Here is a 57,671-nt window from a genome sequence, read left to right as displayed (position 1 = left end):
CCCTACTGCATTGTCATTCCGCCGCCCAATGTGACCGGCGCGCTGCACATCGGCCATGCCCTGAATCAGACCCTCATTGACGTGCTGTGCCGCCACGCCCGCCAGAAGGGCAAGAATGTGCTCTGGATTCCGGGCACGGACCATGCGGGCATTGCCACGCAGAACGTGGTGGAACGCGCCCTGGCCAAAGAGGGCAAGACCCGGCAGGACCTGGGGCGCGAGGCCTTCATCGAGCGCGTGTGGCAATGGCGCGAGGACTACGGGCACCGCATCCTCAACCAGATTCGCGCCCTCGGCGCCTCCGTGGACTGGACGCGCCTGCGCTTCACCATGGACGAGGGCCTGTCGCAGGCCGTGCGCAAGGTTTTTGTGCAGCTCTATAACGAGGGCCTCATCTACAAGGGCGACTACATCATCAACTGGTGCTCGCGCTGTCATACGGCCCTGGCCGATGACGAGGTGGAACACGAGCCGCACAAGGGCAAGCTGTGGAAGGTGCGCTATCGCCTGGAAGACGGCAGCGGCGAGATCGTCATCGCCACCACCCGCCCGGAAACCATCCCCGGCGATACCGCCATCTGCGTGCACCCCGACGACGAACGCTATCAGCACCTGGTGGGCAAGACGGCCGTTGTGCCTGTGCTGGGCCGCCGCATCCCCATCATTGCCGACAGCTACGTGGACCGCGAATTCGGCACCGGCGCCCTCAAGGTCACGCCCTGCCACGATCACAACGACTGGGCACTGGGCAAGAAGCACCATCTGGAATTTGTGCAGGTCATTGACGAAAATGGCATCATGAAGGCCGAGGCCGGCCCCTATGCCGGCCTGACCAAGGATGCCTGCCGCGAAAAGATCGTGGCCGACATGGAGGCCGCCGGCGACCTGCTGGGCGTGGAAGAGCTGGACCATGCCGTGGGCCACTGCTACCGCTGCCACACGGTGGTGGAGCCGCACGTGTCCACGCAGTGGTTCGTGGCCACCACCAAGATGGCCCCGGCCGCCCGCGCCGCCGTGCCGTCGCTGACCCGCATTCTGCCCGAATCCTGGGCCAAGACCTATTATCACTGGCTGGACAATATCCGCGACTGGTGCATCAGCCGGCAGATCTGGTGGGGACATCGCATCCCGGCCTGGACCTGCGCCCACTGCGGCGAGCTGATTGTGGCCGAGCAGGACCCCACGGCCTGCCCCCGCTGCGGCGGCACAGAGCTGGCGCAGGAAGAGGACGTGCTGGATACCTGGTTCTCCTCCGCGCTCTGGCCCTTCTCCACCATGGGCTGGCCGGAAAAGACCAAGGACCTGGCCCGCTGGTATCCCACCAGCGTGCTGGTCACCGGCTTTGACATCATCTTTTTCTGGGTGGCCCGCATGATGATGATGGGCCAGCACTTCATGGGGCAGGTGCCCTTCCATGATGTCTATCTGCACGCCCTGGTGCGCGATGCCACGGGCCGCAAGATGTCCAAGTCCACGGGCAATGTCATTGACCCGCTGGAAATGATCGACAAGTACGGCTGCGATGCCCTGCGCTTTACCCTGACGGCCTTTGCGGCCATGGGGCGCGACATCCGCCTGTCCGAAGAGCGCATCGAGGGCTACCGCCACTTCATCAACAAGGTATGGAATGCGGCCCGCTTTGCCCTCATGAATCTGCCGGAAACGGCGCCTGCCCCGGTGGACCTTGCCGCGGTGGAGGGGCTGCATCACCAGTGGATTCTGCACCGTCTGGAACTGGTCAAGCAGGATATGGACGTGGCGCTGGAGGAATACCGCTTCAATGATGCGGCGCAGCTGGGCTACAAGTTCCTGTGGAACGAATTCTGCGACTGGTATCTGGAACTCATCAAGCCCGACATGCAGGATGCGGCGCAGAAGCCCGTGGCCCAGTACGTGCTCTGGACCGTGCTGCGCGAACTGCTGCTCCTGCTGCATCCCATCATTCCCTTTGTGACGGCCGAAATCTGGAACGCCCTGCCTGTTCCCGCCGGGGAAGCAGCCACGGATATTGCGCGGGAACCCTATCCCGCGTCCCGGCCCGCCTGCGTGCGCCCCGCCGATGCAGCCCGCATGGAGCTTATCCAGGGCGTCATCGTGGCCGTGCGCACCATCAAGGCCGAGCTGAACATCAGCCCGGCCCACAAGGTGAGCCTGCTGCTGCATCCCGCCGATGCCGCCCAGGCTGCCCTGCTGGAGCAGAGCCGCGCCATGATGAGCACGCTGGCCCGCCTGGAAAGCCTGACCATCGGCACGGACCTTGCCGCGCCCAAGGCGTCGGCCTCGTCCGTGGTGGAAGGCTGCCAGGTTATCGTGCCCCTCAAGGGCGCCGTGGACCTCAATGGCGAGCTGGCCCGTCTGGACAAGGAGCTGACCAAGTTGGAAAAGGACGTGGCCGGCGTGCAGGCCAAGCTGCATAACGAAAGCTTTGTGAGCCGCGCCCCGGCCGAGGTGGTGGCCCGCGAGCGCCAGCGCGCCGAAACCCTGCTGGACAATCGGGCCAAGCTGGTGGCGCTGCGCGAGCGCTTCCGCCAGGCCCTGGAGGAGGATGCCGATGCCTAGGCCCGTACAGCGTCTTCTGGCCGTCTGCTGCCTGTTCTGCCTGTGCCTTGCCGGGATGACGGCCACGGCGGAAGCGGCGCCCGTGGATACGGCGCGCATCATGCGCGAGGTTCTCGCCGTTCTGGACGGAGAAACGGCCGGCCGAGTGCTGCACGATATCGGCCAGCTGCGCAAGGCGGGCTTTGTCTATCAGGCCAGTCTGGCCGTGTCGGAAGAGTCCTGCCCCGTGCATGACGACAAGGATCAGCAGGCCGTGCTGTGCGGCCTTATCACGGCGGACCGTTCCTTTGCCTTCTTTTTCGGGCGGCCGGAAGACGTGCTGCGCGAGAACCGGCAGCTCCAGGCCCTGTGGGGCAAGGCGTTGCCCCGTCTGACCCGGAGCGAGGCCCAGGTGCTGCACAGCGCCCCGGACAGCCGGCGTGCCCGCGAGATTGTGGAAAAGTTCTTCCGCCAGCAGTACGCCGCCTTTGTGGAGGCTGCCGGCAGCAACGAGGCCATGCTGCGCCTGTTTGCCGCCTATGTGTACGGCGTCTATATCGAGCGCCTGTACATGGCGTCCGTCATGGTGCTGGCCGCGGCGGAAGGGGGCGACCTGGACCCGGTCTATGCCCTGCACGACAGTCTGTCCGCCTGCCATGGCAAGGCCCTGCTGCTGCTGGGCAAGGCCGGCGTGCTGGGGCCGGTGGATGAAAGCGTGCGCCGCAGCGTGCTGGTCAAGCAGTTGCAGAAACTGCTGACGGCGGAGCAGGGCCATCCCACCCTGGACAGTCTGCGCGAGGTTGTGGAGCTGACCCAGAACGAACGCCTGCGCTATCTGGTGCCCTGTCCCATTGTGCGCTAGACGCCAGGCATGCGTCCGTTACGGCGGGCATCCCCATGCGGGGGTGCCCGCTTTGTGTTTTGCGTCCGTGCCATCAGGCACGGCGCATGCAGAAACTGTCCGGGGAGGCACTGGCAGCGCTTCCGCCTTTCTGCTATGGGAAAAGCGATGGTACGGCAGGGCATGCCGCGCGGGCGGCGTGTCCGGGGTGTGAACAGGCAAGGCAGGTGAGGTATGCCAGGGCGATTTTCTTTGCAGGGCAGGGCGGTCAGACTATTGCTTGGGTTTCTGTGTGTTCTGGGCGGCAGCATGCTGTCCTGTGCGGCACAGGCACAGGATTTGCTCGGCACCGGGCATGTGACGCTGACCAGCGGCAACTATGATGTGGTCTACGGGGAATATCATTTTGAAATGGGCCGGGGCGTCATCCAGGGGGCCACAGTGGACATGGAGGGCGGCACGGTGCAGACCCTGTTCGGCGCGCAGATGGCAACCCCGCTCCAGAGCGGCCACGTGCTGGGCAATGTGGTGCGCATCAGCGGCGGCAGCGTGAGCGGCGATGTCTTTGGCGGCAGTGCCGCCAGCATGGAAGGGGAGGCCTACGCCACCGGCAATGTGGTGCTTGTGTCGGGCACGGCGCAGGTGGCGAACATTACGGGCGGCAGTGCCAATGACAGTGGCGACTATGCGCTGGCCTCCGGCAATCTGGTGCAGGTGGACGGTGGCACCGTTACAGGGCTGGTTTCTGGAGGGCATGCTTCTGCCCTGCAGAATGCCGATGCCGAACAGAATGTGGTGGCCATCAACGGGGGCAGCCTGAGCGGAACGGTTATCGCCGGCTGGAGCTACGCCACCAATGTGAGCGCCGTTTCCCGCAGGAACCTGGTGGTGGTGCAGGGCGGCACCATTACCGGCCCCCTGGTGGGGGGCTGGGCCAGTATCAGCAGCGGCGGGAAGGGGCAGGCCGAGGCGCTGGGCAATTCCGTGGTGCTGGGCGGCGGCTCCGTGACGGGGACGGTTATGGGCGGCGTGTACAGCGGTACGTCTGGCAGCGCCATGCACAATGGCGTGACCCTGCTGGCCGGGGCCGATGTGGCGCAGGCCACCCTGTACGGTGGCGCAGGAACAACGGCGAATGCGGACACTTCAGGGCTTGCCTTTACGCCTGTGCCCAATGCCGGCAGCGGCAATATGCTCAATGTGCTGGGCTGGCAGGGCAGCGTGCAAAATGTCGCCGGTTTCGAGCGCCTGAACATGATTCTGCCGCTGGGCGCCCGTTCCGGCGACACCATCATGACCATCACGGGGACCAATAGTACCCTGGCTGACACGACCTTCACCTTTTACGGAGGGCTGGGGGGCAGTGACCTCCAGGCCGGTGATCGTTTTGTGCTGTTGCAGGGTCCCGGGGTAACGGACGTGACCCTGGCGGACAATGGGCAGGTGCGCCAGGCGCACCATGGTTTCGGGGTGATCTTTGACGGAACGATAAGCAAGACATCTGGAGGCGATGCCTTGGAGCTCACGGTGGCGGACACCGGCCTCCGGCTCAATCCCCAGACACGTGCCCTGACCCTGCAGCGGGTGGCCGAGCTGGGCCTGTTACAGGCCGGGCAGGACCTGGTGGCCGGTATGGCCCTGCGTCAGGCCGAGGCTGCCGCGCGCCGGGCAGAGGGGCGGTGGGCCGCCTTTGCCGCCGTGCAGGGGGGCGCCGCCCGCTATGACGCGGGGGAAGACACGGGCTGGCAGGGCACGCAGCTTGTGGCCGGTCTGGCCCGCAGCTGGACGGGCGAGGCCGGTTTGCTGACGGCGGGTCTGTTTGCGGAATTTCTTCAGGCCGGGACCTTCACGGCCCACGGGGCGCTGCACTCGGACTTCGAGGGCGATGGCAGCGCCTGGGCTTCCGGGGGAGGCGTCATGGCACGCTGGCGCAGCCGGGCGGAAGGGGCCGCCGGCCTGAACGCCAGCGCCAGCCTGCGGGCCGGGCAGCTGCGTTCCACCTGGGAGAGCAGCCGGGATATCGGCATGCTGGGCGTGGCGGACTACGATGCCTGCGCGGCCTACTGGGGCGGCCATGCGGAGCTGGGCTTTGAGGCAGCGCCCATGGAAGATGTGCTGCTGGGGGTCTATGCCCGCTATGCCTATGCCCATCTGGACGACGCGGACGTGACCCTGCTCAATGACCGCTTTGCCCTTGATGCCCTGGACTCGCACCGCCTGCGCCTGGGCGTGCGGCTGGACTATGCCCTCACGGACTGGGTGAGTCCCTATGCCGATGCCGCCTGGGAGCACGAATTTGCCGGAACGGCCCGCGCCACCCTGCGAGACTATGACTGGAGCCTGTCTTCCTCATCTCTGCGGGGGGATTCGGCCGTGCTGGGGCTGGGGCTGGCCTTTGCGCCGGCATCCTGTCCGCTGCGGGTGGACGTGGGGCTGGAGGCGGCCACCGGCGTGCGGGACAGTCTTGTGGGGCATGCCCGCCTGATCTACGAATTCTGAGCAGGCCGGCGCCGGGGATTCGCTTGACAGAAGCCGGCATACCGGGTATGGTCCGCTGCTCTAGGCAGAATCGGCATGGTGCCGTCTGCTGCCCCGCATGGGGAACGTGTGAACTTTTTGGAGGAATTCATGCCTACTATCAACCAGCTCATCCGCATCGAGCGGACGCCGGAAGTGAAGCGCAAGAAGACCCCGGCCCTGCAGGCCTGCCCGCAGCGCCGCGGCGTGTGCACCCGTGTGTACACCACCACCCCGAAGAAGCCCAACTCCGCTCTTCGTAAGGTTGCTCGTGTGCGCCTGACCAACGGTATCGAAGTGACGGCCTACATCCCCGGTGAAGGCCACAACCTGCAGGAACACTCCGTGGTGCTCATCCGCGGCGGCCGTGTAAAGGACCTGCCCGGCGTGCGTTACCACATCGTGCGCGGTACCCTCGATACCTCCGGTGTGTCCGATCGTCGCAAGAGCCGTTCCAAGTACGGCGCCAAGCGTCCCAAGTAGTTTCTGTGCCGTTCGGCGTCTGCCATGCACCGCTCCCGGGCCGCGCGTCGCGCCGGAGCGTTGCGGGGCTGGTAACGCCGCCACCTATCTGTTCTCAAGGAGAATATCATGCCCCGTAAAGGTCCTGTCCCCAAGAGGGAAGTTCTGCCTGATCCGCTGTACAACAGCCGCCTGGTGACCAAGTTTGTCAACCGTCTCATGTATGACGGCAAGAAGGGCGCTGCCGAAAAGATTTTCTACAGCTCGCTGGACAACCTGGCCGAAAAGACCGGTGAAGATCCCATGCGCGCCTTTGAAAAGGCGCTGGAAAACGTCAAGCCCCACCTGGAAGTCAAGGCCCGCCGCGTGGGCGGCGCCACCTATCAGGTGCCCATGGAAGTGCGCCCCGAGCGTCAGGTTTCCCTGTCCATTCGCTGGCTCATCAACTATGCCCGCTCGCGCGGTGAGAAGGGCATGACCTCCAAGCTTTCCGCCGAACTGCTGGATGCCTACAACGGCCGCGGCGGCGCGGTGAAGAAGCGCGAAGACACGCACCGCATGGCCGAAGCCAACAAGGCTTTTGCCCATTACCGCTGGTAATCGCGCATCTGTTTTCACGTAGAGCACACCGCGCCCGCAAGGGCGCGGTGTTGATTCAAGCATCCAACAGCTTTTTTAGAGAGGAAATCCCGTGTCCCGCACCGTAGCCGTAGACAAACAGCGCAATATCGGCATCATGGCCCATATTGACGCAGGCAAAACCACCACCACCGAACGCATCCTTTTCTATACCGGCGTGTCGCACAAGCTCGGCGAAACCCACGACGGCGAATCCACCATGGACTGGATGGAGCAGGAACAGGAGCGCGGCATCACCATTACGTCCGCCGCCACCACCTGCTTCTGGAAGGACTGCCGCATCAACATCATCGACACCCCCGGCCACGTGGACTTCACCATTGAGGTGGAACGCTCCCTGCGCGTGCTGGACGGCGCCATCTGCGTGTTTGACGCCGTGGCCGGCGTGGAACCCCAGTCCGAAACCGTGTGGCGCCAGGCCGACCGCTACCATGTGCCCCGTATCTGCTTTGTGAACAAGATGGACCGCATCGGCGCCAATTTCTTCCGCTGCGTGTCCATGATTCACGAGCGCCTGGGCGCCAAGGCCGTGCCGCTTCAGCTGCCCATCGGCGCCGAAGACAAATTTGAAGGCGTGGTGGACCTCATCGAAGGCAAGGCCATCCGCTTCGACAAGGGATCCAAGGGGACGGAATTTTCCGTGGAAGATGTGCCCGCCGACATGCAGGCCCTGTTCGAGGAAAAGCGTCACGAGCTGCTGGAATCCGTGGCCGAGGAAGACGAAGCCCTGCTGGACAAGTACCTGGGTGGCGAGGACCTGACCGTGGACGAAATCCGCGGCTGCGTGCGCAAGGCCACCATTGCCCGCAATATCGTGCCCGTGTTCTGCGGCTCTGCCTTCCGCAATATCGGCGTGCAGCCCGTGCTGGACGCCGTGGTGGATTACCTGCCTTCGCCGGTGGACATTCCGCCCATGACCGGCCATGTGCCCGGCAAGGAAGACGAGCTGATCGAATGCCACTGCGATGACAAGGAGCCGCTGGCCGGCCTGGTCTTCAAGCTGTTCTCCGACCCCTTCATCGGGCATCTGTCCTTCTTCCGCATCTATTCCGGCTGCCTGGAATCCGGCACCAGCGTCTACAATGCCAATACCGGCAAGAAGGAACGCATCGGCCGTATTCTCAAGATGCACGCCAACAAGCGCGAAGACATCAAGTGGGCCGGCGCCGGCGACATCGTGGCCCTGGTGGGCCTCAAGAATGCCTCCACCGGCGATACGCTCTGCGATGAAAAGCGCGAGCTGATTCTTGAATCCCTCAACATTCCCGAGCCGGTCATCGAGGTGGCCATCGAACCCAAGACCAAGGCCGACCGCGATGCCCTGTCCGCCGCGCTCAACAAGCTGGCCAAGGAAGACCCGTCCTTCCGCGTCAAGGGCGACGAGGAAACCAACCAGACCCTCATCGCCGGCATGGGCGAACTGCATCTGGAAATCATCGTTGACCGCCTTACCCGCGAATTCAACGTCAACGCCAATGTGGGCAAGCCGCAGGTGGCCTACCGCGAAACCATTTCCAAGAATGCCAAGGTGGACATGAAGCACGCCAAGCAGTCCGGTGGTCGCGGCCAGTACGGTCACTGCGTTATCGAGGTGGAGCCGAATCCGGGCAAGGGCTACGAATTCATCAACTCCATCACCGGCGGCGTCATTCCCAAGGAATACATCCCGGCCATCGACAAGGGTATTCAGGATGCCATGAAGTCCGGCGTTCTGGCCGGTTTCCCCTGCGTGGACATCAAGGTCAACCTGGTCTTTGGTAGCTACCACGAAGTGGACTCCTCGGAACAGGCCTTCTATGTGGCCGGCTCCATGGCCATCAAGGAAGCCATGCGTCAGGCCGGTCCGGTCCTGCTGGAACCCATCATGGACGTGGAAGTGGTCACGCCCGAAGAATACCTGGGCGATGTCATGGGCGACCTCAACGGCCGCCGCGGCCGTGTGCAGAGCATGGAAGCCCGCGCCGGCGGCGCCCAGAGTGTGCGCGCCCAGGTGCCGCTGGCCTCCATGTTCGGCTATGCCACGGACCTGCGTTCCCGTACTCAGGGCCGCGCGACCTTCACCATGCAGTTCGATCATTACGAACGCGTGCCGCAGGCCATTGCCGACGAAATCCAGAAGAGCAAGAGCTAGCCGTGTCCAGCACACGGGCATAATCATGGGGCGGGACTCTGCATGGCGGATTCCCGCCCCGTGTGCATGAAGGGGGCACTATGAATACGGATCTTCCCCGGGGCTTCCGGGCAGGAACGGCCGCTGCCGGCTTCAAGGCGCCGGGCCGCACGGATGTGGGGCTTATTGTTTCCGACAGGACGGCCGCCATGGCTGCACTGTTTACTACCAATGCCTTCAAGGCGGCGCCCGTGCAGGTGAGCCAGGAAATTCTGGCTCAATACGGCACGGCCCGTGCGGTGCTGGCCAATTCCGGACAGGCCAATGCCTGCACCGGCAGCGAGGGGCTTGCCAATTGCCGTGAAACGCAGCGCCTGGTGGCCGAGGCCGTGGGCCTGGAGCCGCACGAAATCGTGCCCCTGTCCACAGGGGTCATCGGTGCGCAGCTCAAGATGGACCTCTGGCGGGCAGCCATTCCGGAACTGGCCAGAAGTCTGGGCAGTGATGATGCCGAGGCCTTTACCCGGGCCTTCATGACCACGGACGCCTTTCCCAAGTTTGTCACGCGCCAGGTGCATCTGTCCGGCGGGCTGGTGCGTCTGGCGGGCATGGCCAAGGGGGCGGGCATGATCTGTCCCAATATGGCCACCATGCTTTCCGTGGTGCTCACCGATGCGGCGGTAAGCCGCGAGGCCTGGCAGGGCATGTTTGCCCGTTCTGTGGAAAAGACCTTCAATCGTGTCAGCGTGGACGGGGACACCTCCACCAACGATACGGTGCTGGGCCTGGCCAACGGGGCATCGGGCGTGTCCGCGGCGTCGGAACAGGACGCCCGCCTGCTGGAAGATGCCCTGGCCGAGGTGCTGGGGCGGCTGGCCTATATGCTGGTCAAGGATGGCGAAGGCGCCACCAAGGTCATGCACATCAGCGTGTGCGGCGCGGCCAGTGATGCCGATGCCGAGCAGGTGGCCCGCACGGTGGCCCATTCGCAGCTTGTGAAGACCGCCATCTACGGGCAGGATGCCAACTGGGGCCGCATTGTGGCGGCTGTGGGCCGCAGCGGCGTGCCCATTGACCCCCAGGCCGTGCGCCTGACGCTCTGCGGCATCGAACGCTTCCGCGACGGACAGCCCGTCAATGATGATATGGAAGAGCAGCTTGCCGAGCTGCTCAAGGGCAAGGATATCGAGGTGGGTATCGAACTGGGCGACGGCCCGGGCGTCTATGCCGTGCATGCCTCGGACCTGAGCCACGATTATGTGAGCCTCAACGCGGACTACCGCTCGTAGACAACGGGCGGCGGCTCACGAGCTGATGCGCCTGCCGCGGGAAGGCCCCGGGGCAGGAATCGCACAGACTTTGCCTGCCAGCTTCTGCCGCAGGGGTCGCACTCGTGCGGCAGGCTGCCTGTTGCGGCGCTCTCGTCTTCCCCAACTCCCGTCCATGCGGCGGGAGTTTTTCTTTTCTGGGGGGCTGCGCGCCGGAGCAGGTATGCGGGACAGGGCGGCCGCTCACCACAAAGCGCGCTGCCCGCAGCGTGGCAACGCCATGCCGTCTTTTGCCTGGGGCACGTTTCCTGCCATGCCGATGCGCAGCGCGTTCGGTAGTCCTGCTGACCACGCCAGAAAATACCTGCGGCATTGCCCGTTTCGTACAGGGCTGTACCGCCGGGAACGGGCATTTGCTGTGAAAAAGAACTGCCCCAAAACGGCCTTTCCCGCAGGAAACGGGCCGTTCTGGGGCAATGGGCAATGCCGCAGGGAGGGGGGCCTCCCCGCGGTATTGTTTATTGTTTGGCTGGTTAGGGCTTGAGGCCCATCTTCTTCACGGCCTGCATGCCGCCCATGGAATTCATGAGATCGGTCACGCCGTTGCGGGCCAGCACCAGCAGGGTTTCGTAGGCGCGCAGACCGGTATTGCAGACCAGGGCCACCGGGCGGTCCTTGGGCACTTCATTGACGCGGGCGCGCACTTCTTCCAGGGGAATGGAGTGCCAGTCCGGGAACTGTTCCTGAATGGCCTTGCCGGCCTTGGCCGGGCGGGCATCGATGAAGAAGATATTGTTGTTGGCGCGGTCGTGCCAGAGCTTCATGAATTCGTCAGCCATAAGGGGCTTGAAGCGTCCGGCCAGCACATTGTCCGCCACATTGGCCACCGTATTGACCACATCCATGGCGCTGGCAAAGGGCGGGGCGTAGCACACTTCCAGATTGGAGATGTCTTCCACCGTGGGCTTGGCATACTGGAGCACACCGGCCACGGCGTCAATGCGGGCCTTGAGGGCATCGCCATCCACGCAGGCGCCCTGCAGGCCGAGCACGCGGCGGGTGGCCTTGTCCACCACCAGTTCCAGGCTCATGAGTTCCTTGTCGGGGTAGAAGTGGGCGCGGTCGGTCTGTTCCACGCTGACGGCCACGGCATCGAAGCCTTCTTTGCGGGCCTTGCCCACGGTCAGGCCCACCCCGCAGAAGGACAGGTCAAAGAGCTTCACGGCCCAGGTGCCCACAAAGCCGGGGAATTTGACCCTGCCGCCGGCCAGGTTGGTGCCGATGACGCGGCCCTGCCGGTTGGCCATGCTGCCCAGGGGCAGATAGCCCTGCTTGCCGGTGATGATATTGGGCAGGGCCACGCAGTCCCCGCCGGCATAGATGCAGGGATCGGAGGTCTGCATGTATTCGTTGACCACAATGGCGCCAAAGGGCGCCACATCCAGACCGGCATCCTTGGCCAGCTGGCCATTGGGCACAAAGCCGGCGGCAAAGATGACAAGCTGGGCCGGCAGCTCGCGCTTGTCGGTGATGACCCGGGTGACCTTGCCGTTTTCGCCTTCCAGGCGCACCACCTTTTCCCCGGTGTAGACGTCCGTGCCGTGGGCCTGGCAGTCCTGCACGGCCATATTGGCCATGTTGGGGGAGACCACGGTCAGAATCTGATCCAGCATTTCCACCACGGAAACCTTGATGCCCCACATATCGGCCAGCGCCACGGCCGCTTCCAGGCCGATGAAGCCGCCGCCCACCACCACGGCTTCCTTGACGGCGCCGCTTTCGCAGGCATGACGCATGGTCTCGGCCGCTTCCAGACGGGTAAGCGAAAAGACGTTGCCCAGGTCGTGCCCTTCCACGGGGGGAATGCGCGGCGTGGCGCCGGTGGCCAGCACCAGCTTGTCATAGGGCAGCTTTTCTTCAACGCCGGTCACCAGATTCCTGACCAGCAGGGTTTTGGCCTGACGGTCAATGGCCACGGCGCGAGTCTGGTTGCGCACATGCACTTCCTTCAGCGTTTCAAAGAACTGCGGATCGCGTACGGCATTGTAGGGGGTGGCGCGCAGCTCGTCCACATTGTTGATTTCGCCGGAGACATAGTAGGGGATGCCGCAGCCGCCATAGGAGATCTTGACGTTTTCGTCGATGATGGTCACGTCGGCATCAGGCATGAGCCGCTTGCAGCGGCAGGCCGCCTTGGGACCCAGGGCAACGCCGCCCACAACGAGAATTTTTTCAGCCATACGATTTCTCCCGAAGTGAAAGAGGGTTTGGGGGGATCAGTTCTGGGTGCTGCGCAGCTGGCGCGTATCGCCCACCCTGACCGTAATTCGTTCTCTGTCCATGTATTCCAGCAGCGCAATGAGGAACTTGCGGGACAGGCCCGTGATTTCCTTGAGGCCGGCCAGGTCGAGATTGTCGTGCGTCTCGAACCATTGGCGGGTTCTGCCGAGAATGTCGTTCAGGGCCTCGGCGCTGTAGTACAGGCCGTCGGCTACCCGCACCAGCGCCTTTTCTTCCACCAGCAGGCGCAGAACCGGGCCGGCTTCCTTGGGCGTGGTGCCCAGTTCTTCCAGCACGTCCTTGAGGTTGGGCGGGGTGATGCCGCCCCTGCGGTGCGCATCCAGCAGCTTTTCCCGCAGCTGGGCCTGTCCGCCGGCCAGGGAAACCTTGTGCGACGACAGGCGCAGCCCGTCCCCCTCGCTGCTCAGCAGGCCCTTTTTGATGGCCGTTTCCAGCACGCGCTGCACCAGGCGCGGCGGCAGCCCCTTGCTCCAGCCCGTGCACAGCGCTCCCTGGCTGAAGGCGGACTTGAGCGGCTCGCGGGCATGCAGATCAGCCGCACGGGCGCAGGCGGCCTGCATGAGCTGGTCAAAGGCGCCGGCATCAATCCACTGGAGGCTTTCGTTGTTCCAGCAGATGGCCTTGCCGCGCGAGGAAAGGGCCAGCAGCACCTTGTGCAGGCGGGAGGCCCCCAGACCGCTCATGACCTGCAGGGCCGCTTCGCTGCTGCCGGCGGTGCCGGCCAGTTCCAGCAGGGTCTGGACCAGTTCCAGGCCGGCATCCTTGGCCAGATGGGCCGGGCTGCCCAGCTCGTGCAGGCGGTTGCAGGCGTCCAGCTTGCGGGCGCGCTGCGGATCTCTGGCGCGCAGTTCCGGCGGCAGGGGGGCCACCAGCAGCCCCCCGGCAATGGTGCGCAGCGGGGAATAGGCGCGCAGCACACAGTGATCGCCGAATATGCCCACCAGGGGATGCGCAAAGCGCACCTCTGCCAGGCAGGCATCGCCGGGCGCCAGGCGATCGCGGTCAAAAAAGATGACCCGGGCCGCGCATTCCTGTGTGCCGTGATGAAAATGCACTTCCGTGCGCTGCCGCAGCGGACGCGGGGCCGACGGCAGGCAGGAAAGGCGCAGCAGCCAGCGCTGCGAGGGAAAGAGGGTGCCGGGGCGGCTGAGCACCTGACCGCGGTGCAGCACATCCGTATCCGGTCCCTGCAGGTTGACGGCGCAGCGCTGCCCGTGCAGCAGAACTTCGGCAGGTGCGCCGTGGCGTTGCAGGCCGCGGGCGCGGGCGGGGAGTCCTTCGGGCATGACTTCCAGCTCTTCCCCGCTTTCCAGACTGCCGGAAATGATGGTGCCCGTCACCACGGTGCCGTGCCCGCGCATGGTGAAAACGCGGTCAATGGGCAGACGGAAGACATCCGGCGTCTGGCGCGGCGGCAGCTTGGCCGCGCAGCGGAACACGTAGCGGCGCAGTTCCTCCACGCCCTGTCCGGTGCGGGAGGATACCGGAAAGATGGGCGCATCTTCCAGAAAGGTCCCCTTGAGAAAGGCGCGCACGTCCTCCTGCACCAGTTCCAGCCAGTCGGCATCCACCATGTCCACCTTGGTCAGGGCCACAAAGCCCCGCGTGATGCCCAGCAGGGTGCAGATATCCAGGTGTTCCCTGGTCTGCGGCATGACGCCTTCATCCGCGGCAATGACCAGCATAACAAAGTCCACACCGGCGGCACCGGCCACCATGTTGCGCACAAAGCGTTCGTGCCCGGGCACATCCACAATGCCCAGCCGCTCGCCGTCCGGCAGATCGGCCCAGGCAAAGCCCAGGTCTATGGTGATGCCGCGCCGTTTTTCCTCTTCCAGGCGGTCGCAGTCAATGCCGGTGAGGGCGCGTACCAGCGAGGTCTTGCCGTGGTCGATATGTCCGGCAGTTCCCAGAACAAGAGGCATGGAGGAACTCCTTCCCTGTGTACAGAGTGGCAAAAGTAATGGGGAATATACCCCGTTCCAAGGGCCATGGCAATAACGGGCCGTTGCTTGCCTGGCTGTGTATGGCGCGCCGTGGCAGCGCCGGAAACCGGGAAGAGGCGGCCGTTTTCCCCACGTGCGCACGCCTGGTCCCCGGGAAAGACCGGCACAGGCGGCGTCAGGCCAGGGCCTTCAGCCAGGCTTCGGTGGCGTCAATGAGCTTGCGGGGGGTGGAGGCCCCGGCGGTGAGACCCACGCGCCGGCGTCCGGCAAAATCTTCCGCACGCAGCTCCCCGGCCTGCTCGATGTGGAAGGTCTCCTTGCCGCACTGGGCGGAAAGGGAGGCCAGGCGGCGGGTATTGCCGCTTTGCCGGCCGCCCACCACCACCATGGCATCCACGGTGTGGGCAATGGCCAGGGCTTCCTGCTGGCGTTCGCGCGTGGCATCGCAGATGGTGGACAGCACCACCAGCTGGGGCAGACGCTCGCGCAGGGCCGCTTCAAGGTGCTCAAATTCTCCCCTGTCCTGGGTGGTCTGGGAGGCCAGCACATAGACACCGGCCGGATCGGGGGCCAGCGCGGCCAGTTCCTCGCGATTGCCGAAGACATGAGCCGGCCCGCAGGCATAGGAAAGCAGGCCGCGCACTTCGGGATGGTCCGCCTCGCCGAAAAGCAGCAGCGTGGCGCCCTGGGCCGTGGCATTGCGGATGGAAAGCTGGGCCTTCTTGACCCGGGGACAGGTGGCGTCCAGGACCTCGGCCCCACAGGCGCGCAGGGCCTCTTCCACGTCACGGGTGATGCCGTGGGCGCGGATGACAACCAGGTCCCCGGCGTGCAGGCCGTCGGGGCTGTCCACGCAGTGTACACCCAGGGCTTCGTAGTCCGCCAGCACCTGCGGATTGTGGATGATAGGCCCCAGCGTGCAAATGCGGCGGCCCCGGGCATCGGCAATGGCCTTGTCCAGCTTTTGCAGGGCCAGACTGACGCCCATGCAGAAACCGGCGGTCTTGGCGCGGATAATTTCCATGATATGTCCTTTTTCTTGCCCGTCCGGTGGCGGACGGCGGATGTATGATGGCTGGTTATAGACGGCCCCCGTGGGGACCGCAAGGGGCGGCTAGTGGCCGGGGGCGGCCGCTGCGGCTGCGGGCAGATGCTCGTCCAGCAGCCGGTCCAGATCGTCCCAGCTGGTGCACTGGCAGAGGGCGCGGCGCAGCGCCTTGGCGCCGGGCAGCTGTTTGACGTAGCGCGGTACCACGCTGCGCATCTTCCACAGGGCGGCCTGGCCGGAACAGAGCTGACGGCACAGGGTGATGTGCCGGTCTATGATGGCGCGCAGGCGCTCCGGCGTGTTTTCCGGCAGGGGACGGCCTGCCGCCAGCGCCCTGTGGGCCGCAAAGATGGCCGGATCGGCCAGAGCGCCCCGGGCGTACATGACGCCGCTTACCCCTGTCTGCTGCTGAACGCGCAGCCCGTCGGCCGCACTGAACAGATCGCCGCTGGCCAGCAGGGGGATGGACAGGCGCGGCGCCAGCCGGGCCAGCGCGGCATGGTCCGCCTCGCCGCCAAAGCCCTGCCGGGCCGTGCGCGGGTGCAGGGTCAGCCAGCCGGCCCCCGCATCCTCAAGACGCAGGGCCAGGTCAGTCCATACCGGGTGCTGGTCATCCAGCCCCAGGCGAAACTTGAAGCCCACATGCCCCGGTTCGGCGGCATGGATCATGGCGCGGGCCACCGTCAGGGCATGGTCCACATCTCCCAGCATGGCCGCCCCGGCTCTCTGCTTGAGCACCTTGGGCACCGAACAGCCCATGTTCAGGTCAAACCAGGCATATCCGGCCGCACGCAGCCGGGTGACCGCCTGTTCCAGAAAGCCGGCCTCTGCCCCGAAAAGCTGCACCACCAGCGGCTGGTCCTGGGGCAGGCTGCGCAGCAGCTCGCCCGTGCCTGCACTGTGATAGGCCAGGCCCTTGGCGCTGACCATTTCCGTAACGCAGACGGCGGCTCCGTACTCCCGGCAGAGCAGGCGAAAGGGCAGATCACTGTAGCCGGCCAGCGGGGCAAGCCATGGCAGGTCATGGCCGAAGGGCAGCCGGCGGGGCTGGCCTCCGGGCGGCAGCGGGCAGGGAGGAATGATGTCGGGTTGTGCGGCCATGTCAGTGTTTGTTCTTGTGATGGGTGTGAGGATGCCGCACATGGCGGCTGGCCAGCCGCTTGGAGGGGGGCAGCGTGGGCAGATAGGGGCACTGGTCGCGCTGCATGCGTTCAAAGGTGGCAAAGCCCAGGCGGAGACCGTCGGCAAAGGTGGGCGTGATGAAGCCCTTGCCCAGATAGCTCAGCAGGCCAGTGCGGCGCAGAATATTGTGCACATTGGTGCTGCCAACCACCAGAATGACCGGAATTTTCTGCTTGTGGCAGCGCTCCACAAATTGCTCCAGCGAATGGATGCCCGCGGCATCCAGCCAGAAGACCCGCGCCAGGTGCAGCACGATCACGCGCACGGGCTTGCTGGTTTCTTCATAGATGCGGCGCTCCAGCTCATGGATGGCGCCAAAGAACAGGGTGCCCTCGATGATGAAGACGCCCAGCTCGTCCGGCAGGGGGGCGGGAGCGTGCTGCATCATGGGATCATCAGCCTTGAGACGGAAAACCCGCGGATGTGCCAGCTTGAAGATGAAGAGAGTAAGCGACAGCAGCACCCCCAGCAGGATGGCCTGCTCCAGGGAAAGCAGCAGGGTGGCGGCAAAGGTGACGATGAGCACGATGCCGTCAATGCGCGTGGCGCTGAGGCACAGCCGGATGCCGGGCACATCCACCATGCGCACACAGACCGTCAGCAGCACGCCGCCCAGGGCTGGCATGGGCAGCCAGGTCATGAGTGGCGCAATAAGGTAGAGCATGGGCAGGGCCAGCATGCCGGAAAAGACCGTGGCCATGCGCGTGCTGGCGCCGGAGGTCACCACCAGGGCGCTGCGGGAAAAGGAACCGCAGCCCACGATGCTGGACGTGAAGCCGGCGGCAATATTGCCCAGGCCCTGTCCGATGAGTTCCTGGCTGCCGTCGAAACGGTCGCCCTTCATGCTGGCCAGCTGCTTGCCCGTGGACAGGGAGGTGACCATACCCATGAGCGCCAGCGCCAGGGCGGGCATGAAAAGATCGCGGTAGATGCTCAGGTCCATGGGCAGCACGGACAGGGGCGGCACCACGCTGGGGATGGCCCCCACCACGGGCACGCCCTTGTCTGCCGCGTCCATGAAATAGGCCACAATGCCCGACCCGGCCAGCGCCAGCAGGGTGGCCGGCAGCCGGCGGGAAAGACGCCGGAAGACCTCCACCAGCAGAATGCTGATGGCAGCAATGAGAATGCACCAGCCATTGGCCTCGCCCAGATGGCGGACAGCCGAAAAGACCTGGGGGAAAAAGCCTTCGGCATGGCTGCCGGGCAGCCCCAGCACGGTTTCCAGCTGGCTGGAGGCGATGAGCAGGGCGGTACCTGTGGCAAAGGCCTGCATGACGGACTGGGAAATGAAATTGGCCAGGTCTCCCAGGCGGGCAAGCCCCATGCAGACCTGGATGATGCCGCACAGCAGGGTGATGGCAAAGACGCAGGTCATCTGATAGGAGGGCGGCATGTCGGCAATGAGAACGCCCCCCACGGTGGTGCTGCCGATGGCCGAAAGCAGGACAATGGACGTGGCATTGGTGGGGCCGGCGGCCAGAAAGCGGCAGGACCCCCACAGGGCCGCCACCATGACCGGCAGCATGCAGGCATAGATGCCGTACTGCGGATGCACCCCGGCCATGAGGGCATAGGCCATGGCCTGCGGCACGGCCACCGGGGTCACGGTGAGGGCAGCCACCATGTCGCCGCGAAAGGCTTCCAGGGAATAGCCCTTGATGTCGGCCCAGAAGGGGAAAAGACGTGCTGTCAGACCTAGCTTCATGGCGTGCCCCGTGTGGATGCGTGGATAAGCCGGAAACGTCCGGATGCGACCTGCCGTGTCTTGCCCAGGGGATGTCTGCACGCGGCAGGAATATCCTCCGGGGAGACGGGGAGATGCCCCTATGCCACCTGCCATGTCTGGCTCGGAGAAGGTCTACCCTATCCTGCCCGGCAGTATGGGTCAATGGCGCGCGGCCAGCCGGCCGGAGAGGCGGCAGTCCTGAAAAAGCCCTTGAGAAGCGCCTGGAAAACACGTAGCATGCCTGCACGAAAAAAACAGTCGTCGGGCGCTGTCCCGACGCGAGGAGTAAACCCCTATGCGTATCCGCCTTCTTGCGGTTTCTCTGTTGCTGCTGAGCCTGCTGTGCGCGGCCTGCCAGCAGGGAGAGAACAAGACCGCTTCCGGTCCCCGTATCGCCGTTGTGGATGTTGTGCGCGTCATGCGTGACAGTGAACCCGGCAAGGCCGGCATCAAGTTTCTGGAAGGCATTCAGGCCGACATTCAGAAACAGCTGGACGATATTCAGGCCAAACTGGAAAAGGATCGCGAAAATCAGGCCTTGCAGCAGCAGTTGCAGACCGTGTACATGGCCGCCCAGCAGCGCATGGGCGCCGAACAGCAGAACGTGCTGAGCCAGTTGCAGAATGTGGTGCAGCGCACCATGGACGAATTCCGCAAGGCCCAGGGCTATGACGTGATCATGTCCGCCGAGACCATGGCGTCCTTTGATGCCAAGCTGGATGTGACCAATGGCGTCATCGAGGCCATGAACAGCCAGAAGATCACCTTTGTGCCCGTGGGCGACAAGGCCGCTACCCCTGCTGCCGTGCCCGCGCCCGCCGCAGAGGAAAGCGCGGCGCCTGCCGCTGCGGAACCCAAGGCCGATGCGGCTCCCGCCGCTGCGCCGGCGTCCGGCGCTGACGGCACGGGCGACGCCAAGTAAGGCGCGCTGCCTGGCGTATTCCGGGGACCCTGCCATGATGGCGGGGTCCCTTTTTTTGTGCCGTTGCGTACCATCTGGCAAAGGCTGCCGGCAGAATAGCGGTGAAGCGCGGTGTGCCGCACGGCCGGGCTGTCTGCCGCGGGCCTGCCGGTGTTTCGGGCTGGTTGCCGGAACCGGCTTGGAAGGGGCCTTGGGGAGCGGCCCTGTCAAGGGAACGGGATGGGGCAGGGCGGCGTCGTCTGGTCTGTGCCCGGGCCGGGGCAGGGAAGGCGCGCCCCTCTTTTCGGCTGTCTTTTTCGAACAGGCGTGGGACGGGAGGCGCCGTATCCTGGACGCAGGCGCATTCTGACGCAGGCGCAAAAAAGCGCCCCGTTCCAGGGAACGGGGCGCTGCTGTTTTTTCGGGGAGAGAAGCCTAGTAGGCGTGTTCGTCCTTGAGGTCCTCGCCCGTCACCGGATGCCGGAAGAGATGGTAGGTCCAGATCTGGTAGATGAGCACAATGGGTACCATGACCAGGGCCACACCCAGCATGATGGTGAGCGTCAGCTCGGTGGACGAGGCATTATAGGCCGTGAGGGTGGCCGCCGGATCCAGGGAGGAGATGATCATGCCGGGGAACATGCCGCTCACGCCAAAGAAGGTGACCCCCACAATGAAGAGGGCGCTGCTGCCCCAGGCCAGCCAGAGCTTGCCGGCAGAGAGCAGCACACGTGCGCCGATGAGGCCCACCAGGGCCACAAGGGGCAGGATGAAGAGCAGCGGATGGGCCAGATAGTTGTCAAAGAGGCGGGTGTACTTCCAGGTGAGTCCCAGGAAGACCAGGAGCAGCACCAGCATAATGGGCCAGAGCAGGGTGGCAGCGGCCACGGCCCGCAGCTGGAGGGCACCTTCGCTCTTGATGGCCAGCCAGAGCGCACCATGCAGCAGGAACATGACAAGGAAGAAGATGCCGCCGGCCAGGCCGTACAGGTTCAGCAGGGACAGCAGGCTGCCGTGGTAGACGCCTTCCGCATCCACGGGAATGCCCATGAACAGATTGGCAAAGGCCACGCCCAGCAGCACGCAGGGCACAAGGTTGGACACAAAGTGCACCACATCCCACAGGGCGCGCCAGGCGCGGCTTTCCACCTTGCCGCGAAACTCGAAGGAAACGGCGCGGAAGATGAGGGCAAAGAGCAGCAGCAGCAGCGGCGCGTACAGGGCGCTGAACATGGTGGCGTAGACCGTGGGGAAGGCGGCAAAGGTCACGCCGCCGGCGGAAATGAGCCAGACCTCGTTGCCGTCCCAGAAGGGACCGGCAGCATTGTACATGATGCGGCGGTTTTCCTCGTTGTTGCCCAGAAAGGGCAGCAGCGCGCCAAGGCCAAGGTCAAAGCCGTCCAGCACGAAATAGACGGCCCAGAGCAGCGCCCAGAGGATGAACCAGGTGATTTGCAGCGTTTCCAGCATGGCTTAGACCTCCTCGGGACCCTTGCAGGCATACTTGCGCAGCAGCCAGATGTCGATCAGCCCCAGCAGGGTGTAGACCGCGATGAAGCCGACCAGGGAAAAGAGCACATTGTCGGCCGGCACAGGCGAGACCGCGGCATCGGTGCGCATGAGATTATAGACGATCCAGGGCTGGCGTCCCATTTCTGCCACCAGCCAGCCAAAGGCAATGCTGAAATAGGGCAGGGGAATGGTCCAGACCAGGGCCTTCATGAGGCCGGAACAGGGCTGCTCGCGCTTGCGCTGCCAGGTGGCCGCGGCGGCCAGCAGCAGGAAGAGCGCCCCCAGGCCCACCATGATCCGGAAGCCCCAGAACACCGGCGTGACCGGCGGGCGGTCTTCCTTGGGGAAGTCCTTGAGGCCCTTTACTTCGGCGGCGCTGTCGCCATAGGCGATCCAGCTCATGAGGCCGGGAATGCCGATGGCTTCCACGCTGTTGGTTTCGTTTTCCTCATCGGGGAGCACCAGCATGTAGAAGGGAGCATTGCTGGTGGTTTCCCAGTGCGATTCCATGGCCGCCAGCTTGGCCGGCTGGAGCTGGGCCACGGTCTTGCCCTGCAGGTCGCCGCTGGCGCCCAGCAGAATGGCCATGATCAGGGTGAAGGGCGCCGCCATGCGGAAGGAGCGGCGGAAAAAGTCCTTATGGCTTCCGCGCAGCATGTGCCAGGCGGAAACCCCCAGAACAAAGAAGCCGGAAAGCAGCCAGGCCGAAATGATGGTGTGGGCAAACATGCCCCAGGCATAGGGATTGGTGACGACGGCCATGAAATCGACCAGTTCCGCGCGGCCGTTCTGAATGACATAGCCCAGCGGATTCTGCATGAAGCCGTTGGCCAGGATGATCCACAGGGCGGAAACATTGCCGGCAATGACCACCAGCCAGATGCTCAGCAGATGCAGCTTCTTGCCCACACGGTTCCAGCCGAAATGCCAGACAGCCAGGAAGGTGGATTCCAGGAAAAAGGCCACCGTGGCCTCGATGGCCAGCAGCGCGCCGAAGATGTCGCCCACATATTCCGAATAGCGGGACCAGTTGGTACCGAACTGGAATTCGAGGGTGATGCCCGTCACCACACCAAGGGTAAAGTTGATGATGAAGAGTTTGCCCCAGAACTTGGCATGCCTGCGCCAGACTTCGTCACCGGTTTTGACATACCGCGTTTCCATGAGGGCAATAAGCAGCGAAAGCCCCAGTGTCAGCGGTACAAAGATGAAGTGAAAAAATACGGCCACTGCAAATTGCAGCCGTGAAAGCAGTATAACGTCATCCATACAGCCGTCCTCCCGATGGTTCCCCCGGGATGTTCCGGGGATGGCAACACCGTGTTGCCGTTCCCTAGTATCCCGCACGGGGGGATAAATCAAGAGTAAATCCTGATAGTGCGCCTGCCCGCCCGCCGTCCGCCAGAGGGCAGCCGGTGCTGGGCCGTCTTGACGAACGGCACAGGGGTCTTATTTTGCAGATATTCCCGTTAGGAGGCGGCATTATGGCCGAAAACAGTGTTCAGGAACAGCAGTTCAAGGCTGAGGTGCGCAAGGTTCTGCGCATTCTCACCAATTCTCTCTATACCAATCGCGAAATCTTTCTGCGTGAACTCATTTCCAATGCGTCCGATGCGCTGGACAAGCTGCGCTTCCGCGAAAGCCGCGGCGAGGCGCCCCGTGTTTCCCTGCCGCTGGAGATTCATATAACCCTTGATGAAAACGCCCGTACCCTCACCATCACGGACAGCGGGCTGGGCATGACGGCAGGCGAGCTGGCCGAAAACCTGGGCACCATTGCCCGTTCCGGTTCCGAAGCCTTCCTGGCCGAGCTGGATGCGCAGGCCGCCCAAGGCGGCAGCCACGATGCGTCCAATATCATCGGGCGCTTCGGCGTGGGCTTCTATTCGGTGTTCATGGTGGCCGACAAGGTGGAGGTGACCTCCGTCCCTGCCTATGGCGATGATGTGCAGGCCCATGTCTGGACCAGTGACGGCCTGGGCACCTATACCGTGGCTCCCTGCGATGCCGGCGATTTGCAGCGCGGCACGCGCATTGTGGTGCACCTCAAGGAAGATGCCAAGGAATTTGCGGAAAAGTTCCGGGTGGAGTCGGTCATCCGGTCCCACTCGGCCTTTGTGCCCTTCCCCATCTTTGTGGGCGAGGACCGCGTCAATACCCAGCCCGCCCTCTGGCGCGAACCCAAGACCTCGGTGACGCGCGAGCAGTACAATGCCTTCTACACGCATCTGACCTATGACAGCAAGGCGCCGCTGGATGTGCTGCACATTGCGGTGGACGCGCCCGTGCAGTTCAATGCCCTGCTCTACATCCCCGACAGTGCGCAGGATGTCTTCGGCATGGAGCGCGATTACTGGGGGCTGGACCTGTACAGCCGCCGCGTGCTCATCCAGCACCGCAACAAGGAGCTGCTGCCCGAATATCTGGCCTTCCTCAAGGGTGTGGTGGATACGGAAGACCTGCCCCTCAATATCTCGCGCGAAACCCTTCAGGAAAATGTGGTGCTGCGCAAGATTCGCCAGACCATCGTCAAGCAGATGCTGGGACATCTGGAAAAGATGGCTGCCGAAGATGCGGAAAAGTACGCCGCATTCTGGAAACTGCACAGCCGGGTCTTCAAGCTGGGCTATCAGGACTTCCCCAACAGGGAACGCATCTCCGCCCTGCTGCGCTTCAATACCTCCTTCCATGAGGATGCCGCCGGTCTGTCCAGCCTGGATGAGTATATGAGCCGTGCTCCGGAAGGGCAGAAGACCATCTGGTACGTGACGGCACCCAATCGTGAGGCCGCCCGCCTCAGCCCCCATCTGGAACGCTTCCGCCGGAAGGGCATCGAGGTGCTCTTCCTCTACGAGCCGGTGGATGAATTTGTGATGGAAGGGCTGCACAGCTACAAGGACTGGGAATTCAAGGCCGCGGAAAATGCCGCCGATGATGCCCTGGACGCCTTTGCCGACAAGGCCGATGCCGACCGGCCCGCCGTGGCGCCGCTTTCCGGGGACGACAGCGCCAGCTTTGACAGCCTGCTGGCCCGCATGAAGGAAATTCTCGGCGATCGCGTGACGGACGTGCGCGTTTCCCACCGCCTGTCCGAAAGCCCGGCCGTACTGGTTTCGCCCGACGGCAGCATGACATCCAGCATGGAAAAGTTCCTGCGCGTCATGCAGAAGGACGATTCCCTGCCCGTCAAGGCGCTGGAAGTGAACCGCGATCATCCGCTGCTGCGCAGCCTGCTCAAGATGTTCAAGGCCGATGCCCAGGACAAGACCCTCACCAGCATGGTGGAATGTCTGTTTGATGCCTGCCTGCTCCAGGACGGCTATCTCAAGGATCCGCAGGCGCTGGCGGCCCGCAGCAATGCGCTGCTGGAACAGGCCGCGGCCTGGTATGGCGAGGTAAAACAGCTGTAAGGGGCGTGCCCGGCAGCCCGTCTGCCCGGCTTTGCCCGTTTCCGGCCTGTCCGGCGCCGTCGCATTCCCCGGAATGCGGCGGCGCCTTTTTGCCGCCTGGGGGCGGCTTTTTCTGGACAAGCGGCAGGCTTGCGGGCAAAGTGCCTCGTCTGGAGGATATGGTAATGCTTACGGCATTTTTTGCGGTTTTTCCGGTCTTTCTGATCATTGGTTTTGGCGTGCTGCTGCGGGCCAGGGACATCCTGCCCGACCAGACGGGCGGCATCCTGGGGCTGTATGTGCTCAAGCTGGCGCTGCCCCTGCTGCTGCTCCATGTGATGGCCCAGGCCGACCGCGGCACGCTGAATCATGCCGGCTTCTGGATCGGCGCCGTGGGAGCGCCCGTGATCTGCTATGTGCTGGGATATGTGAGCGACCGCCTGTTCTGCCGGCGCGGTATCTGCCCCGCGGTGACTTCGGCCCTGGGGTGCAGTGCCAGCAATACGGCCTTTGTGGGCCTGCCCATTGTGGAAAGCCTGCTGCCCGGCAATACGGAAGCGCTGGTGGTGGCGGGCCTCATGACGCTGACGCCCAATGTGGTCGTCATCATGGCCCAGGTGCGCTTTGACCTGCGGGTCAATGCCGTCAGCGCCAGCGACAGGTCGGGACATACCTGGGCACTGCTGCGCACCCTCATTCTGGGCAATCCCATCCTGCTGTCCACGGTCGGCGGCCTGGTGCTTGCGCTGAGCGGTCTGGGCCTGTGGCAGCCTCTGGACAGGGCCTGCTCCCTGGTGGGCTTTACGGCGGCCCCGTGCATGCTGGTGGCCCTGGGGCTGGACCTGGGAGAAAAGCTGCGCCTGGCCCTGAGCCGGGGCAGAGGGCATGCTCTGCTGTGGCAGTCCTGGCTTGTGAGCTGCAAGCTGCTGGTCTGCCCCCTCATCTGCTGGCTGATCATGAGCGCCCTGTCGGTGGATCCGCTCTGGCTGGGCGTGGCAGTGCTCACCAGCGGTACCGGCACGGCCCTCATGGCCTCGGTGCTGGCCCAGATTTATACCGCGGTTCCCGAAGAGTCGGCCCTGACAGTGGTGCTTTCCAACGGCATCAGCATGCTGACGCTCACGGCCATCATCTGGATATTGCAGGGACAGGGCTGCCTGTAGGTCCGTTTTTCCGGCAACAGAACACTACCAAAAAAGCCCGCCATACGGCGGGCCTTTTTTATGGCATGAAACTGGCAGAACAATGGCACTGCGGCCTGCGCCCACACGGCCATTCGCCCCGCGGGGGATACCCCCTCAAGCCTCCGGTCCATGGCTGTGCGCCGCTTTTGCGTCAGGGCGCACCTTGCCGGAGGCGTGTGCGGGATGCGGACGACGGGCGCGTCTGCCCTGTCCCGAGGCGTTTCTGCACCAGCATGGGACCGGCACAGGCACTGGCACAGGCACTGGCACGGGCCTAGGGCAGCGCGGCCGGGTTTTCATTGACCCAGTCCACCAGGGGAGCCATGCGCCGCAGCACAAAGGTACCGTCGCCGGCCGGTTCTGCCAGGTCGGCAAAGTCCCCTCCCACCACATAGATGCGCCAGTCCCCGCGGGGCAGGCGGTGGGCGGCCACTTCGGCATCCACATGGCGCCGGGCTGCCCGGGCCTCGCAGAACAGCGGAAAGTCGTGCATGAGCGGGTCCAGCACCACCTCGGCATCGCTGGCAATATCAATGATGTAATTGCCCGGCGCATAGGTATAGGCCGTGGTGCAGTTCTGGGGAAGCGGGGCGTCCTTTTGAGGAACACCCTCCTTGGCGGCACAGGCCGCAAGCAGCACACAGAGCAGGGGCAGCAGGAAAAGCGGACGGATCATGATGGCAGAGCCTCCTCCACACACGCGGCATCAGTTGTTGTACTGTCCGGTACGGCTCAGTTCCTGCAAGCGCTGGATACGATCCTCCAGGGGCGGATGCGTGCTGAACAGGCGCTCCATGCCGCTCCCGAAGAAGGGATTGACGATGAACATCTCTGCCGTGCTGGGATTGCCGTGCCGCATGGGAATCTGCCCGCTGGCACGCCCCAGCTGGTAGAGCGCGCCGGCCAGGGCCAGGGGCTGCCCGCAGAGGCGGGCACCGGTTTCATCGGCCAGATACTCGCGCGAGCGGGAAATGGCCATCTGGATGAGGCTGGCCGCCACAGGCGCCAGCAGGGCCAGGGCAAAGGTGGCCACGGGATTGCTGCCGCCCTCTTCATCGCGGTTGCCGCCGAAGATGGCGGTGAATTGCAGGATATTGGCCAGCGAAACGATGACAGACCCCATGACGCCGGCAATGGTCTGGATGAGGATGTCGCGGTTGAGGATATGGCCCACCTCATGGGCAAGGACGCCGCGCAGTTCCTCGGGCGAAAGCAGGCGCATGATACCCTCGGTCACGGCCACAACGGCATGTTCCGGATTACGGCCCGTGGCAAAGGCATTGGGCGCCTCTTCGGGAATGATGCAGACGCGGGGCTTGGGAATGCCGGCATTGCGCGCCAGCTCTTCCACCATGGTATGCAGATAGGGGGCCTCTTCGGGGCGCAGTTCACGGGCATTGTACATGCGCAGCACAATGGAATCCGAAAACCAGTAGCTGCCCACGTTCATGAGCAGGGCGAGGATAAGGGCAATGATGATGCCCGTTCTGCCGCCGGCCAGGCCACCCAGCACAATGATGACGCCGGAAAGCAGGCCCAGCAGCAGGACGGTCTTGATCTGGCTGGTCATGAAGTCTCCTTTGCAAAAAGCCTCTCCACAGGGGAGGTAGGGTCTACTATAAGTACGGAAAAGCGGTCCGGCAAGCCGGGGAACGCGCCTTCACCGTGTGGTCCGCTGCCGGAAGCAGGGGGCGTCACGACCTGCCGGGAAGAACCGGCACTGCCCCGGCTCAGGCGCGCCGCTGGTGGGCCTCCAGCCAGAGGTGCAGGACCAGCAGGGTCCACAGGGGTTTGCGCATGTCCGCCCTGCCGCTGAAATGGGCTTCCATGAGGCGGCGCACGGCCTGCGGATTGAAGAGGCCGCGACGCCGCAGGGCTTCCTCGCCCAGCAGGTCTTCCAGCAGGGGCCGCATGCGTCCCCGCAGCCAGTCGGCCACGGGAATCTGGAAGCCGCGCTTGTTGCGGTGCAGGATTTCCGGGGGCAGCACGTCGGCAAAGGCCTTCTTGAGCAGATACTTGCGCCGGAAGCCGTGCAGCTTGTGCCGTATGGGCAGGCGGGCCACGAATTCGGCGGCATCCCGGTCCAGAAAGGGCGCGCGCACTTCCAGGGAATGCAGCATGGAGCAGCGGTCCACCTTGACCAGGATGTCATCCAGCATGAACTGCCGCACATAGACATGAAAGGCCCGTGCCAGCGGCGACGGCCCCTGCGGCCAGTGCTCGAACTGCTGGCGGGTGGGGGCAAAAAGGCAGTTTTCGTCCAGCAGCTCCGCCTGGGGACTGGCCAGCAGCTCCCGCTGCATGTCCGGGGTCAGGGCCGTCAGCATGGTCTGCACGCGCAGCCAGTCCGGGGCATGCGCGCCGCGCAGGAAGGTCTGCACGGCAAGGCGCGGATTGATGTAGCCGGAGGAAGACGGCAGCAGACGGCAGAGCGGCTCGATGACCCGCCGGCGCAGCGGGGCGGGCAGGGCATTGTACCAGGTGGCGATCTTGTAGCCGATATAATGCTCGTAGCCGGCCCAGAGTTCGTCGGCGCCGTCTCCGCCCAGGGCCACGGTGACCTTTTCGCGAGTAACGCCCGACAGCAGCCAGGTCGGCGCCACCGAGGCATCGGCCATGGGCACGTCCATCCGGCTGATGATCTGCGGCAGATGTTCCGCGCATTCCTCGGCGGAGAGGATGCGCTCGTGATGCTCCGTCTGCCAGCGGCGGGCCACGATGCGCGCGTAGCGGCTTTCGTCGTAGCTGGCCTCGGTAAAGCCGATGGAGAAGGTCTGCACGGGGCGGGAGGACTGCTGCGCCATGAGGCCGGCCACGATGGACGAGTCTATGCCGCCGGACAGAAAGACCCCCAGCGGCACGTCGCTGATCATGCGGCGCTTTACGGCGCGGGTCAGCAGGGCATGATAGGTTTCGCAGAGTTCCTCTTCGCTGCGCGGGTCATCTTCCCGGGGAAAGGGCATGTCCCAGTAGCGTTCTGTGCGCAGGTGCCCGTCCTGCACATCCAGAAAGAAGGACGGCGGCAGGGAGTGCACCTCGTCATAGAGGGTCTGCGGCGTGGGAACGTATTCATAGGCCAGGTAGCGCACCAGGGCCAGCGGCGACAGGGTGAGCCGCAGCTCCGGCAGCACGGCCAGGGCCGTCAGCTCCGAGGCAAAGTACAGGCAGCCGTCCTGCACCGTGTAGAAGAAGGGCTTCTTGCCGAAGCGGTCGCGGGCGCAGAACAGGCGCTTTTCCTGCACGTCCCAGAGGGCAAATGCGAACATGCCGTCAAAGCGGTCCAGGCAGGCCTCGCCCCAGGCCTGCCAGCCCGCGAGGATGATTTCCGTGTCCGAGGACGTGCGGAAGACATGGCCCTGTGCTTCCAGCTCGCGGCGCAGTTCCGGGAAGTTGTAGATTTCGCCATTGAAGGTCACATGATAGCGCCCGCTGGCGTCGTGCATGGGCTGCGCACCACCGGCAAGGTCGATGATGGACAGACGGCGGTGCCCCAGGCAGACGCCTTCATGGGACCAGATGCCCTGTCCGTCGGGACCGCGGTGGCGCATGGTTGCGCACATGGCCTCCACCTGTGCCGCACTGCGTGGGGACAGGGGAGCACCATGCAGATGGCAGATGCCCGCTATGCCGCACATGTCTTCTTCCTGTCGGTGTAGCGGGAGATGAAGAGCTGGGCCAGCAGATGGGCATTGCGCTGCGGGTCGAACATCTCCTTGGCCAGGCGGCGGCCGTTTTCGGCCATGCGCCGGCTTTCCTCGGGATGCTCGATGCACCACTGGATGGCGTCGGCCAGGGCTTCGGGGTCCTGCTGGGGAACGGCCAGGCCGGTTTCGCCGTGATGGATGACCTCGGGCAGGGCGTTGATGTCGGTGCTCACCACGGGCATGCCGTAGGACAGGGCCTCGATGACCGTATTGGGGATGCCGTCGCGGCGGCCGGAGGCGTGGATGACGCAGGGCGCCACAAAGATGTCATGGCTCATGAGCAGACGGGGCAGCTCGTTGTGGGAGACCAGGCCCGGCATCTGTACCCGGCCTTCCAGGCCCAGCTGCGAGCGCAGGGTTTCCAGGGCCCGGCTTTCCTTGCCCAGACCAAAGCGGCGGCCGCCGTCGCCGGCCAGCATGAGGGTAAAGTCTATCTGGCGGTCCCGCAGCAGGGCGCAGGCCTTGAGCAGCACGTCAAAGCCCTTGGTCACGTCAAAGCGCCCCAGGGCCAGCAGGCGCACCGGGGGCTGCATGCGCACGGGGCACTGACCTTCGGCCGGCAGGGTGAGACTGTTGTAGACCAGTTCGGTCTTGCCGCGGGCAACGCCTTCGGCAAAGGTTTCGATGCGTTCCTTGTCCGCGGCATTGTTGGCTCGCACGAAGAGGGCCTCGCGCAGCTTGTCGGCCAGATCGGGGTCCGCGGGCTGGAGATTGTCGCCGCGGGCCGAGGTGGCATAGGGCATGCCGGTAAGGGCCGAGGCCACCCGGGCGGCTGTGGCGGTGCCGCGCGGCCACGGGGCATAGATCATGTCCATGCCGTCTTCGCGCAGCAGCCGGGCCAGATGAATGCCCGCCAGAAAGGCCCAGAGGTTTTCTCCCAGCACTTCCAGGCTGCTCCAGCGGTGGAAGAGCACCTGCCGCAGCAGCCGGCCCAGGCGCCGGGGATGGCTGACGGCCTGGAGCAGCAGGTCCCGCAGTATGGCGGGCAGTGCCCGGAGGCCCAGGGTGTGAACCCGGTCGGCTGCGGCGTGCATTTCCGTGGAGCAGCAGGCAAGGTTGCGCCCGTACAGGCTGTAGACCTCAAGCGGCAGCTGTGTCCGCAGATTTTCTATTTCCCGGAAAATGAAGGGCTGGGTGAAAAGGGGGTACCAGAGCAGCAGGACGGCCACATGCGGCAGACCGGCCGGCAGGGGAGCGGTATGCTGTTCCGGCGCGAGGGCGGAAGAAGTCTGAGACATGGTATCTCCTGTGAATGGGTTAGGACGTGACGGGGGCGGAGCAGGTCCAGTCAGCCGAGGCATCCCCGGCAGGGGCAGGCGCGGTGTTTCCGTACTGCAGGACCAGTTCCTGCATGGTGACGTGGCGCACTTCTCCCAGACCGGACAGCCAGTCCACGTAGGCCGTGAGCCTGTGCAGCAGGGCGCGCACGGCAGGTTCATGGGGCAGATGGGGGGTGGCGCCGGGCATCATTTCGGAGGAATGCCAGGTGAGGGAAAGCACCCGGCCTCCCCGCCGCACAAAGGTCCTGGTCATGTGCTGCATGAGCCACAAGGGGTGCTGCACGGGCAGCAGGGCCAGGGCGCCCCACTGGTGAAAGCGCGCGCGCAGCCCCTGCTGCATACGGGCGGGCAGCAGGCTCATGCCCCGGTCCAGGCCCGGCACCAGCGGCGTCACGCTGAGCGGCACTTCCAGCAGCGCGCCGTGGGCTGTGCGCACGGTATAGGGCTGGCGGGGGGCATGAAAATGATCCGGCAGCGTGCGCAGCCCCTGGCGGTTGCAGGCCGGACCGTGCAGGGGGCGCACCGAAGCATCGCAGGTCAGGCCGGCCGCTGCCAGCAGGGGCCAGTGCTGCCTGTGCAGGTCCCAGCGCCCCATGCGGAAGGAACGCAGCGGCGCGCCCTGAAAGGTCTGCCCGGCCCGCAGCAGGCTTTCCAGCTTGGCCGCGAAACGGTCGCTGCTCAGGCTGGCGGCGGGCACGGCATGCAGGCTGACGCTGCCGTTGTCCAGGGGCGGCGTGTTCCAGTGATGCAGGTGCGCGGCAATTTCCGCCCCGTACCTGTCGCGAAGGTGCGCCAGCACGGCCAGGGACGGGCTATGGGTCAGGACGCTGTGGGCGCAGAAAAGCGTGGGGCGCACACCGCGTTCCAGCAGGGGGCGCAGGCGTGTCAGCTGCGCCGTATTGCTGACGGAGGGGGCTGTGCAGGCATAGGTGCCGCCAAAAAGCCCCTCTTCCTCCACATCAAGGCTGGTGGCCAGCCAGAGGATAGGGCGGCTCATGACCGGGAAGCATCTCCGCTGGTGGGCACTTTGCCGCCAAGGCTGAACCATTCTTCCGGCCGGGCGGCGTGCCAGTCGTTGTAGGCGCGCAGATAGAGGTCACGCAGCGCCTGGATATTGGCCTGACTGTCAAACATGTGCAGAACGCGCTGCCGGCCGTTTTCGGCCATGCGTCTGGCCGCATCCCGGTCGGCAAGCATGCGGCGCACGGCCGCGGCCAGGGCGGCCGGGTCCCGCTGCGGCACAAGCATCCCCGTTTCGCCGTCGATGATGACCTCGCGGATGCCGCAGACATCGGTAGCCACCACGGGCATGGCACAGGACAGGGCCTCCATGATCACATTGGGGATGCCGTCACGATCGCCATTGTCATGCACCACGCTGGGAACCACCAGCATATCGTGGCTGCGCATGAAGTCGAGGATATGATCATGGGGCACAAAGCCGGGCATGTCCACCACCTGTTCCAGACACAGACGCCGGCGCAGCGCCCGAAGGCGGAAGCGCCATTCGCCATCCCCCACCAGGGTCAGGCGGACGGGGAAGCCTTCCCGGCGCAGGCGGGCCATCATGGTAAGCAGTTCCACAAAGCCCTTGGTGCGGCAGAAGCGGCCCACGGCCAGCAGGCGATAGGGCGCGGCAAAGGGCATTTCGCAGGCCACGGGGCTGTTCAGGGTCAGGCCGTTGTAGATGCAGTGCACCTTGTCCTGCGCTTCCGGCGGGCAGAACTGGCGCAGATAATCCACATTGGCCATGTTGTTGGTGCGGATGAAGAGTGCATCCCGGGATTTTTCCCGGAGCAGGCCGTCCTGCGGGTAGATGTCGCCGGCGCGCCCCGTGAAGGCAAAGGGAATGCCCGTGAGGCGCGATGCCGTCCAGGCGGCGGTGGCCGGTCCGTTGCCCCATGCGGAGTGCAGCAGCTGCACCTTGTCGCGCATGGCCAGCTCGGCCAGCAGGAAGCCGGCCAGGAAGCACCAGATGTTTTCGCCCAGGGATTCCGCATTGCGCATGCGGCGGAGCAGGCCCTCGCGCATGAGCTTCCCTACCCCGCGGGGATTGCGGCTCAGGGCACGGAAAAAGGCGCTCAGAATGCGGAAGGTGGCAGACACGCCAAAGCGGACCACGGGCAGGTCCAGCTGTTTCATCTCATCGCTGCATCCCTTCAGCTTCTGACCATACATGGTGTAGACCCGGATGGGCAGGCCACAGGCCAGCAGGCGCTGAATTTCGCGGAAGATGAAGGTTTCGGACGAAAGCGGGAACCAGAGCAGCACATAGGCCGTCAGCGGCAGCTGCGGTGTTGTCGTGTCGGCAGCAGGGGCAGGGTCCGGCGCCACGGGGGCGGCGGGGGACTGATCGTCAGGGGCGAGGGGCGCCGTGGGCATGGCTTCTCCTGTGGGGGGGAGCGACGCAACGGGACGGCTGACTGCCGGAGCAGTGTCCTCCCTGCGCCGCGCGGTCCGCTGCCGGCACCCGGTCGGGGACGGAAGCGGGGCTGTGTGCAGCAGCGGCACGGGCGCTCCTGCCGGCGGCTGCGGGATGAATGGAAAAAGCCGGGTCTTGCGGCCCGGCCCGGACTGGACCTGTGCTGCCGGCGCACACGGGCCTGTGGACGCGGCAGCGGATAAAAAGGGCCGGGCACACAGCCCGGCCTCGGAATCATTCCATGTGTTCGTCGGCGTGCTCGCGCTTGTAGTTGCCGATGATCTCGCGTGCCCGGGGCAGCTCCTCGGCCACGGCATCCAGCGTGGTGCGGATATGGTCCTCGGTATGCGAGGCCGACAGGAAGAAACGCAGACGGGCCTCGCCTTCCTTCACGGCGGGGAAGGTGATGGGCATGACATAGAAGCCGCGCTTGAAGAGCAGGTTGGCCAGGAAACCGGCCATCATGGAGTCGCCCACCATGATGGGCACAATGGCATAGCCCTGCGCCGCGCCCGTATCCAGTCCCTTTTCCCGGGCATATTCAAGGAAGAACTGGCTGATGTGCTGCAACTTGTGCACCCGTTCAGGTTCGCGCAGCATGAGTTCCAGGGCCTTGTGGCAGGCCGCGGCCACGATGGGCGGCATGCCCACGCTGAAGACAAAGCCCGGCGAACCGTAGCGCAGAAAATCCACCAGTTCGTGGGTGCCGGCGATGAAGCCGCCGCAGCCGCACATGCTCTTGCTGAGGGTGCTCATCCACATATCCACTTCGCGGGCATCGATGCCGAAATATTCGTGTATGCCCCGTCCCGTCTCTCCCAGGACGCCGAAGGAGTGGGCCTCGTCCACCATCAGCATGCAGTCGTACTGTTTTTTCAGGCGGATGAGCCGGGGCAGGTCCGGGATGTTGCCGTCCATGCTGAACAGGCCCTCGGTCACGATGACGGCGCGCTTGTGGGCGGCCCGGTGCGCCTTGAGCAGGGTTTCCAGGGCGTCGCAGTCATTGTGCGCATAGGAATAGCGCTCCGCGCCGGAAAGGCGCGCCCCCTGCATGAGGGAATTGTGCGCCAGACCGTCATAGAAAATGGCGTCCCGCGGACCGAACATGAAGCCCAGCGTGGACACATTGGTGGCATGCCCGCTGACATAGGCTATGCAGTCCTCCACCCCGTACAGCTGGGCAATGGCCCGTTCCAGCTGACGATGCGGCGGACGCTCCCCGCCCACCAGCCGGCTGGCTCCGGCCGACGAACCGAAGAGGCGCGCGGCCGCAGTGACGGCTTCGGTAATTTCCGGGTGGGTATTGAGGTCAAGATAGTCGTAGGTGGAAAAGTTGATATATTCCTTGCCGTTGATCTGCGTGGTGGCCTTGGCCGCACGCTCGTGGCAAAGGAAGAGCGGGTTTTCCATCCCCATCTTGGCCCCCATTTCCACAAGGCGGGCAAACGAAAGTTTGGAGCGCATGCGGTTGAAGCCGCTGGCGGAACTTTCATGCGCGACAGCCTGGGATGTCTGCGGGTCTTTCATGCTGGCATATCCTCGGTAAGGGTCTGCGGGGCGCTTGGGAACAGACGGAGAACTGGCCCCTATGCAAAATTTCAATCGATGAAGCATACCTGATAAGGCGGCGTATGGCAAGCCATTACCCAGCGCCTCCGGCCTGTGGGGAATTCGGGAATCTATGGACAAGGCACCGGCTTTCCTCTACCATGAAAAAAGCCCACGTTCTGTTCTTTTTACCGCTCCGGATAGCATGGCCGTTCTTTCCTCTTCTCTTATTCTCTCCGATGTACTTGTCCTCGCCGACGGAGAGCTGCGCGATGCCGCTGCTCTGGCCTCTCGTCTGGCGGCCATGCTGGGGCCGCAGAACGCAGGGGAACAGCCCCGGGGCCGTTCTTTCCCCTGCCTGCTGCTGGCCTGTGTTCCCCCTGACCGTCAGGATGGCGTCCAGGCGTGTGCCGCGGCTCTCAACAGTGTCTGCGAGGCCTGCGGCCTGCCCCGGCCAGGGGAGGCCCGTCTGCTGGCAGCCGCTCTCGTGCCGCATGCCGTTTTTGCCGCCGCGGCGGCGGAGCTGGGACGCCTGGGCGCACGGCGCGCCCTGCTGCTCATGCCGCAGGAAGGAACGGCGCAGAACGGCAGCTGGGAACTCTGGCTGCTGGAACGCGGGCGGGATACGGCCCGTGCCGCCCGGCTGGCCCTGGTGCCGGAATGCCATGCGGACGGGGTGTTCTATGCCCGGCTGGATGAGGGAGAGCGCCTGTGGCGCATGGGGGCCACGGTACCGGGCTGGCGCGAGGAGCTGCTGGCCGCGGGGCGGGCGCCCCTTTCGCCGGAGGCCGGTGTGCGCGATATTGCCCTGCACGATCTGGGGCAGCGCGGGGTCTGGCTGGCGGAGGACCGTGCCGCACCGCCCCTGGCCGTCATGTGCTGCGGGCAGGGCGCCGTGTGGACGGGCATGGGCCGCCAGCTCTATGACCGCTTTCCTGCGGCGCGTGCCGCCATGGACCGCATTGCCGCCGTGGCTGACTGGGATGTGCTGTCGCTCATGGATGAGACCGACGAGGAAAAGATCGGTCTGACCCGCTGGCAGCAGCCCTATCTTTTTCTGCTGGAATATGCCCAGTGGAGCTATCTGGCCTCGCTGGGTCTGCGGCCCGCGCTGATCTGCGGGCACAGTCTGGGCGAACTCATTGCCCTGTGCCTGGCCGGGGTCTATGCGCCGGAGGTGGCCTGGTACATCCTGGACACGCGCGCGCAGCACATGTCCGAACTGGAAGCACGGGCCACGCGAGAAACGGCCATGATGGCCGTTCATGCGGAGGCCTCTGTCATCGATGAGGCCCGCGCCCGCTGGCCCTCGCTCTATGTCTCCAATTACAATACCCCCCTGCAACACATTGTCAGCGGCCCTCGCGACGTGCTCATGGAAGCCCGCAAGGCGCTGCGCAAACGTCGCATCCCGGCCATCATGCTCAATGTGAGCCTGGCCTTTCACCATCCCGGCATGCGCGTGCTGCGCGACATGTCCCTGCGCCGTCTCAATGCCCTGGCCATGCAGGCACCGCAGGTGCCCATGCTCAGCTGTGTGACCACAGGCTTTTATCCCCAGTCGCAGCCGGACATCTGCTCCTACATTGCGGACCTGGACGAAAATGCCGTGCGCTGGGTGGAGTGCGTGCGGCAGATGTGGCAGCGCGACGGTATCCGGCATTTTGTGGAACTGGGGCCGCAGGACACGCTCTGCGGTCTGGTGGCGGACATCGAGCCGCAGGCGCTGTGCCTGTCTGCCTCGCGCAAGGGGCGCGAGACCGAGGGCCTGCGTCAGACCTGTGCCCGCCTGTATGCACTGGGGCATCTTTCCCATCAGGCCGTCATGGCGCATGCCGCGCGCTGGCAGCTTCGGGGGGCGGTGGCAGAGGACCTGAGCCCACCGGCCGTGGCGGAAGCGGCACCGGCGACACCTCTGGGGCCGCTGGCCCGTCGGATCATGGAGCTGCTGGCCCAGACCGCCGGTGTGGACGTGGCGTCCGTGGGGCCGCAGACGGACCTGCGCTACGATCTTGCCCTGCGTTCCAGCCGTTTCCCGCTGCTGGTGCAGCAGCTGGCAGAGGTGCTGGGGCATGCCGTGAATTTCGAGGACCTCATGGGCGTCAGTACCGTGGGCGATCTGCTGGCTGCCGTGGGCCTGATGCCCCGTCACGGGGCGCCTGCCGCAGCGGCCGTACCGCTGCCCGCCGGCAGCCGGGAAGCGGCCGCCGCCCTGCACCAGCCGCCCTATCTGCGTTTTGTGGCCGGTGCCTCGTCGCGTCTGCACCGCCTGCCCTGGGATGCCTGCGCTGCCGGCCGGGGCTGGCAGCCCGGTGGCGCCGTGCTGGCCTGGGGGCGGGACGGCGCACGCCTGGCGGCCCTGCTGGGTGGTCTGGCGGCATTGGGGCAGGTGATCTGCGTGCCGGAGGACTGCCTGGAGGCCTGTGCGGTTTTGCGGCGGCTGGGCGGTGATATACGCTCTCTGGGATGTGCCGCGGCGGACCTCCTGCCTGCGGAGGCCGCTGCCGCGGAGACGGGCGACCATGCTGCCGTGGCAGCGTTGCGGGCAGCTCTTGCCACGGCCCTGCACACGGGATGCGCGGCCTCCCTGCCCGTGTCCGGCTGCCTGCTGGATCTTTCGACGGCAGACGATCAGGCTGCCCTGGGCCGCGTGGCCCGCACGGCGCTGCTGCCGCCGGAAGCCGCAGACGCCTGGCTGGTGCGCGTCTGGCAGCTGGATGCCGGGGATGCCCTGGCCATGGTGCAGGCTGTCCCGGCGGAAGTGGACGACAGGCTGCTGGACGTGGCGCTGGTTCCTGACGGCACGCCGCCCCTGCCGCGCGAATGGGGCGACATGCTGGCGCGCGAGCTGGCCCTGGGCACGGTGCCGCGTCTGCTCTGGGCGCGGGCGGCCTCGCTCTGCGGTCTGCTGCCCCTGTCCCGTGAGGAAGCCGACGGCCTGCCCCAGCCATGGCAGGAACGGCCCGAATCCTTCCCCGGCCTGTATGCTGCCTCCCTGCCGCTGCCGCCGCATTCCGGGCGGGATTTTCTGCTGTGCGGCGAGTTTTCGCGTTTTGCCGAACCTGCCCTGGCCGGACATGGCCGGGATACGGCCACGGGCTGGCCCTGGCTTCCCCTGAGCCGGGGACTGCGCAGGCTGCTGGACAGCGTGCGCCTGTATTTCCCCTGGTTGCGGGAGGCGGGGTTCTGTGATCTGCGTTTTGGCCCACCGCTGCTGCTGCCGCCCGGCGTGACGCGGGAATGCCGTCTGGATGTGCGTGCCCAGGCCTGGCTGCAACAGGATGGCGTCATGACGCGCATGTGCCGCTGCGGTCTGGAAGCCCTGGATCTCATGCCCAATGGCCGGCATATGGACCGTACCGTGCCGGTGGTGCAGGGCATGGCGCTCATGGGCTGTCGCCCATCGTGCGCCCCGGCGCTCTGGCCGGCCGGCGCAGACCCGGCGCACGGCGATGATGCGGCCGTGCTGGCCATGTACCGGCGGCGGGGGCTGGATGCCATGTGGCACTGGCTGGCCGGAGAACTGCCCCCCGGCGCCCCCTGTGAAGAGGGCGGCGACATGGCCGGACAGGGGCTGACGCGGCGCTTTGCCCTGCATATGCCGGGCATTGCCCCGAAGGACCTTTCCGGCTATACTGCCGCCCTGCAACTGGTGGACGCTGTGGAGCAGGCTGCTGTGACCCTGCTGGAAGAACGTCTTTCCCGCACGGCACAGGCGGATTCCCTGGCGGAATGGCGCCTGAGCGGTGTGGGCTTTCTGCGTTTCGGCCAGGGGGAAGGGCCGGTTGTGCCCCGGGTCCTGGAAATGCGCTGCGGCTGGCAGGATGCCCGCCTGCTGCGCTTTGATGCGCAGGTTCTTGATGCGGCGGGGTGTGTCCTGCTGACAGTGAATCAGATGGAATTTGAGCGGACGGCTGCGGCCCGGGAGGCTGCCTGTACATAACGGTACTGCCGCTGTCGGCAGGAACGGATCGGGGGAACGATGAATCGGATGTGGCAAATGGCTGTGGGCATGGTGCTGTGCCTGTCTCTGGGGCTGGGGGCCTGCGCCTCCAACAAGGCAGGCATCGGCGCGCCAGAGCTGCCCGCCAAGCACTGGCTGGAGGAGACGCCCGGCATCCCGGTGGACAAGAAGGACAAGCTGGATGCCGTGGTGGCCAATCTCTATGATCCCAGCAAGAAATTTTCCTTTGAAGACTGCGTGTATCTGACCATTCAGCAGTCTCCCCTGCTGGTGAACAGCGCCGTGGACCTGGAAATCCGGCGTGTGGCCCTTACCGATGCGGTCTGGAAGTATCTGCCGGAACCGCGTATGACCTTTACGCTCACCAACAACCTGACCCAGTTCAATTCCAATGAAGAGGACGTGCCCGGCGACTACGGCCGTCCCAAGCTGCGCGTGGGCTTCTATGCGGCCTTCCCCAATCCTGTGGCCACCTATTTCGAGCACCAGGTGCAGAAGCTCATGGTGAACATGGCCATTTCCACCCATCGCAAGGCCGTAGGCGAGGCCATCTACAAGATTGCCACCGCCTACCTGCGCCTGCATGCCCAGCGCATGGTGCGGGAAACCCAGAAGGAGCTGCCCGCCATTGCCAAGGAGCTGACGGCCTACTGGCGCCAGCTGGAAAGCGTGGACGGACGGCAGGGTGTGTCCCTCAATCTGGCCATGCAGCACGAAAAGGAAGTGGCCCTGCGCCTGGAACAGGCCCGGATGGAAGAGGTCATGCAGCTGACCAACCTCAAGATTCTGGCCGGTGTTGATCCGCAGCAGCGCCTGGACGTGGACTTGCAGCAGGCCCCTGCCATTCTGGCGGGCTTCGATGGCTACAGGCTCAAGTGGGAGGACCGCTGGGCACAGGGGGAAGATGACCTGCTGCTGCGCAGCCAGATCAAGCTGGCCGACTACAACATCATGGTGGCCTGGGCGGAATACGTGCCTGACCTCTCCCTGCAACTCAACAATTCGCCGCCGGCCGGCCAGTCTCAGCCCGTGGGGGGGACGGACGATACCTTCCTGCATCTGACCCTCGACTTCCCGCTCATCGACTGGGGGCGCCGCTATCGCGGCGTGCAGACGGCGCGCATGCAGAAGGCCCAGGCTTTCCATCAGCAGGCGCGCAAGCGCACGGAATATTCCAATACCTGGTTGCAGGCGGAACAGCGGGTTTCGCTGGCGGAAACCAACCGTCGTCTGGCCAAGAACCATTTCGAGACGGCGGAGATGCAGTATAAGGAAGCCCGAGTCTCCTTTGACAATGGCCTGGCCGAGCTGCCCGACGTGGCTACGCGCCAGGAAGAAATGATCCAGGCCCGGGTGTCGCTCATCAATGCCGAGCTGGAATATGAGCTGGCTACCCTGGAGTGGATGTATGTCTCCAACCTGTTGCAGGAGCGCTTCCTTGGCCAGCCTGCGGCGGAGGTACTGTAAATGCGCAACGTCCTTTTCCTTCTGCCGGTTCTGCTGGCACTGGTGCTGGTGCAGTCTGTTCAGGCTGCGGAAATTCGTCTTACGGGCAAGGTGGTGGCCACGGTAACCCGTCCGGTGGCGGTGCCCTTCAACGGCGTTGTGGACGAGGTGCTGGTGCAGCCTGGCGCTGCGGTGACGCGTGGGGCGCCCCTGGTGCGCTATCATCTGCAGGAAGAGGCGGCCCGCGTGTTGCAGCGCGAGGTCATTGTGGGGGCCGGTACCGAAAAGGAACGCGGCGAGATGCTGCACTTGCAGCAGGAACTGACCGATCTGTCGGCCCAGCGCAGCAAGGCCCGTCAGCTGGCGGCCTCCGGCCTGGGGTCCCATCAGGCCCTGTCCCGGCTGGAAGCCAATTGCGATGCCCTGAGCAAGCGCATCGAGCTGCTCAAGCTGAGCATCGACAAGAGCGAAAAGACCTTCCAGGCCCGCCTGCGCGAGCTGGAAGGCTATTTCGGCCAGCCCCTTGACCCGCAGCAGGAACTGCCGCAAAGCCTCATCCTCACGTCGCCCATTGACGGCTATGTCCTGTCGCTGGCGGCCGGTCTCAATCCCGGTTCCCTGCTGGCGGCCCAGTCCACCCCCATTCAGGTGGGGCAGATGGATCCGGTCATCATTACCGTGCCGGTCTACGAAAGCGATATCAACGACATTGGCGTCGGCGACAAGGCCATCATCCAGATTCCCTCCCTGGGTGACCGGGAGTTCGAGGCCTCGGTGAGCGAAATATCCTGGTCCTCGTCCGACATGAGTGTCTCGCAGCCTTCCTACTACTCTGTGGAGCTGACCGTGCCCAATCCCGAGCTTGAACTCAAGCCCGGCTTCAAGGCCATTGTCCGCTTCAGCAAGTAGGGCGGATGAAGCTCACCTCCCTTACCCGCCAGCTGGGCTACATTCTGGGCGCGCAATGGACGCGTGACCTGTCGTGGACCATCTTCACCATCCTGCTGGCCCGCTACAGCAAGGACATGATGGGCCAGCTGGCCACCGCCCTGGCGGCCGGCTATCTGGTGAAGACCGCGGCAGACGTGGGCCTCAACGATTTTCTGCTGTCGTCCTTTGCCCGGCGTGATGGCCGGCCCCTGGTCCTGCTGGGCGAGGTCACCTGGCTGAAAAGCGCCTTTCTGCTGCTGGCCCTGCTGGTAACGTGGGTGCTGGTGCTGCCGTATCCCCCGGAACAGCAGATCATCGTCCTGCTCATTGCCGCCGGTTTCGGTCTGGACGGGGTGACGGATTCCTTTTTTGCCCTCTGCCAGGCCCGCGGCCGGCAGGATGTGGAAATGCGCATCCGTGTGCCCTCTGCCCTGCTGGGCATAGGCTACGGCATTGTCTGCGTGCTGCTGCAACTGCCCATGCTGGCCATTGCCGCCTACAAACCCATCGAATCCATCAGCTGCGCCCTTTTTGCCGTCAGGGCACTGGGGCACAATCCCCTGCGCCGTCTGGGCTGGGAAGGTCTCAAGGATCTGGCCCGCAAGATGAAGAGCGGCATCATCTTTACGCTCATGGCCGGCTGCGCCATGTGCTACAACAAGATCAACGTCTTCTTTCTCAAGGCGCATGGTTCCGATGCGGCCGTGGGTGGCTACAGCGTGGCCTGGGAAACGGTGGAGGGCCTTTCCGTACTGGTTTCCAGCGCCCTGCTGGGCAAGGTTATTTTTCCGCTGCTGGCCCGCTACTGGCGCGAAAACCGGGACGCCTTCCGGCGTCTGGCCGGCCAGACGGCACGCTCGCTCTGGGCGGCCTCCCTGCCGGTCATTTTCCTCATCTGTGTGGAAAGTGACCGCTTTCTGCCCTTTGTCTACGGGCCGGGCTATGCCGATGCCTCCACGGCCCAGCGCCTGCTGACGCCCTGCCTGGCCACGGCCTTTCTGCACAATCTGGCGGCCTATGCCATGATCGGCATGCGCCGGCACAAGCTGCTGCTGGGTTTCTATCTGAGCGGACTGGTGGTCAATGTCATCTGCTGCCTGACCCTCATTCCGTGGCAGCCCCTGGAAGGGGCAGCCCTGACGCTGACCATCACCAAGGTCTGGGTGGCCATTCTTACGGTGGGGTATTTTCAGGCCGTGGCCCGGCCCATGTCCCTGCCGCAGTGGGGGCTTATGCTGCTGACCATTGCGCTGTCCGTGGGACTGTGGTGGGGACTTGGCCCGCTGGTACCGCGGGAAGTGGCCGAACTGGCCGGCCTGCTGCCTCTGCTGGCCCTGTTCTGGCGCTGGCGTCCGCCGCCGCCCTTTGAGCGCGAAACGCCGCCGGCTGCCCGGACATAGGGCACGGGCGCGTGGGCATCTGCCGGGCAGGCTGTTGCCGCGCGGGGAAGGCGATCCCGTGCGGGGCTGTCTGCAGCGATGCGCTGCGGGCGGAGCGGGGTAGTACACGAGGTGCTCTACGCAAAAAAAAACGCCGTGCACGGGCACGGCGGACATGACGCGGCGGGGGGAAGATTCGTTCTTCCCTTCGCCGTTTTCAGTGTGTCTGGTGCAGGCGCTGCTGCTGGGCCTTGAGCTGCCCGCAGGCTGCCTTGATGTCCTGTCCCTTGGATTTGCGGACAATGGCCGTGATGTGACGGTCCCAGAGCATTTTTTCAAAAGCCAGGACCCGCTCCGGCGTGGGGGCCTCGTAGGGGTCTCCCTCCGAGGGATTGTAGACAATGAGGTTGAGCTTGCCCTTGATGGCGCTGACCAGGCGGGCCAGCTCGCGGGCCTGCTCCGGACCATCGTTGACGCCGCCCAGCAGCAGATATTCAAAGGTGATGCGTTCCCGCGTCTTGAGGGGATAGGATTTGAGGGCCGCCAGCAGCTCGTCCAGGGGCCAGCGCGCGGCGCGCGGCATGATGCGCGCCCGCAGCTCCTGTGTGGGCGCATGCAGGGAGACGGCCAGAAAGGCCAGCCCGCTTTCGCCCAGCTCGCGCAGACCCTTTTGGATGCCGCAGGTGGATACCGTGATGCGGCGCGGCGAGAAATTGAGGCCCCTGTCGTCATTGAGGCTGCGCAGGGCGCGCATGACCTCATTCAGGTTGAGCAGGGGTTCGCCCATGCCCATGAAGACCAGGTTGCGCAGCACGGGCCAGTCCGGGCGCGTGTCGCCCAGATGGGCGCGCGCCACCAGAATCTGGCCCAGAATTTCCCCCATGGTCATATTGCGTTCAAAGCCCATGGTGCCGGTGCTGCAAAAGGTGCAGCCCATGGCGCAGCCCACCTGCGAGGAAAGGCACTGGGTCCAGCGGCGCACGCCATCGCGGGAGTCGGACGGAATGAGCACCGTTTCCACTTCGGCGCCATCGTCCAGCCGCAGCAGGAACTTGGTGGTGCCGTCGCGGCTTTCCTGCACGCGGGAAACCTCAGGCCAGCGGATTTCAGCGCATTGCGCCAGACGGGCACGGCAGGCCTTGGACACATTGGTCATTTCGTCAAAGCTGCGGGCCATGCGCTGCCACAGCCACTGCCAGACCTGGACAGCGCGGAAGCGGGGTTCGCCGCATTCCGCCTGCATCCAGTCCGTCAGCTCGGGAAGGGTGAAGTTGAGCAGGTTGACCATGCCTAGCAGCTCAGGCGGGTGGCATAGGCGCGCACAAAGCGGATGGCCGAAGCCGTATCGGTCACTTCGCCGGCAATCTGGGCCTGCAGCAGGGCTTCGCGGATGTCGCCCACCAGAGGACCGGGAGCCAGGTGGGTCTCGTTCATGATTTCATTGCCGTTGAGCAGCGGTTCCAGCATCTGTTCCGGGGTTTCGGCGCGCTCCAGATACTTCATATTGTGATTGAAGGAGGTGAAGTTGCCGTCGCGGGCCTGCACGTCAGCCCGGGCCATGGCAATGAGGCGGGGGTATTCGTCCAGCGCCTTGAAACGCCGGATGCCCCGGTCGGTCATCATGAAGTGAAAGCGCATGTGGTAGCGCACCAGATGGCAGAGCAGGTCAATATCCTCGGTGGTGAAATGCAGGCGGCGCAGTATCTTGCGCGTCACCTTGGCGCCCACGCGGTGGTGCTGGTAGAAGCTCATCTCCCCGTCGATGTTCTCGCCGGTGAAGAGTTTGCCCACGTCATGAAAGAGCATGGACAGGGTCCCCAGCCAGTCGTAGTGAAAGTCCTTTTCAGGGTAGAACTTCATGCAGGCCAGGGTATGCTCGAAAATGGATTCCTCTTCGCCGGTATTGTGGTTGCGCTCGCGGATGGCATTGAGGGAGGCCACTTCGGGAATGAGGCCCTGGAGAATCTGGGCATCGTAGAGCAGGCGCACAAAGCGGTACATGGCCGTGGGGGTCACCTGGCGCCATTCGTTCATGATGTCGGCGGCAGGCACATAGTCCAGCACGCGCGAGGCGCTGCGCACAATGGCCAGCCAGGTATTGGCCTCGATGGGCAGATCAAAATTGGCGGCAAAGCGCAGGGCACGGATGGCCAGCAGGTAGTTGCGGCGCAGGGTTTCGTCCGGCAGGCCGCAGAGACGGATGGGACCGGACTTGACTTCGGCAAAGCCGGCATAGATGTCCGTGTTTTCCGGCACGACACAGCCGGCAAGGCTCAGGTTCTGGCGGTCTTTGGGGTCCAGGCGGGCCACCATGGTGGGCGAGATGCGCATGAGGGACAATTCGGGATGACTGGCATCCTCCACCACCAGGGGGTAGAAGCGCAGGGTCACGCCCTCTTCCACCAGCTGGGCCAGCAGCGGTCCCTCGTCCACCCGGCTCAGGGCCGGAAAGAGCTTGGACAGAACGTCCACGTCCGGTTCGCAGGCGATATCCACAGCCGGGCTACCGCCCTTTTCCAGCAGCTGCTGTTGCAGGGGGGCGTTGATGACATGCGCATCGTAACCGTTGCGCAGCATGGTTTTACAGACGGATATGGCTACTTTGAGCGCCTCGTGCATGATAGTCTCCTGTTTGGGGCAGGCCGTGTGCAGCGGACCTGCGGCATGCGGGCAGGGGGTGCGGCTTTGCCCGCGCGCTCCAGTATACGCAAGATGCCGGCGGCCCGCAACGGAAATGCCCGGACAGCGCTGATGCTCAGGCCGGCAGGCATGAAAAAAGGCCCCGCGCCATGGCGCGGGGCCTCCTGAAGCCGCGGGATATCTGCTAGTCGCAGAAGTTGCCCACTTCCCTCTTCACGCTGAGGGCGATCTTCCACAGCAGGGAAAGGACCAGCGCGCCGATGGCGTAAACGCCGACGGCCACGGAAATTTCCATGCAGGTGGGAGCGTAGTCGGTGATGGTTTCAAACATATTGGGCGTGAAACCGCCGATGAGCAGGCCGAGGCCCTTGTCGATCCAGCTGGCAACCACCAGCATGACGAGCGCCAGGGGCAGCAGCGGCCCGGTGCGCCACGTCGGCGGAATGAGGATGATCAGGGAGCCGAAGGCCATGATGACGGCGGCCCACATCCAGCTGCTCACCCAGGTCAGATGCCCGGCGTGTCCGCCGAACAGGAAGGTGATGGGATGCTGGTGACCGGGAATGCCGGAATAGAAGGCCGTGAAGATTTCCAGCAGGTAGAAGAACACGTTGATGCACATGGCATACGTGATGATGGTGGTCAGGGTCTTGATGGCGTCGCGGCCGGGATCAAAGCCGGTGAGGCGGCGAACCACAAAGAGCAGCAGCAGCAGGATGGCGGGACCGGAGCAGAACGCCGAGGACAGAAAGCGGGCAGCCATGATGGCGGTGAGCCAGTAGTGGCGGCCGGGAATGCCGGCGTACAGGAAGGCGGTCACGGTGTGGATGGAGAAGGCCCAGATGATGGACAGGTAGATGAGGGGCTTGATCCACTTGGGCGGTTCCACATCCAGGCGCTCGGCTTCCAGGGTGACCCAGCCGATGATGGCATTGAGGGTCAGGTAGCCGATGAGCACCATCATGTCATAGAACATGATGGAATTGGGCGTGGGATGCAGCATGACGTTGAGCATGCGCTGGGGCTGGCCCAGGTCCACCACGATGAAGAGCGAGCACATGCACACGGCCGCAATGGCCATGAACTCACCAAAGATGATCATGCGCTTGAACTTCTTGTAGTGATGGAAGTAGGCGGGCAGCACGAGCATGACGGCCGAGGCCGCCACGCCCACGAAGTAGGTGAACTGCGAGATATACAGACCCCAGGAAACATCGCGGCTCATGCCGGTGATGGTGAGGCCCTGCTGCAGCTGCTGCAGGTAGACGAGACCGCAGGCCGCGATCACGCAGACCAGGAAGAGCAGCCACAGATAGAAGGTCTTTGGACCGGTAAGCACTTTTTCAAGCATAACCTGTTCTCCCTAGATGAGGTAGTACACGCCGGGCTGCGTGCCGAGGTTCGGCTTGCGGCGAATGCTGTAGTTTTCGGCCAGGGCGCGGCGCACATCGGAGTTGGGATCGTCCAGGTCACCGAAGAGAATGCGTCCCCCCGCCGCTTCCACGCAGGCAGGCATGAGACCCTGCGCCAGACGCTCGGCACAGAAGGTGCACTTTTCCACCACACCCTGCATGCGGGTGGGGAAGGTGGGATTGGGCATTTCCTTGGGCAGATGCTTGCGAGGATCCATGAAGTTGAAGGAACGGGCGCCAAAGGGGCAGCCGGCCATGCAGAAACGGCAGCCGATGCAGCGATGGTAGTCCATGGCCACAATGCCGTCTGCCATCTGATAGGTCGCCTGCGTGGGGCACACGCGCACACAGGGCGGATTGGTGCAGTGGTTGCACAGCAGCGGGAATATGCGGTCCTTGACCTTGGCGGTCAGGTGCTCGTTGAGATCATCCGGGAAGGCGTGATCAAAGGTGTCCAGCCAGAACCACTTGATTTCCTGGTGCCCCTTGATGCTCGGCACGTTGTGGGCCTTGTGGCAGGCTTCGATGAGCGGCGTGTAGTCGTCGGCGCTCTTGAAGGCGCGGGTGTCAATGACCATGGCCCAGCGCTTGGCATGCAGGGCGTTGGCTCCGCGCGTATAGCTGCTTCCGGGCATGATGGCGGCAGCCTGCGCATTGGACGAAAGCGCAGCCACACCACCGCTCAGGGCAAAGGCCGAAAGGCCTGCCACTTTAAGAAAGCTTCTTCTGCTCTTGTTCATTACTTCTTCCCCTCGGGAGCGATGTGGCAGGTCCAGCAGTAGGGATACACACTGTTGGAGATATGGCACTTTTCGCAGAAACCCGCATAGTCGTTATGGCACTTCAGGCAGGTATTCTGCAGGCTGATGGTCCATTCCTTGCCGGTGGACGACTTGTAGACGCGATTTTCGTTGCGCAGGGCCTGATCCCGCCACTGATTGAGGAGGTTCATGTGTTCGGCGCGCATGTATTCCACCGGCTCCACACATTCCTTTTCGTTCTGGGGCAGGGTCACACCCGGACGCTTGTAGTCGTCCGCACCCAGGTTAAGCCAGAACGGCATGCTGAACAGCACCGCAAAGATCACGGCGCCGATAATGACTGCTTTGGAGTTGTACATCATGGATTAGTCCTCTTCATCAGGGTCCACATTGGGCAGGTCTTCCTGGCGCAGGTCCATGGTGCGCTTCTGTTCGCCCTTCATGACGAGGGCGTTGGCCACCAGTTCATGCAGGCCGCTGACCGTCACGCCCGGTGCCCAGTAGTTGGCAAGGGGCGTCAGGGTCGCGCGGTCGATGGCGCAGACGCAGGCCATATGATTCACATTGTACTTCTGCTGCACATAGCGCAGGGCGTTGCCGCGGGGCATGCCGGCGCGCATGCGCAGCTCCATGATTTCTTCGGTGTTCAGGCCGGAACCGGAGCCGCAGCAGAAGGTCTGCTCGCGGATGGTGTTTTCGGGCATTTCCACGAAGTTGTTGCACACCGCCTTGAGGATATAGCGGGGTTCCTCCAGCAGGCCCATGGCGCGGGCGGGGTTGCACGAGTCATGGAAGGTGGTGATGATGTGGTCGTTGCGGCTGGGATCCAGATTGAGCTTGTTGTGCTTGATGAGGTCAGCCGTGAACTCCGCAATGTGCACCATCTTGGTGGCAGCGGCGTTTTCAAAGCGGGTGCCGGTGATGGGCGAGGTGGGCACATCCATCATGCAGGACGGGGCCGGGCCGTTGTAGGTGGCCATGTACTGGTTGATGACGCGCCACATGTGGCCGCATTCGCCGCCCAGGATCCACTTGACCCCCAGGCGCTCGGCTTCGGCGTACATCTTGGCGTTCAGCTTCTTGGCCATGTTGAAGGACACGAAGGAACCGAAGTTGCCGCCTTCCGAGGCGTAGGTGGAGAAGGTGTAGTCCAGGTCCAGCTCATGGAAGAGCAGGAGGTAGCCCATGAACGTATAGATGCCGGGTTCGGCAAAGACGTCACCGGAGGGCGTGATGAAGAGGATTTCGTGACCCTTTTCGTTAAAGGGCGTCTTGGGACGGATGCCGGTGATGGTTTCGCAGTCATCGGCCAGCATTTCCACGATTTCCACAAAGGAATGGGGCTGGATGCCCAGGTGGTTGCCCGTGAAGGAGCAGTTTTTCACCGGGTCCATGATCCAGTGCGTGCCCAGGCCCACTTCATGCAGCAGTTCGCGCACGATGGCCGTGATTTCGGCCGTGTCGATACCGTAGGGGCAGAACAGGGAGCAGCGGCGGCATTCGGTGCACTGGTAGGCGTAGTAGAACAGCTCCTTGACCACGTTCTTGTCCCAGCCGCGGGCGCCGACGCGCTTGCCCAGCAGCTTGCCCACCATGGTGTAGTCGCGGCGGTACAGCGAGCGCAGCAGCTCGGCACGCAGCACGGGCATGTTCTTGGGATCGTTGGTGCCCAGGAAGAAGTGGCACTTGTCGGCACAGGCACCGCAGCGCACGCAGATGTCCATGAACAGCTTGAGGGAGCGGTGCTTCTGCAGGCGGTCCTCAAAGGCGTCGCACAGGATTTCTTCCCAGTTGTCGGGCAGGTTCCAGTCTTCGGCCGCGGGATCCCACTCATGCGGATGGGGCATGTGCAGGCGTTCCATGGTTTCGACCTTGGCCGGGTAGCAGAAGCTGCCCGGCGCAAATTCCGGCTTCACATCCAGCCAGCTGCCTGCGGGAAAGTCCTTGCGGCTGGCCATGAGTTCGTGTGGCGTAGGCAATTTTGCCATGATATAAACTCCTTACTCGGCGGCCTTTTCGGGTTGCTTTTCCAGCGGCAGGCCGGCTTCGGCCATGAATTCGCGGTATTCATCCTCGTACTCGGCATAGGTGAAGTACTGCTTCGGAGGATTCCAGGGGTTGATGTGGCGCACACGACGCGTATCGTTGGGCACATTGCGCGTGGGGCTGAAGAAAATGCCCGCCATGTGCATGAGCTTGGAGAAGGGGAAGTAGATGAGCAGCACGCTCACCAGCGTCAGGTGCACCACAAAGAGCGGCGGCAGGCCGGCCGCGCTGACAGGCGAAAGATGCACGAGGCCCATGGTGAAGACCTTGATGGAGGCCACGTCGGCCTTGTCAAAGTAGCGCAGGCACAGTCCCGTGGCCACGATGCCGATGAGCAGCAGCAGCGGGAAGTAGTCGTTGAGCAGCGAGATGTAGCGCACGCGTTCGTTGACCAGGCGGCGGGTCAGCAGGAAAAGCAGGGCCACCAGCAGCAGGCCGCCGCTCATGAAGAAGCGGGGCGCGCCGATCTGCATGATGCCGTCCAGGCTTTCGAAGAAGGTGATACAGGCCGGCACCGGATCCAGGAAGAAACGGAAGTGGCGGATGAACACCAGCAGGAAGCAGTAGTGGAACAGCAGGGCAAAAACCCACAGCCACTTGGACGAATAGTAGACAACGCGGGGACCCTTGTTGACGGAGTCATTCATGATGACTTCGGCATGGGTGTTGCGGAACAGGGAGCGGAACAGCAGCACTTCGAGCACCATGCGCACGATGGTCTGGCCCTTGGTGCTGGGGCAGTCCCACTTTTCCTGCTTGATGAAGTCCAGAGAGGCTTCCTGGCCGCCCGTCGTGGGGATACGGAACGGCACGGGCGATTTCGCCCAGTACACCATGCGTCTGATGACGCCCACAATAAAGATGGCAACCGCCACATAGGGCAGCAGCACGCTGAACAGGAAGCCCAGCCCACCGGCGGCTCCCGCCCAAGCGATGCACCCGATGAGCGCTACCATCACCAACGCTGCGATCATTCCCAACCTCGCTTGAAATGTGTTACCTTTTGCCCGAAACCGGGCTGCCGTCCACCGTCTGCGCCCAGCGCACGACCTGCGCATACTGGGTGCGTATTTCGGTGATGCGCGATTCGGCTAGCGTTTCGCGCGCCTCCGTGTACATATCAAAGGCCAGCAGCACAACGCTGTCCAGCCGTGATTCCGCATTGAGATAGGCGGTGATGCCCTTTTCGCCGCAGCAAAGCGGCAGGATATGCTCCCGCATGAGGGGCTTCATAAGCAGAAAAACGCCTATGGCCTGGCTGGGCGTCAGTTTCTGCACGGCCCGCAGGCGCACAAAGCGCTCGATGGCATGTTTCACCGTCTTGGGGTCGGTATCCTCGCCGGAAATGGCGTCAAAAAGGCGCCCGGCCGCCTCATGGGTCATATCGCCGACGGGATTGGTGAAGGGGTCTTTGCGCGTTCTCAAAAAGCCAGTTGTTTCAAGCGGATAAGTATTATATACCGCCTCGATCCACTGGTTGACCACGGTTTCTTTCTGTGAACGGAAGAGGTCCTGGATCTTCATGATGGCAATTTCACAAGCTAGAGTTAAAGGCGTTTAGATATACGAGACAAGCCGACAATACGTCAAGTCTCCTACCATTTTCATAAGAAACCCTTCATGCGCCTACTCCACGCAGGGCTTGCTGCCGCCGCACTGTCCGGCAATGGTGGCGTCAAAAAAGTTCTCGTCGGGGGCGCTGTAGCCGGGCCGGGGCGTCTGCCCGCCCACCACGGGTTCCGGCGGAACGGGCGGGCTTTCTCTGCGAGCCGGGCGGGGTTTGGGCGCCAGCATGGCCGGCAGGCCGCGATATTCGATGAAGGGCACCACCTGGGAACCGGACAGATAGACATGGGCCTTGTTGCGCAAGAGGCGCAGGCGCAGCCACAGCATGTCGGGCGAAAGGGCGGAGTAGTCGTCGGGCGAGACCTGCTGGGCGGCCTCGAAGGCCTCGATCATGCTCTTGCCCGCATCCAGGGCCGTGCGCATGGCCGCAACACGGTACAGATCGTCGGCCGTGTCGGCCACGGGGTAGAAGGCCACCTCGATGTGGCCGGAAAGCGCCTGCACCCCCTGCCGGCAGACCTTGCACGACGGGGAAAAGAACATGCGTACCGAAGGCTGCCCCAGGGTCATGTCGCTGATGGGCCACAGCGAGGCGGCCGAGCGCGCCGCGGCGCCGGCATTGATGACAAAGAGAATGCCCCAGACGAGGATCAGGAGCGAACGGCGGGGGGGGGCATTCTTATACTGTTGCGCAGCCAGGGCGTGCCGGAAGGCGGCGTAGACGCCGGCAAAGAACAGGGCAACCCCCAGACAGCTGACGCAGGGGGCCGTGGCGGCCATGAGCAGGAGCAGCAGCACGTCCCCGCACAGGGCCAGTCCGGCCAGCAGGCGCCCCAGGCGTGCCGCGCCGGCCAGGGCCAGCAGCGCCAGCACCACAAAGGTGGCGGCGCCGATCCACCACAGCGAGAGGCCGGCCACCGTGACATCCTGATACAGGCTGCATCCTTCGGTGATGCAGACGTTGACATCGTTGCCCAGGGCCGTCCACACGCAATAGGCCACCGCCAGCAGGGCCAGACCGCATGTTCCGGTCAATACGCCGTTGTGTTTCATGTTCCCGCCAAAACGAAAGACGACGCTGAAACAGCGCCGGTAATTTTGTTTTTCATAGGCCATTCCGGATGATTCGTAAAGTCTTCTCTTGCCTGGCGCTTTATGCTAAGGCCGGCATGTATGTCGCAAAGGCCGGGGAGGATACGGCATGTCGTTCAGCTTGCTCATCTTTGCGTACGCTGCCGTGGTGGTTTTTGCCGCGGGTATCGTCCGCGGGGCAACGGGGTTTGGCTTTTCCATGCTGGCCCTGGTCATGCTTACCTTTGTCCTGCCGCCGGCCCAGGTGGTTCCCCTGTTGCTCATCTGGGAGATGTTTGCCAGCGCCGGCCATGCGCCATTTGTCTGGCGCCAGTGCAACTGGCGTATCTGCGCGCTGCTGCTGGCGGGCATCATTCCGCTGACGCCCCTGGGCATGATGCTTTTGCTGCATCTTCCGACCCGGACCATGACCGTAGGCGTGAATGGCATTGTGCTGGCGCTGACCCTGCTGCTCATTTCCGGCCTCCGGCCCCGGCGCACGCTCGGTCCCTTGGGTATCATGGGTGTGGGAGCGCTGGCCGGTTTCATCAACGGCGCCTCGTCCAACGGCGGGCCGCCGGTGGTGCTCTTCATGATGATGTCCCTGCCGGCGGAAGCTGCGCGGGCAACGCTTATTGTGCTTTTTCTGGCCTTTGACATCCAGACGTCCTGCTTTTTTGTTTATTCTGGCCTCATGACCTGGCAGAGCGCCCTGGATGCGCTGGTGGTGCTGCCTTTCATGTGGCTGGGCATGTGGCTGGGCACCCGCTGGTTTCATCGGGTGGATGAGGCGCTTTTCAGGCGCTGCGTGATGTTCTTTTTGATGGTTGTGTCCGTTGTGGGCATGATCCGTGCCCTGATATAAGGAATCCGGCCGCCCGTGGGGGCGTCGTTAACAAGGAGTTCTGCTATGTATCGTTTTTTCGCCATGTCACTGTGCATGGCCTCCCTGCTGGCTTCCGGCTGCGGCGGCGGACCGTCTTCGGCACGTCTGCCTGACGGCACCGAAGGCTATTCGGTGAACTGCAACGGCATGGATAACGACTGGGCGCAGTGTTATAATGCCGCTGCCGACATGTGCGATGGCGGCAGGTATCAGATTCTGTCGCAGAACACGTCCGCCGTGGGCGACATTCCCATGCGCAACCTCATCATCAAGTGTCAGTAGGCCCTCCTTGCCACGCCGGGCTTGACCGCAGCCGCGGCCTGCGCATAAAGACAGGACTGCCTGTCCCTTCTCTTCCTCTGTATGACCAGCGAGGCCAATGTATATGACCGCACAGAATTATCGTTGTGGCTGGGTGGCACTCATGGGGCCGCCCAATGCGGGCAAGTCCACCCTGCTCAATGCCCTGCTGGGGCAGAAGGTGAGCATTGTCACGCCCAAGCCGCAGACTACCCGCAATCAGATCGTGGGCATTCATACCGATGCCTCGGCCCAGGCCATTTTCATGGATATGCCCGGCCTTTCGCAGGTGCGTGGCCGTCTGAGCAAGGCCATGCTGCAGGCTGTGTGGCAGAGCCTGCGCCAGGCGGATGTCATCATGCCTGTGCTGGATGCCCACCTGTATATCCGTCATCCTGAATTTCTGGAGCGTGATCTGGCCCCCGTGGCCGATGCCCTGGCCAATGAAACGCGCCCCATGATCGTGGTGGTCAACAAGGTGGACCTCTTTGCCGACAAAAGCCGCATGCTGCCGCTGCTGACCCGCCTCAGCGAAATGTGGCCCCATGCCGAAATTTTTCCCGTGTCGGCGCTCACCAAGGACGGCCTGCCTGACCTTCTGGCCCTGCTGTGCTCGCGTCTGCCCCAGCGGGAGGCCCAGTTTCCCGAAGATCAGATATCCACGGCGCCCGTGCGCTTCATGGCGGCGGAAATCATCCGCGAAAAGCTCTTTTTGCAGCTGCGCCAGGAGGTGCCCTACAGCATTGCTGTGGACATCGAGCAGTGGGAGGAGGATGCCGAGCGCGGGCAGACCATCATCCATGCCGTGATCTATGTTGCCCGTGCCATGCACAAGGGCATGGTCATCGGCAAGGGAGGGCAGGTGCTCAAGCAGGTGGGCACGGAAGCCCGCAAGGATATGGTGGAGCTGCTGGGCGGAAAGGTGCATCTGGAGCTGTGGGTCAAGGTGCGTGAAAACTGGACCGAAGACCCGGCACTTGTGCAGGAGCTGACACAGATGGGCGAGGTGATGCTGTCATGAGCGCAGAGGCTGTGCGCGCACGTTACGAGGCTGTTCTAGAGCGGCTGGACAAGGCTGTGGCCGATGCCGGCCGCCGGCGGGACGAGGTGACCCTGGTGGCGGTTTCCAAGCTGCATCCGGCGGAGGATGTGGCTGCCGTGGCTGCCGCCGGGCAGGTGGATTTTGGCGAAAACTACGTGCAGGAAGCCCTGCAAAAGCGGCAGGAACTGGCGGAAAACGCGGCCTGCGCCCATATCCGCTGGCATATGATCGGCCATGTGCAGAGCCGCAAGGCCACCCAGGTGGCCGGGGCCTTTGCCCTGGTGCATACGCTGGATTCACGCAAGCTGGCCGATGCCATGGAACGGCGCCTGGTGGCGCTGGACAGGCGTCAGCCCGTGCTTTTTGAAATCAACGTGGGCGACGAGCCGCAGAAATCCGGCATTGCGGCGGCGGATCTGCCGGAGCTGGCCGACTACGTTCTGGAGCAGTGTCCGCATCTGGAGGTGCAGGGCCTCATGTGTCTGCCGCCGGTCTTTGATGCCGGCGATGCGGCGCGGCCCTACTTTGCCCGCCTGCGCAACCTGCGCGACGACCTGCGCCAGCGTACCGGCCTGCCCCTGCCGCATCTTTCCATGGGTATGTCGGGAGATTTCCCCGGTGCCGTGAAGGAGGGCGCCACCATCGTGCGCATCGGGACGGATATTTTTGGCCCCCGTCCGCCCAAGCCCGCCCGGGACTGAGCCGTCCGGCAAGGCGTGGCGGGCAGACAGGAATGCAGGGATACGGCCTGCAACAAAAAAGCCCTTGGATAAGGGCTTTTTTGTTATGCGGCGCAGCGCAAAGTATTTTTCACGTATCGTGCGCGTAACGTCTTGCTGTATGCCTTGAGAAAAATTTTTTAGACATGCTGTATGAGACGAAAACGGCATCTGTATGGCATGATAGAACGCAGAGCAGTTTTAGAAACGGCATAGTAAATCCTGAAAAATGGCGCATGTCGTTTTCTATGTATTCTGTAATGTTTGTCTAGACTTTTTCTGCTCGCATCCTGCGGCGAAATGGGTATACTTGACAGTACCGCGACCTAGGCATGCAGACGGGCGGCGGCAAGTGCCATGAGCATGGCGCCGGCCTGGGCCACATTGAGGGAATCAAACTGGCGGGCCAGCGGAATGCGCAGCATGCGTGCACAGCGTTTGGCTACGCCGGGGCGCAGGCCCTTGTCCTCATTGCCCAGAACCAGCACGGCCGGCAGCTGCATGGCGTGGCAAAAGGCGTCATCATCCCGCGGGGAGCAGCCGGCCCCGTAAATGGTCAGACCGGCTTCTTCGGCACTGTCCAGGGCATGGGCCAGATTGGTCACGCGGGCCACGGGCAGCCGTTCCAGGGCGCCTGCGGCGGCGCGCCGGGCTGCCGGGCCGAGATAAGCGCTGTTATGCCGCGGCAGAAGGATGCCGGCGCCGCCTAGGGCGTAGAGACTGCGGCAGAGCGTGCCCACATTGCCGGGGTCCTGCATCTGATCCAGGGCCAGCAGCAGGGGCAGGGGAGCTTCCCGCACGGCGGCCAGCAGCTCGTCCAGCTGGCGGAATTCCGTGACGGCCAGGCGGGCAACGACGCCCTGATGATTGACCTCTGCCTGTCCCGCCTCGGCGGCTTCGCGGCAGAGCCGGTCCAGCGCGGCGGTGTCCACAAGGCTGTAGCGCACGCCGCCCTTGCGGCACAGGTCCTGCACCTGCAGGGCCTCCCGGCTGCGCAGGCCCTTGCGGCAAAAGACAAGATCAATGCGCTGCGGATCGCTCTGCAGCAGTTCAAGAACAGGTTTCAGGCCCGGCAGCAGCGGGGCGGACGTGGCAGCGTGCATGAAGAATCTCCGACAGGTTCGGGAAAGGGCGGCCAGGGGGCCGCGGGGATGATGCAGAGGCCTTTGTCTACGCAGCTTCTGCGGCAATGGCAAGCGCTTCGGGAGGAGTCTCATGGTGGACATGGTATGGTATGGAAAGAGGACCACGCGGTGGGGGCTTGTGTTCTGCCTTCTCTGTGCCAGCCTCATGCTGGCGGCATGTGGGTCAAAGCAGAGCGGTGGCAAGTCCGACATGCCGGCCCTGGTCATCCCGGAAAATGAAGATACCCAGCCCCTGACCCAGACAGAACTGGCTGCCCTCCAGAGCCGGGGACAGATTGACCGCAATGTGCCGGCATCGGCCATGCCGGCCGTCACCACCCAGTACCGGCACTTTCTGCACAAGGACCGGCGCACCATGGAAATTTTTGCTCAGCGTTCCGAACCCTATCTGGGCTATGCGCGCAAGGTCTTCCGTTCGCGGGGCATGCCCGAGGAGCTGGCTTATCTGGCCATTGTGGAAAGCGGCTATCGCACGGATGCCAGATCGCATGCCGGAGCGGCCGGCGCCTGGCAGTTCATGCCCTATACCGGCATGAAGTACGGCCTTACCCAGGACAAGTGGATGGATGAACGCCTGGACCCCTACAAGGCCACCGAAGCGGCTGCAGATTACCTCCAGAAGCTGTATGCCGATTTCCGCGACTGGCCCACGGCCATTGCGGCCTACAATGCCGGCGAAGGCAAGATGGGACGCGCCAAGAGCGGTACCGGGGCAGACAATTTTTATGAAGTGTGCGAGCGCAATATGCGTCTGGACGAAAAGGCCAGGCTGCGCCCCGAAACCGTGCAGTATGTGCCGCGCTTCATCGCCATCAGCAAGATCATGCGCAACCTGGGGCCGCTGGGCTTCCGTCCCATCAATCAGAATGCCGAACCGCAGGTGCAGCGCCTGACGGCCCGCCCCGGCACGGATCTGCGCGGCCTGAGCACGGCCTGCGGCATGGACTGGGAAACTTTCAAGGAATACAACCAACATCACCTCAAGACCATCTCGTCCACGGAGCGTTCCACCTTTGTGTATGTTCCCCGTATGCAGCAGCAGCGGGCCGTGGCCTATTTGCAACGCGCCGGAGGCCTCTATGCTGACTGGCACCAGGCGCGCGTTACCACCAGTGCGGACAGCTGGGACAAGATTTCCCGGCGCAGCGGCGTTTCCGTGGCCCAGCTCACGGCTGCCAACGGCGGCAAGTCCCGTATTCTGCGCGGGGATACCGTGCTTGTGCCGCGCCGCGTGGACATGAGCGAGCGGGCTGTGGCCCGTGTGGATGGCCGGCGCAGCCGTCAGAGCCGGGATTCGGGGACCAGGCAGCGTGCCCTTTCCGCGGAGTCCTGCCAGATGACCGCCGGCGGAACGCATGTGCTCCGCTCTGGCGAGACCCTGTATTCCGTGGCCCGGCAGTACGGCGTGCGCGTGGCGGATCTCCAGGAACTCAACGATATTGACAATCCCGGCCGTCTTTGTGTGGGGCAGCGTCTGCGCATTCCCGGCAAGGAGGGGGCGGAACAGGTGGCCAGCGCGCGCAAGAATCCCAGTGGCAGCATCGGCCGGCGCAGCCAGAAGGCCGGCCGGTCCACTTATACGGTGCAGGCCAATGATAATCTGTGGAGCATTGCCCGGCGCCACAATGTGAGCGTGGCCGATCTCAAGCGCTGGAATGAGGTGGATGAGCAGAATCTTCAGATCGGGGATACGCTGGTGGTTGGCCTGAAGTAAAAAAATGGCTTGACATTGTGTGGCATCCGGCGCATAAACGCACTTCGCGCCCGGGGGAAACGGCAAGTGACCTTCGGGAGGCATTGACAAACGAAGAGCGGAGCACCGTGGAGCGGGCCGGCCCGGGAA

At 64.1% G+C, this 57,671-nt stretch carries 43 protein-coding genes (1 of these 43 running past the window's edge); 19 read left to right on the top strand and 24 right to left on the bottom strand.

What is annotated here, in order from left to right; translation table 11 throughout:
• From Q0J57_RS08830 to argJ, 7 genes are all read left to right on the top strand, one after another.
• Positions 1-2,559, top strand: the 3' portion of a protein-coding gene (locus tag Q0J57_RS08830) for a valine--tRNA ligase (RefSeq protein ID WP_297219373.1). 111 nt of this gene lie to the left of the window's left edge; the window shows 2,559 of its 2,670 coding nt (coding positions 112-2,670); the start codon falls outside the window, past its left edge; its stop codon occupies positions 2,557-2,559.
• Entirely contained in the window at positions 2,552-3,400 is an 849-nt protein-coding gene (locus Q0J57_RS08825; protein ID WP_297219371.1) for a hypothetical protein, read from the top strand. Before Q0J57_RS08830 ends, Q0J57_RS08825 begins: the two co-directional genes overlap by 8 nt.
• 288 nt (positions 3,401-3,688) lie before the next feature.
• Positions 3,689-5,878 carry an autotransporter outer membrane beta-barrel domain-containing protein gene (locus tag Q0J57_RS08820; protein WP_297219369.1) on the top strand — a complete coding sequence of 730 codons (2,190 nt, stop codon included), beginning with the start codon at positions 3,689-3,691 and terminating at the stop codon, positions 5,876-5,878.
• Between the two features lie 129 nt (positions 5,879-6,007).
• Positions 6,008-6,379, top strand: a complete 372-nt coding sequence (gene rpsL, locus Q0J57_RS08815; RefSeq protein ID WP_297219367.1) for a 30S ribosomal protein S12 — start codon at positions 6,008-6,010, stop codon at positions 6,377-6,379.
• 108 nt (positions 6,380-6,487) lie between these two features.
• A complete protein-coding gene (gene rpsG, locus Q0J57_RS08810) occupies positions 6,488-6,958 on the top strand; it encodes a 30S ribosomal protein S7 (RefSeq protein ID WP_297219365.1) in 471 nt (156 codons plus the stop codon).
• A 91-nt stretch (positions 6,959-7,049) separates the two neighbouring features.
• The gene (fusA, locus tag Q0J57_RS08805) at positions 7,050-9,128 is read left to right on the top strand and encodes an elongation factor G (RefSeq protein ID WP_297219363.1); all 2,079 of its coding nucleotides are present in this window, start codon (positions 7,050-7,052) and stop codon (positions 9,126-9,128) included.
• A gap of 80 nt (positions 9,129-9,208) precedes the next feature.
• Positions 9,209-10,396, top strand: coding sequence for a bifunctional glutamate N-acetyltransferase/amino-acid acetyltransferase ArgJ (argJ, locus tag Q0J57_RS08800; protein WP_297219361.1), 1,188 nt, complete (start codon positions 9,209-9,211; stop codon positions 10,394-10,396).
• Between the two features lie 512 nt (positions 10,397-10,908).
• Here argJ and Q0J57_RS08795 read toward each other — a convergent pair.
• The 5 genes from Q0J57_RS08795 to Q0J57_RS08775 form a co-directional block, all read right to left on the bottom strand.
• Positions 10,909-12,615, bottom strand: coding sequence for an FAD-dependent oxidoreductase (locus Q0J57_RS08795; RefSeq protein ID WP_297219359.1), 1,707 nt, complete (start codon positions 12,613-12,615; stop codon positions 10,909-10,911).
• Positions 12,616-12,651: 36 nt separating this feature from the next.
• On the bottom strand, positions 12,652-14,601 hold the full coding sequence (gene selB, locus Q0J57_RS08790; RefSeq protein WP_297219357.1) for a selenocysteine-specific translation elongation factor: 1,950 nt from the start codon (positions 14,599-14,601) through the stop codon (positions 12,652-12,654).
• A 196-nt stretch (positions 14,602-14,797) separates the two neighbouring features.
• Positions 14,798-15,646, bottom strand: coding sequence for a 4-hydroxy-3-methylbut-2-enyl diphosphate reductase (ispH, locus tag Q0J57_RS08785; RefSeq protein WP_297219355.1), 849 nt, complete (start codon positions 15,644-15,646; stop codon positions 14,798-14,800).
• A 90-nt stretch (positions 15,647-15,736) separates the two neighbouring features.
• On the bottom strand, positions 15,737-16,771 hold the full coding sequence (locus Q0J57_RS08780) for a tRNA-dihydrouridine synthase family protein (RefSeq protein WP_297219353.1): 1,035 nt from the start codon (positions 16,769-16,771) through the stop codon (positions 15,737-15,739).
• A gap of 1 nt (position 16,772) precedes the next feature.
• Positions 16,773-18,560: a SulP family inorganic anion transporter gene (locus tag Q0J57_RS08775; protein ID WP_297219351.1), complete on the bottom strand. Its 1,788-nt coding sequence runs from the start codon at positions 18,558-18,560 to the stop codon at positions 16,773-16,775.
• A 316-nt stretch (positions 18,561-18,876) separates the two neighbouring features.
• Between Q0J57_RS08775 and Q0J57_RS08770 the strand changes: the two genes are divergently transcribed.
• A complete protein-coding gene (locus Q0J57_RS08770; protein WP_297219349.1) occupies positions 18,877-19,503 on the top strand; it encodes an OmpH family outer membrane protein in 627 nt (208 codons plus the stop codon).
• Between the two features lie 414 nt (positions 19,504-19,917).
• On the opposite strand, the gene cydB is transcribed toward Q0J57_RS08770, so the two are convergent.
• On the bottom strand, positions 19,918-20,952 hold the full coding sequence (gene cydB / locus Q0J57_RS08765) for a cytochrome d ubiquinol oxidase subunit II (protein ID WP_297219347.1): 1,035 nt from the start codon (positions 20,950-20,952) through the stop codon (positions 19,918-19,920).
• A gap of 3 nt (positions 20,953-20,955) precedes the next feature.
• Positions 20,956-22,263, bottom strand: coding sequence for a cytochrome ubiquinol oxidase subunit I (locus tag Q0J57_RS08760; RefSeq protein WP_297219345.1), 1,308 nt, complete (start codon positions 22,261-22,263; stop codon positions 20,956-20,958).
• 215 nt (positions 22,264-22,478) lie between these two features.
• Between Q0J57_RS08760 and htpG the strand changes: the two genes are divergently transcribed.
• Together htpG and Q0J57_RS08750 are read left to right on the top strand one after the other, a co-directional pair.
• The gene (gene htpG / locus Q0J57_RS08755) at positions 22,479-24,404 is read left to right on the top strand and encodes a molecular chaperone HtpG (protein WP_297219343.1); all 1,926 of its coding nucleotides are present in this window, start codon (positions 22,479-22,481) and stop codon (positions 24,402-24,404) included.
• Between the two features lie 164 nt (positions 24,405-24,568).
• A complete protein-coding gene (locus Q0J57_RS08750) occupies positions 24,569-25,546 on the top strand; it encodes an AEC family transporter (RefSeq protein ID WP_297219341.1) in 978 nt (325 codons plus the stop codon).
• 295 nt (positions 25,547-25,841) lie between these two features.
• Here the strand turns inward: Q0J57_RS08750 and Q0J57_RS08745 are convergent, their stop codons facing one another.
• The 7 genes from Q0J57_RS08745 to Q0J57_RS08715 form a co-directional block, all read right to left on the bottom strand.
• Positions 25,842-26,243: a DVU_2496 family lipoprotein gene (locus tag Q0J57_RS08745; protein ID WP_297219339.1), complete on the bottom strand. Its 402-nt coding sequence runs from the start codon at positions 26,241-26,243 to the stop codon at positions 25,842-25,844.
• 30 nt (positions 26,244-26,273) lie between these two features.
• The gene (locus tag Q0J57_RS08740) at positions 26,274-27,137 is read right to left on the bottom strand and encodes a zinc metalloprotease HtpX (protein WP_297219336.1); all 864 of its coding nucleotides are present in this window, start codon (positions 27,135-27,137) and stop codon (positions 26,274-26,276) included.
• A gap of 160 nt (positions 27,138-27,297) precedes the next feature.
• Positions 27,298-29,202 (bottom strand): asparagine synthase (glutamine-hydrolyzing), encoded by a 1,905-nt coding sequence (gene asnB / locus Q0J57_RS08735; RefSeq protein WP_297219334.1) that lies wholly within the window; start codon positions 29,200-29,202, stop codon positions 27,298-27,300.
• Complete coding sequence (locus tag Q0J57_RS08730; RefSeq protein WP_297219332.1) at positions 29,190-30,509, bottom strand: glycosyltransferase family 4 protein; 1,320 nt, start codon at positions 30,507-30,509, stop codon at positions 29,190-29,192. Before Q0J57_RS08730 ends, asnB begins: the two co-directional genes overlap by 13 nt.
• Positions 30,510-30,528: 19 nt before the next feature.
• On the bottom strand, positions 30,529-31,548 hold the full coding sequence (locus Q0J57_RS08725) for a glycosyl transferase family 1 (RefSeq protein WP_297219330.1): 1,020 nt from the start codon (positions 31,546-31,548) through the stop codon (positions 30,529-30,531).
• Complete coding sequence (locus tag Q0J57_RS08720; RefSeq protein ID WP_297219328.1) at positions 31,545-32,933, bottom strand: glycosyltransferase family 4 protein; 1,389 nt, start codon at positions 32,931-32,933, stop codon at positions 31,545-31,547. Before Q0J57_RS08720 ends, Q0J57_RS08725 begins: the two co-directional genes overlap by 4 nt.
• Before the next feature lie 274 nt (positions 32,934-33,207).
• Positions 33,208-34,500, bottom strand: coding sequence for an aminotransferase class I/II-fold pyridoxal phosphate-dependent enzyme (locus tag Q0J57_RS08715; protein ID WP_297219326.1), 1,293 nt, complete (start codon positions 34,498-34,500; stop codon positions 33,208-33,210).
• Between the two features lie 226 nt (positions 34,501-34,726).
• On the opposite strand from Q0J57_RS08715, the gene Q0J57_RS08710 reads away from it, so the two are divergent.
• From Q0J57_RS08710 to Q0J57_RS08695, 4 genes are read left to right on the top strand one after another with little or no spacing between them, the layout of a single operon-like run.
• Complete coding sequence (locus Q0J57_RS08710) at positions 34,727-38,464, top strand: acyltransferase domain-containing protein (protein ID WP_297219323.1); 3,738 nt, start codon at positions 34,727-34,729, stop codon at positions 38,462-38,464.
• 48 nt (positions 38,465-38,512) lie between these two features.
• The gene (locus Q0J57_RS08705; protein ID WP_297219321.1) at positions 38,513-39,952 is read left to right on the top strand and encodes a TolC family protein; all 1,440 of its coding nucleotides are present in this window, start codon (positions 38,513-38,515) and stop codon (positions 39,950-39,952) included.
• Positions 39,953-40,840: an efflux RND transporter periplasmic adaptor subunit gene (locus Q0J57_RS08700; protein ID WP_297219319.1), complete on the top strand. Its 888-nt coding sequence runs from the start codon at positions 39,953-39,955 to the stop codon at positions 40,838-40,840.
• A 5-nt stretch (positions 40,841-40,845) separates the two neighbouring features.
• On the top strand, positions 40,846-42,261 hold the full coding sequence (locus tag Q0J57_RS08695; RefSeq protein ID WP_297219317.1) for an oligosaccharide flippase family protein: 1,416 nt from the start codon (positions 40,846-40,848) through the stop codon (positions 42,259-42,261).
• 196 nt (positions 42,262-42,457) lie between these two features.
• Here the strand turns inward: Q0J57_RS08695 and rlmN are convergent, their stop codons facing one another.
• The 9 genes from rlmN to Q0J57_RS08650 all read right to left on the bottom strand — a co-directional run bounded on the left by rlmN (position 42,458) and on the right by Q0J57_RS08650 (position 51,718).
• Complete coding sequence (gene rlmN / locus Q0J57_RS08690) at positions 42,458-43,528, bottom strand: 23S rRNA (adenine(2503)-C(2))-methyltransferase RlmN (RefSeq protein WP_297219315.1); 1,071 nt, start codon at positions 43,526-43,528, stop codon at positions 42,458-42,460.
• Positions 43,529-43,530: 2 nt separating this feature from the next.
• Complete coding sequence (locus Q0J57_RS08685; protein WP_297219312.1) at positions 43,531-44,859, bottom strand: HD domain-containing protein; 1,329 nt, start codon at positions 44,857-44,859, stop codon at positions 43,531-43,533.
• Between the two features lie 205 nt (positions 44,860-45,064).
• Positions 45,065-46,231, bottom strand: coding sequence for a sulfate reduction electron transfer complex DsrMKJOP subunit DsrP (gene dsrP / locus Q0J57_RS08680; RefSeq protein WP_297219310.1), 1,167 nt, complete (start codon positions 46,229-46,231; stop codon positions 45,065-45,067).
• A 12-nt stretch (positions 46,232-46,243) separates the two neighbouring features.
• On the bottom strand, positions 46,244-47,032 hold the full coding sequence (dsrO, locus tag Q0J57_RS08675) for a sulfate reduction electron transfer complex DsrMKJOP subunit DsrO (RefSeq protein WP_297219308.1): 789 nt from the start codon (positions 47,030-47,032) through the stop codon (positions 46,244-46,246).
• Positions 47,032-47,412 (bottom strand): sulfate reduction electron transfer complex DsrMKJOP subunit DsrJ, encoded by a 381-nt coding sequence (gene dsrJ / locus Q0J57_RS08670; protein ID WP_297219423.1) that lies wholly within the window; start codon positions 47,410-47,412, stop codon positions 47,032-47,034. Before dsrJ ends, dsrO begins: the two co-directional genes overlap by 1 nt.
• 6 nt (positions 47,413-47,418) lie before the next feature.
• The gene (gene dsrK / locus Q0J57_RS08665) at positions 47,419-49,041 is read right to left on the bottom strand and encodes a sulfate reduction electron transfer complex DsrMKJOP subunit DsrK (protein WP_297219306.1); all 1,623 of its coding nucleotides are present in this window, start codon (positions 49,039-49,041) and stop codon (positions 47,419-47,421) included.
• A 12-nt stretch (positions 49,042-49,053) separates the two neighbouring features.
• Positions 49,054-50,073, bottom strand: coding sequence for a sulfate reduction electron transfer complex DsrMKJOP subunit DsrM (gene dsrM, locus Q0J57_RS08660; protein WP_297219304.1), 1,020 nt, complete (start codon positions 50,071-50,073; stop codon positions 49,054-49,056).
• Between the two features lie 22 nt (positions 50,074-50,095).
• A complete protein-coding gene (locus Q0J57_RS08655) occupies positions 50,096-50,623 on the bottom strand; it encodes an RsbRD N-terminal domain-containing protein (protein WP_297219302.1) in 528 nt (175 codons plus the stop codon).
• Between the two features lie 102 nt (positions 50,624-50,725).
• Positions 50,726-51,718, bottom strand: coding sequence for a hypothetical protein (locus Q0J57_RS08650; RefSeq protein WP_297219300.1), 993 nt, complete (start codon positions 51,716-51,718; stop codon positions 50,726-50,728).
• A gap of 148 nt (positions 51,719-51,866) precedes the next feature.
• Between Q0J57_RS08650 and Q0J57_RS08645 the strand changes: the two genes are divergently transcribed.
• The 4 genes from Q0J57_RS08645 (at position 51,867) to Q0J57_RS08630 (ending at position 54,665) form a co-directional block, all read left to right on the top strand.
• Positions 51,867-52,601 carry a sulfite exporter TauE/SafE family protein gene (locus Q0J57_RS08645; protein ID WP_297219297.1) on the top strand — a complete coding sequence of 245 codons (735 nt, stop codon included), beginning with the start codon at positions 51,867-51,869 and terminating at the stop codon, positions 52,599-52,601.
• Between the two features lie 45 nt (positions 52,602-52,646).
• The gene (locus Q0J57_RS08640) at positions 52,647-52,904 is read left to right on the top strand and encodes a hypothetical protein (RefSeq protein WP_297219295.1); all 258 of its coding nucleotides are present in this window, start codon (positions 52,647-52,649) and stop codon (positions 52,902-52,904) included.
• Positions 52,905-53,007: 103 nt separating this feature from the next.
• Positions 53,008-53,943: a GTPase Era gene (era, locus tag Q0J57_RS08635; protein WP_297219293.1), complete on the top strand. Its 936-nt coding sequence runs from the start codon at positions 53,008-53,010 to the stop codon at positions 53,941-53,943.
• Positions 53,940-54,665: a YggS family pyridoxal phosphate-dependent enzyme gene (locus Q0J57_RS08630; RefSeq protein WP_297219291.1), complete on the top strand. Its 726-nt coding sequence runs from the start codon at positions 53,940-53,942 to the stop codon at positions 54,663-54,665. The genes era and Q0J57_RS08630 overlap by 4 nt, the downstream gene beginning before the upstream one ends.
• A gap of 344 nt (positions 54,666-55,009) precedes the next feature.
• Here Q0J57_RS08630 and Q0J57_RS08625 read toward each other — a convergent pair whose 3' ends face one another.
• Positions 55,010-55,786 carry a TrmH family RNA methyltransferase gene (locus Q0J57_RS08625; protein ID WP_297219289.1) on the bottom strand — a complete coding sequence of 259 codons (777 nt, stop codon included), beginning with the start codon at positions 55,784-55,786 and terminating at the stop codon, positions 55,010-55,012.
• 112 nt (positions 55,787-55,898) lie between these two features.
• On the opposite strand from Q0J57_RS08625, the gene Q0J57_RS08620 reads away from it, so the two are divergent.
• Positions 55,899-57,542, top strand: a complete 1,644-nt coding sequence (locus tag Q0J57_RS08620) for a lytic transglycosylase domain-containing protein (RefSeq protein WP_297219287.1) — start codon at positions 55,899-55,901, stop codon at positions 57,540-57,542.
• Positions 57,543-57,671 lie beyond the last annotated feature (129 nt).

The sequence above is a fragment of the uncultured Desulfovibrio sp. genome (genome assembly GCF_944324505.1).
Taxonomy (GTDB): domain Bacteria; phylum Desulfobacterota; class Desulfovibrionia; order Desulfovibrionales; family Desulfovibrionaceae; genus Desulfovibrio.
The sequence above is the reverse complement of the archived record's forward strand: the minus strand, read 5'-3'. Positions and strand labels throughout refer to the sequence as shown.

Excerpts from the sequence above, each read along its gene's own strand:
- rpsL (WP_297219367.1), top strand. The coding sequence starts at position 6,008 with ATGCCTACTATCAACCAGCTCATCCGCATCGAGCGGACGCCGGAAGTG.
- Q0J57_RS08740 (WP_297219336.1), bottom strand. The coding sequence starts at position 27,137 with ATGACCAGCCAGATCAAGACCGTCCTGCTGCTGGGCCTGCTTTCCGGC.
- dsrJ (WP_297219423.1), bottom strand. The coding sequence starts at position 47,412 with ATGTACAACTCCAAAGCAGTCATTATCGGCGCCGTGATCTTTGCGGTG.
- asnB (WP_297219334.1), bottom strand. The coding sequence starts at position 29,202 with ATGTGCGGCATAGCGGGCATCTGCCATCTGCATGGTGCTCCCCTGTCC.
- era (WP_297219293.1), top strand. The coding sequence starts at position 53,008 with ATGACCGCACAGAATTATCGTTGTGGCTGGGTGGCACTCATGGGGCCG.
- Q0J57_RS08750 (WP_297219341.1), top strand. The coding sequence starts at position 24,569 with ATGCTTACGGCATTTTTTGCGGTTTTTCCGGTCTTTCTGATCATTGGT.
- dsrK (WP_297219306.1), bottom strand. The coding sequence starts at position 49,041 with ATGGCAAAATTGCCTACGCCACACGAACTCATGGCCAGCCGCAAGGAC.
- ispH (WP_297219355.1), bottom strand. The coding sequence starts at position 15,646 with ATGGAAATTATCCGCGCCAAGACCGCCGGTTTCTGCATGGGCGTCAGT.
- Q0J57_RS08770 (WP_297219349.1), top strand. The coding sequence starts at position 18,877 with ATGCGTATCCGCCTTCTTGCGGTTTCTCTGTTGCTGCTGAGCCTGCTG.
- Q0J57_RS08720 (WP_297219328.1), bottom strand. The coding sequence starts at position 32,933 with ATGCCCACGGCGCCCCTCGCCCCTGACGATCAGTCCCCCGCCGCCCCC.
- rlmN (WP_297219315.1), bottom strand. The coding sequence starts at position 43,528 with ATGGTCAACCTGCTCAACTTCACCCTTCCCGAGCTGACGGACTGGATG.
- Q0J57_RS08820 (WP_297219369.1), top strand. The coding sequence starts at position 3,689 with ATGCTGTCCTGTGCGGCACAGGCACAGGATTTGCTCGGCACCGGGCAT.
- Q0J57_RS08725 (WP_297219330.1), bottom strand. The coding sequence starts at position 31,548 with ATGAGCCGCCCTATCCTCTGGCTGGCCACCAGCCTTGATGTGGAGGAA.
- Q0J57_RS08620 (WP_297219287.1), top strand. The coding sequence starts at position 55,899 with ATGGTGGACATGGTATGGTATGGAAAGAGGACCACGCGGTGGGGGCTT.
- Q0J57_RS08625 (WP_297219289.1), bottom strand. The coding sequence starts at position 55,786 with ATGCACGCTGCCACGTCCGCCCCGCTGCTGCCGGGCCTGAAACCTGTT.
- argJ (WP_297219361.1), top strand. The coding sequence starts at position 9,209 with ATGAATACGGATCTTCCCCGGGGCTTCCGGGCAGGAACGGCCGCTGCC.
- Q0J57_RS08630 (WP_297219291.1), top strand. The coding sequence starts at position 53,940 with ATGAGCGCAGAGGCTGTGCGCGCACGTTACGAGGCTGTTCTAGAGCGG.
- dsrP (WP_297219310.1), bottom strand. The coding sequence starts at position 46,231 with ATGCTTGAAAAAGTGCTTACCGGTCCAAAGACCTTCTATCTGTGGCTG.
- Q0J57_RS08745 (WP_297219339.1), bottom strand. The coding sequence starts at position 26,243 with ATGATCCGTCCGCTTTTCCTGCTGCCCCTGCTCTGTGTGCTGCTTGCG.
- Q0J57_RS08780 (WP_297219353.1), bottom strand. The coding sequence starts at position 16,771 with ATGGCCGCACAACCCGACATCATTCCTCCCTGCCCGCTGCCGCCCGGA.
- Q0J57_RS08775 (WP_297219351.1), bottom strand. The coding sequence starts at position 18,560 with ATGAAGCTAGGTCTGACAGCACGTCTTTTCCCCTTCTGGGCCGACATC.
- Q0J57_RS08700 (WP_297219319.1), top strand. The coding sequence starts at position 39,953 with ATGCGCAACGTCCTTTTCCTTCTGCCGGTTCTGCTGGCACTGGTGCTG.
- Q0J57_RS08695 (WP_297219317.1), top strand. The coding sequence starts at position 40,846 with ATGAAGCTCACCTCCCTTACCCGCCAGCTGGGCTACATTCTGGGCGCG.
- selB (WP_297219357.1), bottom strand. The coding sequence starts at position 14,601 with ATGCCTCTTGTTCTGGGAACTGCCGGACATATCGACCACGGCAAGACC.
- Q0J57_RS08730 (WP_297219332.1), bottom strand. The coding sequence starts at position 30,509 with ATGTCTCAGACTTCTTCCGCCCTCGCGCCGGAACAGCATACCGCTCCC.
- Q0J57_RS08645 (WP_297219297.1), top strand. The coding sequence starts at position 51,867 with ATGTCGTTCAGCTTGCTCATCTTTGCGTACGCTGCCGTGGTGGTTTTT.
- rpsG (WP_297219365.1), top strand. The coding sequence starts at position 6,488 with ATGCCCCGTAAAGGTCCTGTCCCCAAGAGGGAAGTTCTGCCTGATCCG.
- Q0J57_RS08760 (WP_297219345.1), bottom strand. The coding sequence starts at position 22,263 with ATGGATGACGTTATACTGCTTTCACGGCTGCAATTTGCAGTGGCCGTA.
- cydB (WP_297219347.1), bottom strand. The coding sequence starts at position 20,952 with ATGCTGGAAACGCTGCAAATCACCTGGTTCATCCTCTGGGCGCTGCTC.
- Q0J57_RS08685 (WP_297219312.1), bottom strand. The coding sequence starts at position 44,859 with ATGCACGAGGCGCTCAAAGTAGCCATATCCGTCTGTAAAACCATGCTG.
- Q0J57_RS08705 (WP_297219321.1), top strand. The coding sequence starts at position 38,513 with ATGTGGCAAATGGCTGTGGGCATGGTGCTGTGCCTGTCTCTGGGGCTG.
- Q0J57_RS08655 (WP_297219302.1), bottom strand. The coding sequence starts at position 50,623 with ATGAAGATCCAGGACCTCTTCCGTTCACAGAAAGAAACCGTGGTCAAC.
- dsrM (WP_297219304.1), bottom strand. The coding sequence starts at position 50,073 with ATGATCGCAGCGTTGGTGATGGTAGCGCTCATCGGGTGCATCGCTTGG.
- htpG (WP_297219343.1), top strand. The coding sequence starts at position 22,479 with ATGGCCGAAAACAGTGTTCAGGAACAGCAGTTCAAGGCTGAGGTGCGC.
- Q0J57_RS08650 (WP_297219300.1), bottom strand. The coding sequence starts at position 51,718 with ATGAAACACAACGGCGTATTGACCGGAACATGCGGTCTGGCCCTGCTG.
- Q0J57_RS08795 (WP_297219359.1), bottom strand. The coding sequence starts at position 12,615 with ATGGCTGAAAAAATTCTCGTTGTGGGCGGCGTTGCCCTGGGTCCCAAG.
- Q0J57_RS08710 (WP_297219323.1), top strand. The coding sequence starts at position 34,727 with ATGGCCGTTCTTTCCTCTTCTCTTATTCTCTCCGATGTACTTGTCCTC.
- dsrO (WP_297219308.1), bottom strand. The coding sequence starts at position 47,032 with ATGAACAAGAGCAGAAGAAGCTTTCTTAAAGTGGCAGGCCTTTCGGCC.
- Q0J57_RS08640 (WP_297219295.1), top strand. The coding sequence starts at position 52,647 with ATGTATCGTTTTTTCGCCATGTCACTGTGCATGGCCTCCCTGCTGGCT.
- Q0J57_RS08825 (WP_297219371.1), top strand. The coding sequence starts at position 2,552 with ATGCCTAGGCCCGTACAGCGTCTTCTGGCCGTCTGCTGCCTGTTCTGC.
- Q0J57_RS08715 (WP_297219326.1), bottom strand. The coding sequence starts at position 34,500 with ATGAAAGACCCGCAGACATCCCAGGCTGTCGCGCATGAAAGTTCCGCC.